48 protein-coding genes, 1 tRNA gene and 9 pseudogenes are annotated in these 54,905 nt (G+C 69.0%); 27 read left to right on the forward strand and 31 right to left on the reverse strand.

Translation table 11 applies throughout. The features are described from left to right. From ABT034_RS30705 to ABT034_RS30725, 5 genes and pseudogenes are all read left to right on the forward strand, one after another. Positions 1 to 180: pseudogene (locus ABT034_RS30705) on the forward strand (MerR family transcriptional regulator); the annotation flags it as partial. Positions 181 to 453: 273 nt separating this feature from the next. After that, the gene (locus ABT034_RS30710) at positions 454 to 1,401 is read left to right on the forward strand and encodes a hypothetical protein (protein WP_351220345.1); all 948 of its coding nucleotides are present in this window, start codon (positions 454 to 456) and stop codon (positions 1,399 to 1,401) included. A gap of 89 nt (positions 1,402 to 1,490) precedes the next feature. Then, entirely contained in the window at positions 1,491 to 1,934 is a 444-nt protein-coding gene (locus ABT034_RS30715; RefSeq protein WP_351220346.1) for a DUF6234 family protein, read from the forward strand. Positions 1,935 to 3,086: 1,152 nt separating this feature from the next. Next, the gene (locus tag ABT034_RS30720) at positions 3,087 to 3,320 is read left to right on the forward strand and encodes a hypothetical protein (RefSeq protein WP_351220347.1); all 234 of its coding nucleotides are present in this window, start codon (positions 3,087 to 3,089) and stop codon (positions 3,318 to 3,320) included. 38 nt (positions 3,321 to 3,358) lie between these two features. Next, positions 3,359 to 3,787, forward strand: coding sequence for a VOC family protein (locus ABT034_RS30725; protein ID WP_351220348.1), 429 nt, complete (start codon positions 3,359 to 3,361; stop codon positions 3,785 to 3,787). Between the two features lie 5 nt (positions 3,788 to 3,792). Here the strand turns inward: ABT034_RS30725 and ABT034_RS30730 are convergent, their stop codons facing one another. From ABT034_RS30730 to ABT034_RS30740, 3 genes are read right to left on the reverse strand one after another with little or no spacing between them, the layout of a single operon-like run. Further along, positions 3,793 to 5,925 (reverse strand): xanthine dehydrogenase family protein molybdopterin-binding subunit, encoded by a 2,133-nt coding sequence (locus ABT034_RS30730; protein ID WP_351220349.1) that lies wholly within the window; start codon positions 5,923 to 5,925, stop codon positions 3,793 to 3,795. Positions 5,926 to 5,943: 18 nt separating this feature from the next. Further along, complete coding sequence (locus ABT034_RS30735; protein ID WP_351220350.1) at positions 5,944 to 6,927, reverse strand: FAD binding domain-containing protein; 984 nt, start codon at positions 6,925 to 6,927, stop codon at positions 5,944 to 5,946. Next, entirely contained in the window at positions 6,924 to 7,508 is a 585-nt protein-coding gene (locus ABT034_RS30740) for a 2Fe-2S iron-sulfur cluster-binding protein (protein WP_351220351.1), read from the reverse strand. Before ABT034_RS30740 ends, ABT034_RS30735 begins: the two co-directional genes overlap by 4 nt. Before the next feature lie 456 nt (positions 7,509 to 7,964). Here ABT034_RS30740 and ABT034_RS30745 point away from each other — a divergent pair, with 456 nt between their 5' ends. Further along, complete coding sequence (locus tag ABT034_RS30745) at positions 7,965 to 8,534, forward strand: RICIN domain-containing protein (RefSeq protein WP_351220352.1); 570 nt, start codon at positions 7,965 to 7,967, stop codon at positions 8,532 to 8,534. Positions 8,535 to 8,871: 337 nt separating this feature from the next. Here the strand turns inward: ABT034_RS30745 and ABT034_RS30750 are convergent, their stop codons facing one another. Then, positions 8,872 to 9,336 (reverse strand): VanZ family protein, encoded by a 465-nt coding sequence (locus tag ABT034_RS30750; RefSeq protein ID WP_502973092.1) that lies wholly within the window; start codon positions 9,334 to 9,336, stop codon positions 8,872 to 8,874. A 571-nt stretch (positions 9,337 to 9,907) separates the two neighbouring features. Between ABT034_RS30750 and ABT034_RS30755 the strand changes: the two genes are divergently transcribed. Beyond that, on the forward strand, positions 9,908 to 11,017 hold the full coding sequence (locus ABT034_RS30755) for a DUF5954 family protein (RefSeq protein ID WP_351220354.1): 1,110 nt from the start codon (positions 9,908 to 9,910) through the stop codon (positions 11,015 to 11,017). A gap of 1,051 nt (positions 11,018 to 12,068) precedes the next feature. Here ABT034_RS30755 and ABT034_RS30760 read toward each other — a convergent pair. Continuing rightward, positions 12,069 to 12,248 (reverse strand): annotated as a pseudogene (locus ABT034_RS30760) (transposase); the annotation flags it as partial. An 881-nt stretch (positions 12,249 to 13,129) separates the two neighbouring features. Between ABT034_RS30760 and ABT034_RS30765 the strand changes: the two are divergent. The 3 genes from ABT034_RS30765 (at position 13,130) to ABT034_RS30775 (ending at position 16,871) form a co-directional block, all read left to right on the forward strand. Further along, the gene (locus ABT034_RS30765; protein WP_351220355.1) at positions 13,130 to 13,456 is read left to right on the forward strand and encodes a hypothetical protein; all 327 of its coding nucleotides are present in this window, start codon (positions 13,130 to 13,132) and stop codon (positions 13,454 to 13,456) included. A 258-nt stretch (positions 13,457 to 13,714) separates the two neighbouring features. After that, positions 13,715 to 15,307 carry an ISL3 family transposase gene (locus ABT034_RS30770; protein ID WP_351220356.1) on the forward strand — a complete coding sequence of 531 codons (1,593 nt, stop codon included), beginning with the start codon at positions 13,715 to 13,717 and terminating at the stop codon, positions 15,305 to 15,307. A gap of 1,033 nt (positions 15,308 to 16,340) precedes the next feature. Next, positions 16,341 to 16,871 carry an SMI1/KNR4 family protein gene (locus tag ABT034_RS30775; protein ID WP_351220357.1) on the forward strand — a complete coding sequence of 177 codons (531 nt, stop codon included), beginning with the start codon at positions 16,341 to 16,343 and terminating at the stop codon, positions 16,869 to 16,871. Positions 16,872 to 17,135: 264 nt separating this feature from the next. On the opposite strand, the pseudogene ABT034_RS30780 reads toward ABT034_RS30775, so the two are convergent. Continuing rightward, positions 17,136 to 17,234, reverse strand: a pseudogene (locus ABT034_RS30780) (hypothetical protein); the annotation flags it as partial. Positions 17,235 to 17,669: 435 nt separating this feature from the next. Beyond that, positions 17,670 to 17,942: a DUF6296 family protein gene (locus ABT034_RS30785; protein ID WP_351220358.1), complete on the reverse strand. Its 273-nt coding sequence runs from the start codon at positions 17,940 to 17,942 to the stop codon at positions 17,670 to 17,672. A 206-nt stretch (positions 17,943 to 18,148) separates the two neighbouring features. Here ABT034_RS30785 and ABT034_RS30790 point away from each other — a divergent pair, with 206 nt between their 5' ends. Continuing rightward, positions 18,149 to 18,730, forward strand: a complete 582-nt coding sequence (locus tag ABT034_RS30790; RefSeq protein ID WP_351220359.1) for an HPP family protein — start codon at positions 18,149 to 18,151, stop codon at positions 18,728 to 18,730. A gap of 343 nt (positions 18,731 to 19,073) precedes the next feature. Here ABT034_RS30790 and ABT034_RS30795 read toward each other — a convergent pair whose 3' ends face one another. Together ABT034_RS30795 and ABT034_RS30800 are read right to left on the reverse strand one after the other, a co-directional pair. Beyond that, the gene (locus tag ABT034_RS30795) at positions 19,074 to 20,066 is read right to left on the reverse strand and encodes an RNA-binding protein (RefSeq protein ID WP_351220360.1); all 993 of its coding nucleotides are present in this window, start codon (positions 20,064 to 20,066) and stop codon (positions 19,074 to 19,076) included. A 196-nt stretch (positions 20,067 to 20,262) separates the two neighbouring features. Then, positions 20,263 to 20,342 (reverse strand) — tRNA-OTHER (locus tag ABT034_RS30800). 272 nt (positions 20,343 to 20,614) lie between these two features. Here ABT034_RS30800 and ABT034_RS30805 point away from each other — a divergent pair. After that, a pseudogene (locus ABT034_RS30805) lies at positions 20,615 to 20,710 on the forward strand (lamin tail domain-containing protein); the annotation flags it as partial. Positions 20,711 to 21,165: 455 nt separating this feature from the next. Here the strand turns inward: ABT034_RS30805 and ABT034_RS30815 are convergent. After that, positions 21,166 to 22,686: a TerD family protein gene (locus ABT034_RS30815; protein ID WP_351220361.1), complete on the reverse strand. Its 1,521-nt coding sequence runs from the start codon at positions 22,684 to 22,686 to the stop codon at positions 21,166 to 21,168. Positions 22,687 to 22,835: 149 nt separating this feature from the next. Between ABT034_RS30815 and ABT034_RS30820 the strand changes: the two genes are divergently transcribed. Further along, on the forward strand, positions 22,836 to 23,072 hold the full coding sequence (locus ABT034_RS30820; protein ID WP_351220362.1) for a hypothetical protein: 237 nt from the start codon (positions 22,836 to 22,838) through the stop codon (positions 23,070 to 23,072). A gap of 17 nt (positions 23,073 to 23,089) precedes the next feature. Here ABT034_RS30820 and ABT034_RS30825 read toward each other — a convergent pair. Continuing rightward, positions 23,090 to 24,273 (reverse strand): annotated as a pseudogene (locus ABT034_RS30825) (IS110 family RNA-guided transposase). A 784-nt stretch (positions 24,274 to 25,057) separates the two neighbouring features. Here ABT034_RS30825 and ABT034_RS30830 point away from each other — a divergent pair. Both ABT034_RS30830 and gnd read left to right on the forward strand, forming a co-directional pair. Then, a complete protein-coding gene (locus tag ABT034_RS30830; protein WP_351220363.1) occupies positions 25,058 to 25,534 on the forward strand; it encodes an enoyl-CoA hydratase/isomerase family protein in 477 nt (158 codons plus the stop codon). Between the two features lie 249 nt (positions 25,535 to 25,783). Next, a pseudogene (gene gnd, locus ABT034_RS30835) lies at positions 25,784 to 27,239 on the forward strand (NADP-dependent phosphogluconate dehydrogenase). Between the two features lie 1,124 nt (positions 27,240 to 28,363). Here gnd and ABT034_RS30840 read toward each other — a convergent pair. From ABT034_RS30840 to ABT034_RS30850, 3 genes are all read right to left on the reverse strand, one after another. After that, positions 28,364 to 29,233 carry an alpha/beta fold hydrolase gene (locus ABT034_RS30840; RefSeq protein WP_351220364.1) on the reverse strand — a complete coding sequence of 290 codons (870 nt, stop codon included), beginning with the start codon at positions 29,231 to 29,233 and terminating at the stop codon, positions 28,364 to 28,366. Positions 29,234 to 29,332: 99 nt separating this feature from the next. After that, entirely contained in the window at positions 29,333 to 30,337 is a 1,005-nt protein-coding gene (locus ABT034_RS30845) for an NADP-dependent oxidoreductase (protein ID WP_351220365.1), read from the reverse strand. A 163-nt stretch (positions 30,338 to 30,500) separates the two neighbouring features. After that, positions 30,501 to 31,193 (reverse strand): SDR family oxidoreductase, encoded by a 693-nt coding sequence (locus ABT034_RS30850; protein ID WP_351220366.1) that lies wholly within the window; start codon positions 31,191 to 31,193, stop codon positions 30,501 to 30,503. Positions 31,194 to 31,308: 115 nt separating this feature from the next. Between ABT034_RS30850 and ABT034_RS30855 the strand changes: the two genes are divergently transcribed. After that, positions 31,309 to 31,890: a TetR/AcrR family transcriptional regulator gene (locus tag ABT034_RS30855; RefSeq protein ID WP_351220367.1), complete on the forward strand. Its 582-nt coding sequence runs from the start codon at positions 31,309 to 31,311 to the stop codon at positions 31,888 to 31,890. A 100-nt stretch (positions 31,891 to 31,990) separates the two neighbouring features. On the opposite strand, the gene ABT034_RS30860 is transcribed toward ABT034_RS30855, so the two are convergent. Beyond that, positions 31,991 to 32,665 (reverse strand): transposase family protein, encoded by a 675-nt coding sequence (locus ABT034_RS30860; protein WP_351220368.1) that lies wholly within the window; start codon positions 32,663 to 32,665, stop codon positions 31,991 to 31,993. Positions 32,666 to 32,880: 215 nt separating this feature from the next. Between ABT034_RS30860 and ABT034_RS30865 the strand changes: the two genes are divergently transcribed. The 3 genes from ABT034_RS30865 (at position 32,881) to ABT034_RS30875 (ending at position 34,420) form a co-directional block, all read left to right on the forward strand. Next, positions 32,881 to 33,411, forward strand: coding sequence for a hypothetical protein (locus ABT034_RS30865; RefSeq protein WP_351220369.1), 531 nt, complete (start codon positions 32,881 to 32,883; stop codon positions 33,409 to 33,411). Continuing rightward, entirely contained in the window at positions 33,408 to 33,959 is a 552-nt protein-coding gene (locus tag ABT034_RS30870) for a HEAT repeat domain-containing protein (RefSeq protein WP_351220370.1), read from the forward strand. Before ABT034_RS30865 ends, ABT034_RS30870 begins: the two co-directional genes overlap by 4 nt. Positions 33,960 to 34,111: 152 nt before the next feature. After that, complete coding sequence (locus ABT034_RS30875) at positions 34,112 to 34,420, forward strand: hypothetical protein (RefSeq protein WP_502973093.1); 309 nt, start codon at positions 34,112 to 34,114, stop codon at positions 34,418 to 34,420. Positions 34,421 to 34,582: 162 nt separating this feature from the next. On the opposite strand, the gene ABT034_RS30880 is transcribed toward ABT034_RS30875, so the two are convergent. Together ABT034_RS30880 and ABT034_RS30885 are read right to left on the reverse strand one after the other, a co-directional pair. Next, positions 34,583 to 35,047, reverse strand: coding sequence for a hypothetical protein (locus ABT034_RS30880; protein WP_351220371.1), 465 nt, complete (start codon positions 35,045 to 35,047; stop codon positions 34,583 to 34,585). Between the two features lie 145 nt (positions 35,048 to 35,192). After that, positions 35,193 to 35,495: an ATP-binding protein gene (locus tag ABT034_RS30885; RefSeq protein ID WP_351220372.1), complete on the reverse strand. Its 303-nt coding sequence runs from the start codon at positions 35,493 to 35,495 to the stop codon at positions 35,193 to 35,195. On the opposite strand from ABT034_RS30885, the gene ABT034_RS30890 reads away from it, so the two are divergent. Both ABT034_RS30890 and ABT034_RS30895 read left to right on the forward strand, forming a co-directional pair. Further along, positions 35,417 to 37,852, forward strand: coding sequence for a polysaccharide lyase 8 family protein (locus ABT034_RS30890; RefSeq protein ID WP_351220373.1), 2,436 nt, complete (start codon positions 35,417 to 35,419; stop codon positions 37,850 to 37,852). The genes ABT034_RS30885 and ABT034_RS30890 overlap by 79 nt on opposite strands. A 938-nt stretch (positions 37,853 to 38,790) precedes the next feature. Then, positions 38,791 to 39,030 carry a hypothetical protein gene (locus tag ABT034_RS30895; protein WP_351220374.1) on the forward strand — a complete coding sequence of 80 codons (240 nt, stop codon included), beginning with the start codon at positions 38,791 to 38,793 and terminating at the stop codon, positions 39,028 to 39,030. Between the two features lie 222 nt (positions 39,031 to 39,252). Here the strand turns inward: ABT034_RS30895 and ABT034_RS30900 are convergent, their stop codons facing one another. Next, on the reverse strand, positions 39,253 to 39,585 hold the full coding sequence (locus tag ABT034_RS30900) for a hypothetical protein (protein WP_351220375.1): 333 nt from the start codon (positions 39,583 to 39,585) through the stop codon (positions 39,253 to 39,255). 114 nt (positions 39,586 to 39,699) lie between these two features. Between ABT034_RS30900 and ABT034_RS30905 the strand changes: the two genes are divergently transcribed. Together ABT034_RS30905 and ABT034_RS30910 are read left to right on the forward strand one after the other, a co-directional pair. Then, positions 39,700 to 39,975, forward strand: a complete 276-nt coding sequence (locus ABT034_RS30905) for a hypothetical protein (RefSeq protein ID WP_351220376.1) — start codon at positions 39,700 to 39,702, stop codon at positions 39,973 to 39,975. A gap of 195 nt (positions 39,976 to 40,170) precedes the next feature. Next, positions 40,171 to 40,575 (forward strand): DUF6896 domain-containing protein, encoded by a 405-nt coding sequence (locus tag ABT034_RS30910; RefSeq protein ID WP_502973094.1) that lies wholly within the window; start codon positions 40,171 to 40,173, stop codon positions 40,573 to 40,575. A gap of 5 nt (positions 40,576 to 40,580) precedes the next feature. Here ABT034_RS30910 and ABT034_RS30915 read toward each other — a convergent pair. The 3 genes from ABT034_RS30915 to ABT034_RS30925 all read right to left on the reverse strand — a co-directional run bounded on the left by ABT034_RS30915 (position 40,581) and on the right by ABT034_RS30925 (position 43,133). After that, a protein-coding gene (locus ABT034_RS30915; RefSeq protein ID WP_502973096.1) for an IS5 family transposase occupies positions 40,581 to 41,416 on the reverse strand; the annotation gives its coding sequence in 2 pieces (ribosomal slippage) (positions 40,581 to 41,050 and positions 41,050 to 41,416; 837 coding nt in all). A gap of 339 nt (positions 41,417 to 41,755) precedes the next feature. Beyond that, entirely contained in the window at positions 41,756 to 42,742 is a 987-nt protein-coding gene (locus ABT034_RS30920) for a ParB/RepB/Spo0J family partition protein (protein WP_351220378.1), read from the reverse strand. 1 nt (position 42,743) lies between these two features. Next, positions 42,744 to 43,133: a hypothetical protein gene (locus tag ABT034_RS30925; protein WP_351220379.1), complete on the reverse strand. Its 390-nt coding sequence runs from the start codon at positions 43,131 to 43,133 to the stop codon at positions 42,744 to 42,746. A 564-nt stretch (positions 43,134 to 43,697) separates the two neighbouring features. Between ABT034_RS30925 and ABT034_RS30930 the strand changes: the two genes are divergently transcribed. Further along, entirely contained in the window at positions 43,698 to 44,288 is a 591-nt protein-coding gene (locus ABT034_RS30930; protein WP_351220380.1) for a hypothetical protein, read from the forward strand. On the opposite strand, the gene ABT034_RS30935 is transcribed toward ABT034_RS30930, so the two are convergent. The 3 genes from ABT034_RS30935 to ABT034_RS30945 all read right to left on the reverse strand — a co-directional run bounded on the left by ABT034_RS30935 (position 44,236) and on the right by ABT034_RS30945 (position 46,361). Next, positions 44,236 to 45,156, reverse strand: coding sequence for an IS5 family transposase (locus tag ABT034_RS30935; protein ID WP_502973095.1), 921 nt, complete (start codon positions 45,154 to 45,156; stop codon positions 44,236 to 44,238). The two genes, ABT034_RS30930 and ABT034_RS30935, sit on opposite strands and share 53 nt — an antisense overlap. Positions 45,157 to 45,298: 142 nt before the next feature. Further along, a complete protein-coding gene (locus ABT034_RS30940) occupies positions 45,299 to 45,748 on the reverse strand; it encodes a hypothetical protein (protein WP_351220381.1) in 450 nt (149 codons plus the stop codon). 229 nt (positions 45,749 to 45,977) lie between these two features. Beyond that, on the reverse strand, positions 45,978 to 46,361 hold the full coding sequence (locus ABT034_RS30945; RefSeq protein WP_351220382.1) for a hypothetical protein: 384 nt from the start codon (positions 46,359 to 46,361) through the stop codon (positions 45,978 to 45,980). Positions 46,362 to 46,433: 72 nt separating this feature from the next. Between ABT034_RS30945 and ABT034_RS30950 the strand changes: the two are divergent. Both ABT034_RS30950 and ABT034_RS30955 read left to right on the forward strand, forming a co-directional pair. Next, positions 46,434 to 47,146 (forward strand): annotated as a pseudogene (locus tag ABT034_RS30950) (transposase); the annotation flags it as partial. Positions 47,147 to 47,530: 384 nt separating this feature from the next. Continuing rightward, complete coding sequence (locus ABT034_RS30955; RefSeq protein ID WP_351220383.1) at positions 47,531 to 48,820, forward strand: hypothetical protein; 1,290 nt, start codon at positions 47,531 to 47,533, stop codon at positions 48,818 to 48,820. 121 nt (positions 48,821 to 48,941) lie between these two features. Here ABT034_RS30955 and ABT034_RS30960 read toward each other — a convergent pair. Further along, positions 48,942 to 49,661 (reverse strand): annotated as a pseudogene (locus ABT034_RS30960) (NF041680 family putative transposase); the annotation flags it as partial. 173 nt (positions 49,662 to 49,834) lie between these two features. On the opposite strand from ABT034_RS30960, the gene ABT034_RS30965 reads away from it, so the two are divergent. Then, positions 49,835 to 50,338 carry a hypothetical protein gene (locus tag ABT034_RS30965; RefSeq protein WP_351220384.1) on the forward strand — a complete coding sequence of 168 codons (504 nt, stop codon included), beginning with the start codon at positions 49,835 to 49,837 and terminating at the stop codon, positions 50,336 to 50,338. 7 nt (positions 50,339 to 50,345) lie between these two features. On the opposite strand, the gene ABT034_RS30970 is transcribed toward ABT034_RS30965, so the two are convergent. The 6 genes and pseudogenes from ABT034_RS30970 to ABT034_RS30995 all read right to left on the reverse strand — a co-directional run bounded on the left by ABT034_RS30970 (position 50,346) and on the right by ABT034_RS30995 (position 54,806). Beyond that, positions 50,346 to 51,128, reverse strand: a complete 783-nt coding sequence (locus tag ABT034_RS30970; RefSeq protein ID WP_351220385.1) for a transposase — start codon at positions 51,126 to 51,128, stop codon at positions 50,346 to 50,348. Between the two features lie 42 nt (positions 51,129 to 51,170). Continuing rightward, entirely contained in the window at positions 51,171 to 51,605 is a 435-nt protein-coding gene (locus ABT034_RS30975) for a hypothetical protein (RefSeq protein ID WP_351220386.1), read from the reverse strand. A 54-nt stretch (positions 51,606 to 51,659) separates the two neighbouring features. Next, positions 51,660 to 52,400: pseudogene (locus ABT034_RS30980) on the reverse strand (transposase); the annotation flags it as partial. Positions 52,401 to 52,573: 173 nt separating this feature from the next. Beyond that, complete coding sequence (locus ABT034_RS30985) at positions 52,574 to 52,990, reverse strand: hypothetical protein (protein WP_351220387.1); 417 nt, start codon at positions 52,988 to 52,990, stop codon at positions 52,574 to 52,576. Positions 52,991 to 53,402: 412 nt separating this feature from the next. Continuing rightward, complete coding sequence (locus tag ABT034_RS30990) at positions 53,403 to 53,714, reverse strand: hypothetical protein (protein ID WP_351220388.1); 312 nt, start codon at positions 53,712 to 53,714, stop codon at positions 53,403 to 53,405. A 240-nt stretch (positions 53,715 to 53,954) separates the two neighbouring features. Further along, positions 53,955 to 54,806: an IS5 family transposase gene (locus ABT034_RS30995; RefSeq protein ID WP_351220389.1), complete on the reverse strand. Its 852-nt coding sequence runs from the start codon at positions 54,804 to 54,806 to the stop codon at positions 53,955 to 53,957. Between the last annotated feature and the right edge of the window lie 99 nt (positions 54,807 to 54,905).

The following is a 54,905-nucleotide window of genomic DNA, read 5'->3' on the forward strand; positions in this document are numbered from 1 at the left end:
CGCTACTCCCGCTACCAGCTCCGCATCGCCGCCCGCGCCCGCGAACTCGTCGACCAGGGCACGCCCATCGAGGCCGCCTGCCGGATCATCGTCCTCGAAGACCAGCTCGAAGAAGCCCAGCGGATCAACGCCGAATACCGCCGCGCGGCGGAATCGACCGACCCCCCGCCCGCCGCCTGAGGCGGTGTCCCCTGACGGTCACCCGGGCCCCCGCCGGAGGCGCACGCTTCGAACTCCACCTGCCTCACACGAGAGACAGGGAAAAATGAGGAGCAGGGGGCAACCTTTTGGCGGAAGTATGAGTCTCCTGAACGATCACACAGTGATCGGACCTACGAGGAGACCATCATCACCGCCATACGCAAGACCCTCACCGCCACCGCAGTCGTCGGCGCCGTCCTGGCGGGTTCGGCCGCCTGCGGCACGGTCGAGCAGCTCTCCGCCGGCCAGAAGTTGGACAAGGCCTTCGAGAAGCTGGGCAAGGAGAAGTCGATCTCCTTCGAACTGGGCCTGGACGTCGACGCCGCCACCATCAAGGAGATGGACGCCGAGTCGGACCCGGAGCCCGGCGACGAGATCCCCGACGAGGCCGCCAAGCTGATCAGTGGCGCGAAGATCTCCGTCACGGTGGAGTCGAAGAAGCCGATCGACGAGTCCGAGGAGAAGGACCTCGTCGGTATGGCCATGAAGGTCAGCAGCCCCGACGGTGACCTCGTCGAGTACCGGGTCATCGGTGACTACACCTACCTCCGTTCCGACGTGAAGGCCCTCACGAAGGCGCTGGGCGCCCCCATGCCGCCCGCCGACGAGCTGCCCCCGGAGGCCGGAGGCTTCAAGAAGGCCCTGGAGGGCCAGTGGGTCAAGTTCGACACCAAGGAGATGGAGAAGGCCGGCGAGAAGCTGGGCCAGGTGCCCGGCGCCGCGCTGTCGCCCGAGCCCTCCCTGGACCCCGCGACCCAGAAGAAGGTCGTGGAGGCCCTGCGCGAGGTCATCGCCCGCGAGGTCGAGTTCAAGACCGCGGGGAGCAAGGACGGCACCGAGCACATCACCGCCACGGCCCCGTTCCGCACACTGATCACGGAGATGATCGGCGAGATCCGTCCGCTGGCCAAGGACCTGCCGCCCGGCATGGCCCTGCCGTCGGACGCGGATCTGAAGGACGCCCCCGACACCAAGGTCACGGCCGACTTCACGCTCAAGAACGACGAACTGACCGAGGTGCACGTCGACCTCGCCAAGCTGGCCGAGAGCGCGAAGGCCAAGAAGTTCGGCCTGGTGCTGAAGATGAGCAGCGGCACCAAGCCCGTCGCCCCGGCAGGAGCGACCGAGATGAACCTGGAAGAGCTCCTGGGCGGCTTCGCCGGCGCCATGATGCCCGAGGAGGAGATCGCCGAGGGGTGACCTCTGCGAAAGTCCCTCGCACGGCGGCCGGGACCCCCTAGGTACGCGTACTCATGTGCCGGCCCCGCTGCCCGTCCAGGATGGCGGGCATGGACCTTCCCGTCGCACCACCGGCGTTCGACGACTCCGCAAGGCCCCGGGCCGGTCGGGGCGCCGACGCGGGAACCGCCGCGGGGCTGCTGCTCCTCGAAGTCCTTGCTCTGCTGGCGACCTTCGGCCTGTGGCTGGTGACCGGCGTGAGCCTGGATCCGGGCAGGGAGGTGAGCCCCGACCCGCTGGGAGGCTATCTCGTCGCCGCCGGCGTGGTCGGGGCCCTGGCCGTGGTGGCGGCCGTGATCGCGTTCCGGTCCCGCGCGGTGGTGACGGCGTGGACCCAGTGCTTCATGGCCGTCGTCGTGGCGGTGGGGCTCTCCGGCGGGGCGGAGGTCCGACAGCACGAGGACAGGCCCGACCGCCCCGCCCCCGCGTCCACCGGCGAGGCCGGTTGCCGCAGCGGCGGCGGCAACCGTGAATGCGCGGACACCGGCGGCTGAGCCGGCATTCCACCCAGCCGGGGCGTACCGACGCGGTGGTCCGCCCGTCCCGTCCCGCCGGCCCCCTCAGGACGGCGTCCATGAAGCACAGCCGTACACCTCCACGATCACGGGCAGAACTGGTCGCCCAACTGGAGCGCGCGGGCTTGGAGATCGCGGGGGAGTGGGGACCGGAACACGTCCTGACCCCCGCGGCCGCATGGCGCCCGGTCATTGAGTGACCTGCGAGGAGTACGAGATCTGGCTCGTCGCCGTCGACAGACTTCTGGAACAGCGCGAACGCCACGCACGGGCGACGGCACGGGAGACCCCCGAGCAGCGGGAGGCAGCCTGGGAAGGGCTGACCAACGCGCGACTCCGGCCCACGAGGCAGCTGCGGGGGCCCTGGATCGGGTGGCTCGGCCTCAACGACGGCGCCGGCGACCAGGTGCTGATCCGGCTGCTCGACCTGGGCGCCGGCTACTTCCTGCACCGCCCGCTGCCCACCGCGGTCCTCGACGCCGCGATCGCCCACCCCGACCGGGAGATCCGGGACACGCTCGCGGAGTACCAGCGGTCCAGGACCCCGGACCGGTGGACCAGGCTCGTCCTGGGCGAGGAGAGCCCCGCCCGGCGCGCCCTGCTTGCCGAACTCGCCACCCGGCGCGGCGGCCTGACGGAGGCCGGATACGAGCGGATCGCCACCGACCCGTCCCCCCTCGTGCGCGTCCAGGCCGCGCGTACCCCCGCCCTCCCGGTACGCCTACCACGGCCCTCGCCGACGACCCGGCCCCGTCCGTACGGGCTGCCGCCTGCGACAGGGCCTGGCCGCACCTGGGCCCCCGGCCCGGCAGGCCCTGCTCACCGACCCCGCCGACGACGTACGGACCGCCGCCCGGCAGCGGGACCACGACGGCCGCGAGGACAACCCGATGGACCTGGCCGCCTACGAGGCCCTCGCCCCGGACCGTGCGGCCGTCGCGTTCCGGCGCTTCACCCCCGAGGTCACCGCGCTCCTCGCCGCCCACCCCCACCTACCGGCCGACGTCCTCGCCGCGCTCGCCGCGGACACGAGCGAGCAGGTACGCCGGACCGCGTCCGTACACCCCGGACTCCCCGAGGCGCAACGCGCGGAATGCCTGGCGCACGCTCTCGGCGGCCTCGGCGGTCCGGTTGCTCGACGACGGGAGCGCGGCGGTCCGCTGCGCGGCGGTGCGTCATCCCGCGCTGCCCGCCCGGTCCCTGGTCCGCGCCCTGCGCGACGACGACCTCCGGCAGCAGGCCGTCCTGAACCCGGCGCTGCCCGAGTCCGTGATGCACTGGATGATCGACACCGCCCTTACGGAACAGGCGGCGACAGCGACTAGAATCGACGGCGACACCGCGTGCCGGTCACCGACCGGGTGAGGCATGGAGGTGTCGGGACATGCCTACGGAGGCATCCCGTGCCAGTCGAGTTGAACCACATGATCGTCCACGCCCGGGACAACCGGGAGTCCGCGGAATTCTTCGCGAACCTGCTCGGCCTGGAGATCACCGCCGAGTGGGGCCCGTTCGTCGCGGTCGACCTGAGCAACGGCGTCACCCTTGACTTCGCCGCCATCCCCGCGGACAGGATCACCCCCCAGCACTACGCCTTCCTGGTCTCCGAGGAGGAGTTCGACACGGCGTACGCGCAGATCGGACAGCGCGGCATCGAGCACTACGCCGACCCCCACCGGAAGCACCCGGGCACGATCAACCACAACGACGGCGGCCGCGGCGTGTACTTCGTGGACCCGGCGGGCCACCTCTTCGAGCTGATCACCGTGCCGTACGGCGGCTGGGCCTCGTCAGCGCACATGCGGCACGGCCCGATCGCACCGGTGGCGTAACCGTCTCATCCCCGTAGGTGGGGGAGGAGCCGGTCGGGGGTGAGGGGCAGCTCCCGCAGCCGTACGCCCACCGCGTGGTGCACGGCGTTACTGATCGCGGCGGCCATGCCGACGATGCCGATCTCTCCGATGCCCTTGCTGCCCATGGGATTGAGGTGGGGGTCCTCCTCGTCCAGCCAGTGCGCCTCGATCGCGGGTGCGTCGGCGTTGACGGGGACGTGGTAGGAGGCCAGGTCGCGTTCGGCGAAGTCTCCGTACGCGGGGTCGAGGGTGCTGTGTTCGGTCAGCGCCATGCCCAGTCCCATCGTCATGCCGCCGATGAACTGGGAGCGTGCGGTGCGGGGACTGAGGATCCGGCCCGCGGCGAAGACACCGAGGAGCCGGCGGACACGTACCTCGCCCGTCGCGGTGTCGACGTCGACCTCGGCGAACTGGGCGCCGAAGGCGTGTCGCGCGTAGGGGGAGGTACGGCCGGCTTCCTCCGCGGTGTCCGCCGAGGCGGTGAGGCCCTGGGGCGGGAGCGGGCCGGTGTGGGCCTGCAGCAGGCCGACCAGGGTGGTGCAGGCTTTGTGGACGGCATAGCCCCAGGACGAGGTTCCCGAGGAGCCGCCCGCGAGCGGCGCGGCGGGCAGGGCGCTGCTGCCGACGTCGATGCGGACCGTCGCCACGGGGACGCCGAGCGCGTCGGCGGCGATTCGCGCGAGGACGGTACGGGCTCCGGTGCCGATGTCGGTGGCGTCGAGCCGTACGGTGCGGCTGCCGTCGGGTGCGGCGTGCGCGGTGGCCGTCGAGGGGCTGAGGAGGTAGGGGTAGGTGGCCGCCGCTACTCCGGTGCCGGACGCCCGGTCGCCGGTCCGGCGTGTTCCGGGACGGGGGTCGCGGTCGGCCCAGCCGAAGAGCCGGGCGCCTTCACGCAGGCAGGGGGCGAGGCCTCTGCTGCTGAAGGGGCGGCCGCTGTCGGGTTCGGTGCGGGGCTCGTTGCGCAGCCGGAGTTCGACCGGGTCGATACCGGCGGCGACGGCGAGTTCGTCGACGGCCGTTTCCAGGGCGTACATGCCGGATGCCTCGCCCGGGGCGCGCATCCACGAGGGCGTGGGCACGTCGAGGGCGACCACGCGGTGACTGGTGCGGCTGTGGGGCGAGGTGTACATGGTGCGGGCGGGTACGGCCGCCTGCTCGACGAACTCCTTGACGGTGGACGTCTGGGTGGTGATCTCGTGGGCGAGGGCGTGGATCCGGCCGTGGGTGTCCGCGCCGATGCGGACGCGTTGGACGGTGGGGGCGCGATGGCCGACGGTGGCGGCGAGTTCGCGTCGGGGCAGGACCACTCGGACGGGGCGTCCGACGTGACGGGCGGTCATCGCGGCGAGGACGACCTGGGGCCGCGGGGTGCCTTTGGAGCCGAAGCCGCCGCCGACGTACGCGGAGTGGACGGTAACGCGGTCCGGGGGCACCTGGAGCAGCTGTGCGAGGGCGTCGCGTACGGTCGTCGCTCCCTGGCTGGAGTCGTGCACGGTCAGGTCGCCGTCCTGCCACCAGGCGGTGGAGGCGTGGGGCTCCATCGGGTGGTTGTGCAGCGCGGTCATGGTGTACGTGGCGTCGACGCGCACCGGGGAGGCGGCGTAGGCGGTGTCGAAGTCGCCCCGCTCGCGCACGGCCGGGTGGCCGCCGTTGGCCTCCTGGGGGGTGTAGAGCCGGGGGTGGCCGGCGGGGGGCCCGGGGTCGTGGTCCTCGGTCGCGTACTCGATCCGCAACTCGTCGGCGGCCGCGCGGGCGTTCTCAGGGGTGTCGGCGACGACGACGGCGACGTACCAGCCGCGGTGGGGGACGCGTCCGTTCTGGAGGAGCGCCAGGGTGGGGTCGTCGGCCTGGCCGAGGCGGGGGGCGTTGTGGTGGCTGAGGACGGCGTGGACGCCGGGGCGCCGCAGGATCTCGTCGGCGTGGACGGCGGTGACGGTGCCGCGGGTGATGGTGGCGGGCACGGGGACGGCGTGGAGACAGCCCGGCGGGGTGTGGTCGGCGGCGTAGCGGGCCTGGCCGGTGACCTTCTCCCGGGCGTCACGGCGGACGTCACCGTCGCCGTCGGTGCCGATGGGGGAGCCGGGCGGAGTCTGGGGCGGGGGAGTCGGAGGGGTCATGACGGTGGCCGGGTCTCCTCAGGGACGGGAGGTGAGTTCGGTGAGCACGCGGATGGCGAGGTTGCGGGCGAGCGGCACTTTGAAGGCGTTGTCGCGCAACGGCCGGGCCGCTGCGAGTTCGGCATCGACCGCCCGCGCGTACGTCTGCGGGGTGGCGGGCGCTTCGCGCAGGACCTCCTCGGCCGCGCGGGCCCGCCAGGGTGCGGCCGCGAGGCCGCCGAAGGCGAGGGCGGCATGGCGGACGACGCCGTCCTCGACGATGAGGACGGCGGCGACGGAGGCGAGCGCGAAGGCGTAGGAGGCGCGGTCGCGGGCCTTGCGGTAGCTGCTGCGCCCTCCGGCGGGCGGGGGGAGCGTCACGGCGGTGAGGAGCTCGCCGGGGCGGATGACGGTGTCCTGTTCGGGCCGGTCGCCGGGGAGGCGGTGGAAGTCGGTGACCGGCACGGTGCGTTCCCCGTCTGGTCCGAGCAGGTGGACCTGCGCGTCGAGGCAGGCGAGCGCCACTGCCATGTCGGAGGGGTGCGTGGCGACGCACTGTGCGGAATGGCCGAGCACCGCGAGATCGCGGTGGACACCCTCGCGCGCGGGACAGCCGGTGCCCGGCCGGCGTTTGTTGCAGGGCTTGGAGGTGTCCTGGAAGTACAGGCAGCGGGTGCGCTGGAGAAGGTTGCCGCCGGTGGTGGCGGTGTTGCGCAGCTGCGCGGAGGCACCGGCGAGGAGCGCCTGGGACAGGGTGGCGTACCGGCTCCGTACGAGCGGATGGACGGCCAGGTCGCTGTTGCGCACGGTCGCCCCGACGCGCAGGCCGCCCTCCGGCGTCTCCTCGACACCGTCCAACGGCAGCCGGCTGATGTCCACGAGGAACGAGGGGCCGGCCACACCGAGTTTCATCAGGTCGACGAGGTTGGTGCCGCCGGCGAGGTACTGGGCGCCGGGGTGGGCCGCGTACGCGGCGAGCGCCTGGTCGGTGTGCAGGGCGCGCAGGTATCCGAAGGGTTTCACGAGGAGGCCTCCGCGATGGCGTCGACGATGTGGGGGTAGGCGCCGCAGCGGCAGATGTTGCCGCTCATCCGCTCACGGATCTCCTCGGGGGTGAGGGCCACCGGACCGCCGCGGTGGGCCTGGTCCGGTGGTGTCACATGGGAGGGATGCCCGGCGGCGGCCTCGTCCAGCATGGCCACGGCCGAACAGATCTGGCCGGGTGTGCAGTAGCCGCACTGCAGGGCGTCGTGGGAGACGAACGCTTCCTGGAGCGGATGGAGCCGACCGTCCTCGCCGGCGAGGCCCTCGACCGTGACGACGGGCTCGTCGCACGTGACGGCCAACAGCAGGCAACTGTTCACACGCCGCCCACCCACGAGCACCGTGCAGGCGCCGCACTGCCCGTGGTCGCAGCCCTTCTTGGTCCCGGTGAGATCCAGGTGCTCGCGCAGCGCGTCCAGAAGGGTGGTGCGGTTGTCGAGACGCAGAGCGTGCGTGACCCCGTTGACCTGGAGCGAAAGCGACGACGTGAGGCCCTGCCGCCCTCCCGCCCCGCCTTCACCTGCGGCCGCACTCCCGTCGGCCCCTGCGGTACGGTCCACGGTGGCTGCTCCTTAGGCGGTGAATCGACTGTCGTCCTGCCCGACATCCCCTTCCCCGCCGCCCGCGCCCTATGTCCCCCCTGTCCGCCGAACGATGCAGGGGCCACCCGTCCGGCGGACGACCCACGACCCGGCCGCTACGGTTCGCGCCCCGGATCCGTGAGAACAGGCAGACGCCCGGCGCGCCTCAGGGCGGCGAAATCGCCGCCCGAGTAGGAGCTCGCGGGCCTTGTTCCAGGTCATGGCCCGGTACCGCGGGGGGTTCGTTGTTGCCCGGACGGGGCGGGTTGAGGGCGCGTACGACGAGGCCGCCGGCCACCAGCGACCCGCTCGCCGGGCCTGGGCGAGCCTGTCGGCGAGCCGGTCAGACCACGTTGTGTCTCGGATTGGCGGGAAGTGGAGCAGCCGGATGCTGCCCTCCTTCGTATATTGGCTCTCCACACAGAGGGGGATGTCATGAACAGGATGAAGCTGGGTGGCTTAGCTGCTGCGCTTGCGCTCGGCACGACGCTGACCCTAGGAATCTCTCCCGCCAACGCCATTGATATCCCGCCAGGCTCCAGCGTGGGGGCGTTCACTCACGTGAAGAACGGACGGTCGGGCCTTTGCCTGGCCGTGCCCGGGGGCAGTCACGGCGCGGCGGTCCAGGTCAACCAGTTCACCTGCGGAAACTGGAACGACCACTACTGGCAGCTGACCCTGGAATTCAGCACTCCGCAGGGTGCCGGGTGGTACAGCATCCGAAACTTCAACAGCGGGCAGTGCCTCTCCGTGGACGCGGCCAGGCAGGACGAGAATGCGCCGGTTACCCAGTATCCGTGCGGCTCACCCGCGCCATACGTCGATCAGTACTGGCACCCCGCAGGCGTGGCGATGACCGAGAACGGCAGGGTCGTCGAGGGCTGGATCCTGGTCAACTACAACAGCCGGAAGTGTGTCGGCATCCAGGGCGGCAGCAGCGCGAATACGGCCCCCGCTGTTCAGGTGGACTGTGACAGCGGAGGCGCGAGCACGCTCTGGCAGTAGAGGCGCGGTCTGCCCGCACTTTGCCTACGCCGTAGCAAGCAGGCAGACACACACGCAGTCGGCAGGGCCGAAGACCAGCCCCCACTCCAGGCGGCCGGCCTCCGTGATCGCGAGCACGTCAGCGCCCGCCCGCAGTCTCCGCCCGCCACCTTGCCGGACTCGATCGCGGCCGCCGTGAGGCGGACGTCCACTTCGAGGACGTTCTGCAGCTCAGGAAGCCCGGGTTCCGACCGCCGCCGAGCGTGGTGCGGGAACGGTCGGCCCTGGCATCGCCAGCGCGTCGACGCACAGCGGGTACGAAGCAGGGGCAACGGTCGGTACGCCAGAGCGTCGCCGTCTACGGCGCTGGCCGGGCAGGGTGCCGACGCCACCACCGGCGGCGGGTGCGGGGATGCACCGCGCGGCCTATACGTCGCCCGACGGCCACATAGCCCACGAGCGCGCCAGTGGTATTGAGGAGGACGTCGTCGACGTCGAAGGCGCGTCCGGTGATGAGCGCGCCCTGGATCAGTTCGACGATCAGCATCGTCCCGACCGTGAGCAGACCGACGCGCACCACACCCCGCGTTCTGCGCGACAGGAGCGGCAGGAGGATGCCGAACGGGACGCCGAGCGCCAGGTTCCCGCCGAGCTGTTTGACCGTTTCCACGAAACCCGGCTGCTCGAGGTAGGCGCGGATCGAACGGCCCGGCGTGAGGTTGCTGTGGGTGAGCGGCACGGAAGCGGGTGACGCCTTCAGGGTGAGCCCTGCCAGGACGATCGCGAACGCCACCATGCCCACGAGAGCGACGAGCGCCACCACCGCCCGCACCACCCGGCCAGGCCCGCGCCGCCGGTACTCCTGCCCACTCCGGGCCGACCCGTCCTGTCCTGGCACGACCCGAACGCCGTCGCCCGTCTCCGCCACTTCGCCCCGGGCAGGCCTGCTCCCGGCAGCTTCCCCGCCGCCGGCCGAGCTCCCGGCCGACTGGCCTCCAGGTGCTCCACCGGGCACCAACTTGCCTCTGCCCGGGCCACTTCTCCACATCCTCATGTCTGCCCCCTCGCCGCCTTCTTGGAAAGATGCGGCTACCCGGCAAGGCCCTAGGCAACCCGAAGCCGGCCGGCCGCTAGACGGGGGCAACGGAGATCAAGAGGCACCGATCCAGTCGCCACACGCCCAACTGATCCTGAATGCAAGCAGGTCGAGAGCCGACCCAGACAACCAAGGTGACCGAGCGGACGGCGCCGATCAAGACGGCCAGACAGAGAGCAGACCTTCGAGCCAGAGGCGCCAACACGGACACCGCGCCGGCGAAATGCCGGTTGCTGTCGGCGGGTGAACGATCGGTGAAACGGTGACGTGGACGCGGGGCTGCCGCCACGATGGTTCCATGAGCGAAGCAGGTTCGGGACGGGGCGAGTGGCCGGTACGGGTGAGGGTTCCGGTGGAGCCGGTGGAGGCCGCGGTGGAGGCAGATGCCGTCGACGCGGCGGTGAGCCACAGCGGCCTGGTCGTACGGGGCCCGCTGTTCGGTGTGGCCGCGCAGAGCGAGGACGACGGACCCCGGTGGCGGGTGGTCGTCGAGGTCACCAACGGCTGCCCGCAGCAGGCCCGCGACGGGCTGAACTCGCTGTTCTGGTTCCGGGCGAAGGACGACGCGAAGAGCCAGGCGGAGCGGCGGGCGCTGCTGGCGGCGGTCGCCCGGCTGGAGAAGGAGTACGTCGACGAGCTCACCGTGCTCGACACCCGCTACCGGGTGGTGCGGGCTGAGGAGTACGCGGCCGTCGACGCGTACGGCGACCTCGAAATGCCACGGCCCACCGATCCCGAACCTCTCACCCCTGACTGGAGCCCCGGCGCCGGCGCCCTCAGCCCGAGGGTCGACGACGGCCTCGTCCTGGACCCGGAGGCGCCCCTCACGCCTCTCCAGGCGGCGGAGCGGCTGTCCTTGCGCTCCCTGACCTACACCGGAGCCAGGTTTCCCGGCCCCGTACTGCAGGACTCCGCGAGGGCCCTGGAGACCCACCCCGACGTGATGCTCATGCCGACGGCGTTCCTGATCGTCGAGCGGTCCGGTACCAAGCCCTGGACGCCGGGCAGCGGCCTGCAGGCCACCGCCCATGACGCACGCCGGACGCTGGCCTTCTCGCTGAGCTGGTGGGAGCCGCGGCAGCGCGGCCTGATCCCCTTTGACGCCGAGAGGGACGTCGACGCCCGCTCCGTCGTCGCCGAGAACACCAGCCCCGCAGCCGCGGAGCTCGCGGTGTTCGCCGAGGCGGAGGAACGGCTCCGTGCCGGCAATCTCAACCAGGTCGAGGTCCACGGCACCGTCTCCCGGATCGCCCGCGCCCGCCGCCTGCTTCGCTGGGGCCACGACGGACCGGAAGGCCCGCGCCCGTCCGACATCAACACCCACGGCCCCGAGGCCCTCCACCCGCGCCTAGACGAGCACGGCACGGTCCACTTCGAAGAGCCCGCGGAGGACGAATCCGCCACCTGATCCCGCTCAGTCGAGGAGGCCGAGTTCGGAGCCCGGCCGCGAGCAGCGCGATGTCGCGGCGGCGAGTGGTCCGAGCCCGTGAACTGCGCCGTCGCCTCCAGACGTTCCCGCAGCTGCTCGATCCCGGTCCACACGTCCCGCAGCCGGGACTCCACCAGCCCGTCCGTGTAGAGCACAGCCCTGCACCGCCCAAGGCCGCGCACCGACACCGGACGCGGCCCTCAAACGTGCACGTGCACGCACGTGCAAGATCAACTCAATGCCCCTTGCCCTCGCAGGGGGCAGGAGCGGCTGGGACGTGCAGGTCGCGCGGCACACCGTGGAGGCCGGCGAGTCGGGGAACGGCTGACGGTTGCCGTCCCGGCGGTAGCCCCACGCCTCGTACTGCGCCTGGACCTTGGGGCGGCCGGGGTCGACCAGGACCACGGCCTCGAACCGGTCCTGAAGGAGTGCGGTAGGCAGGTGCTCGGCCACCCTGGTCTTCCGCCCCCGCAGGCGCACCATCAGCTCCGAGACGCTGAAAGCTGAGTCGTCCGCCGGCGGCTCGGTCACGAGCGGGCGGACCGGATCCTGGTCGGGCACACAAGAAGTGGACGATCTTCAACGACGCGGCCAGATTCGTGCGGCGGCCGCTTCTGTACGACCGCGCCCCGCGCGGTTTCGCGCCCTCGAACTCGCGAAGCCGCCAGCCTCATCCACTCCCGCCGCCCCGTACCGGAGGCGAGCCGACCGAGATGCCGGCGACTCGAGACAACGAGCATGCCTACGGCAATCTGGTCCACGACTACCCCTCGCGACAGAGATCGCCGACGGCCGGGCTACGGACTACCGCATCGTGGCCCCACTGCCCCCGACGCCGACCTGTGCGTCCTGCTCAACCTCCCCACATCCGGCGCCGACGACCGTGACGGCGGGGCTGCGGCGGGGGAGTGCCCCTATGCCTTGGTCAAGGGAACCGGGCTGCGTTGGCCCGCGATGCCGGGTTGCCCAGGGCGGCGAAGACGGAGAGGTAGAAGGTGCGTTTGCGCACGCTCCCCGATTCCGTGGCCCGCGCCCACAGGCGGGGACGCCCATAGACAGTTCTCCACGGGCCGTGCCAGCCAGGTAGATCACGCCACTGCACCCCGGTCCGCACCCGATGCAGAATCCCGTTGATCACCTGCGGGTGATCCGCAGGGGGCAGGACAGGGGTGGCCGGCCGCGGGAGGGGCGGAGCGGGACCAAGGACGATCCGCGGCGGCACTCGATTCCGGATTCGAGGAAGCGGTGCAAGAACGACCCGGCGGATGTTGCGGGCCGGCGAGACGATCCTGACGCACCCAGATCTGTCACTGCCCGTGTACGTATCAGGCGGGATCGAGGCGCGGACGCGGAAGCCGCACGCACGCTGGCCGACGCCGGGACGACCGTTATGTACCAGGCGACGACGGGGTGTTCGGGCCGATCGCCTTGCCCGGGAAACAAGAGGCCCGCTCTCGCGAGACGAGCGCGGACCGTCGTCGCAGTCCGTGCGGCAACACGGGGAGCGACGGGTCCCTGATCGCTTCCTGCTGCTGCCAGTAGGCCACAGGATGCCGAACAGTGGCACCTGCGAACCGAGCCGGTCACCTCAGCCGCCTCCGCGAAGGGACGGCCGCAGCCGAAGTCTCCAGTCCACCGAGCGTGAGCCGAGCTTGCCTCCGGATCCGCGGTTGTCCGAATCGGGGATGGGGGGGCGACGGAGTAGCTCTCGAAGGTGTCCTCAGAGCCGGCCGGACCTCGCGAAGGAGCGCTGCGTGCTCCCCCAGGGCCCCGAGGCCGGGTGCATCCATAACTCGCGGTGACAACGTGCCAGCTGCACCGTCACATCCTGCGCACCCCAACAGCTGCGAGCGAGTCTTACGAGCTCGTCCAAAATGAGCATTGGTGCGTCGAGACTGCGACCGTTGAACATGGCCTGGGGGTGGGGAACGGGGCACGTGCGACGATCATCCGGAGTCGACAGATTCACGAGACTGACTCATGCCGTGCAGACCAGGTGGCCCGCGGACGCGGAACATGCCGCTGTTCGTCGGCAATTCACATACCGACCGCCTGAGATGCCTGCCCGGACAGTACGTTCCCTCCGTGGACATGCCTACCGCAGCACGCTGGCTCGTCTTCGGCCTCGGAGGCATCCTTGCGCTCTCCGCCGTCTCCGCGCTGCCGCGCCTCCGCGCGCAGGAGCCCGCCCACGTACGTTTTCGAGCGTCGCTGGACGTGATGGACGGGCTGTTCTTCGCCTTCGCCACGCTCGGCGCGGCACTCGGCAACACCTTCCTCATGGTCATCGCCTGCGTCGTACTGGGTACGGGAGTCGTGGTGAGGGCGACCCATTACGTCCGAGCTCGCCGAAAGGCCAGACGAGGCATCCCTACAGATTGCGGATGCGGCCGCCGACCCAACGCAACTGCTGACTGACCACACGAGACGTCTGCGGGGCGCCGACGAAAGCATGTTGCAGAAGGTTGCTTTCGGACAGGTGGTTTCGTCGAGTAGTTGTGGGTTCTGGCACAGATCTTGGGGAGTCGTAGCGGAGCGTCACCTCGATGTTCGATCGTGAGGGGCGGGCTCGGGTAAGACGGCGTACCCCTTGTCGCTGCACAGCTGAAATTGACGCTCCCTCAGGTGCTTGTCGGTCGATGTCGTGGTCGGCGGTGGACGGTGATGGTGCTGGTCATGCAGACCGATGCACCGTTCTGGGACTCGCTGGTGTTCGACGGGATCGACGATGTGGATGTCGAGGCGGCTACGGCCGCTTTCGGCACGGTCGAGGTGGCGGCGAGAGGCCGCGCGACCGGTGTGGAATGTCCGGACTGCGGCCGCTTTTCGGACCGAGTCCACGGCCGATACCAGCGCAGGCTGAAGGACCTTCCACTCGCTGAGCAGGGCTTGGTGATCCGGCTGACGGTCCGGCGCTTCATCTGCGGGTCGGCGCACTGCCCGCCCTGGACGTTCGCCGAGCCGTTCTCCCGGCTGGCCGCCCCGCACGCACGGTTCACCACGCGGCTCAACCACGCCCTGGAGCGAGTGGGGCTCGCGCTGGCCGGACGGGCAGGCGCCCGGCTGGCCGCCCAGCTGGGATTCGGAGCCGGCCGGATGACCTTGTTTCGCAGGGTCATGGCATTGCCCGATCCGCAGCTCAGCACGCCGCGTGTGCTGGGTGTGGACGACTTCGCGATCCGCCGAGGCCAGACCTACTCCACCGTCCTGACCAGCGTCGGAGACCACCGTGTGGTCGACGTACTCCCGACTCGTGAAGCCGGGCCGCTGGCCGCCTGGCTGATCCGCCATCCCGGCGTGGAGATCATCTGCCGGGACCGGGCGGGCGCCTACGCCGAGGGCGCCCGGCGCGGTGCCCCCGAGGCTCTGCAGGTCGCCGACCGGTTCCATCTGTGGCAGGGCCTGGGCCGGGCAGTGGAGACCTGCGTCGCCGCCCACCGCGACTGTCAGCGCAAACCTTCGCCCGGCAGCATGCTGCTGGAGGCCACCGGCCGGACTTCCGGTCGGCCGCAGGACGACTCGGAGCCCGTCGGCCGGCGGGCCGAGCGGAAGAAGGCCGCACATGCCCTGGTCCACGAGCTGCTCGCCCAAGGCCACTCACGCCGGGCGATCGCCCGGCACCTGGGCTGGGGTCTCAACACCGTGCTCCGGTACGCGAACGCCGCACGCTGGCAGGAAACCTTCCGCGAGAACCGGCCCCGGCCCAGCAGACTGGACCCCTACAACCCCTACCTGGAGCGGCGCTTCGCGGAGGGATGCACCAGCGTCACCCGACTGCACGGCGAGCTGGTTGCCGAGCACGCTCCTGTCACCTACGGCATGGTCCGCGCCCACATCGCCACGTTGCGCGGCGCTCCGTCCGGCGCGCCGCCCCGGCCGCCGACGGTGCGGCAGGTGACCGGCTGGCTCACCCGGCACCCCACGGCCCTGGCCGAGGAGGACCTCGCCGGTCTGAAGGAGGTCCTGACGCGCTGCCCCGAGCTGGACACGGCAGCCGGACATGTCCGCGACTTCGGCGAGATCCTCAGCGGCCGCCTCGGCTCCACACTTCCCACCTGGATCGACGCGGTCGATGCCAGCCAGTTACCCGGCCTCACCGGCTTCGCACTCCACCTGCTCCGAGATCTCGACGCCGTGACAGCTGGGCTCACCCTGGACTGGAGCTCCGGCAGCATCGAGGGCGCCGTGAACCGCATAAAGAAGATCAAGCGGCAGCTCTACGGTCGGGCCGGGTTTGACCTGCTCCGCAAGATGATCCTGCTCCAGTGACCCGCTCAGTTCAGGGGCCCCTGCTGCGGGGTGCAGCAGTCCGTCGGTGCCCACGACGAGCGAGATGGGTGCCTGCCGGGCAGCGAGTCGGGTTCTGGCAGGCTGACCGAGTGAGCGGGAATGTTGAGGCGTCCGGCGACCGGTTTCGAGATCGGCGCGAACGCAAGTACGGATATGACTTCCTCGATGAGGTTCTGGTGCACTGTCCTCGGTGTGATGGGTGCGCCACTGTCACGCCCCACCCCGGGATCCCAGCAGATGAGAAGGCCGCCGGCTCCGGGAGCCTGGATCTCCATCGGCGGCTGCGGTGCACGGGGTGCGGCTTCTTCAAGGATCGGAAGGTCGACTCTGCTGTCGTGGGCAGCCCTGTCGATCCTTATTTCCAGCGACCGGTGTGGTTGCAGACGAGCTGCTGTGGACACGTCCTGTGGGCCTATAACGTGCGTCATCTCGATCTGCTGGAGGCCTACGTGGGGGCCAAGCTTCGTGAGCGCGGAGAGTTTGTGCCTTGGGCCCCGATGAGTCTGGTCGAGCGGCTTCCCACCTGGTTGAAAGTCGCGAAGAACCGGACCGAGGTTTTGCGGACGATCAGGCGCTTGCGTTCCACACTGCCTGCTGGTGGGTGATCGAACGCGCGGTGGCCACAACTCAGGCACGGCCGACGGGCGTCCATCCGGCCAGTATGCAGGGGCCAGTCTCACCCGTTCGATGACGAGTCAGCGCACGTGAAGCGGTCTGGACACCCTCCGTGACCACTCCCCAAGATCTGTGACAGAACCTAGTTGTGAAGGCGCTCGTCGATGAGTTTGGAAGACTTCTGTTCCACGGATAGGTGATGTCGACGAGTTTGCAGGTGTCGGAGGTCGAGCTGTACGCGGCGATTTGGCGTGACCATCGCGGGGTGTGTAGCTGCGGGAGACCGAGCGCAAGTACAAGGTGCCGTGGCGGACGGTGCGGAAGGTGTCCGTGGTGTGGCTGGACTGAAGCTCCTATAGGTGTTCAAGCCGGGCTGCGAGGTCCATAGGATGCGTTCGTGGCTCGGTCTGATGTGGTGAAGGCGACGTTCTGGGGTGAGGGCCTGTATGGGGTTCAGCCCCCGCTGACCGGCGCGGTCGTTCAGGATGCGGAGCTTCAGCTCGGTGTCCGCCTGCCGGCTTTGTTGCTGGAGTTCCTGCGGGTTCAGAACGGCGGTCTGGTGGCGGAGTTGTGGAACGCGTTCCCGACGGACGTGCCGACGTCGTGGAGCGAGGATCACATTCCGCTCGACGACATGATGGGTATCGGTCGTCACGACGGCCAGTCGTCCTTGCTGGACTCGCCCTACTTGGTTCAGGAGTGGGGCCTTCCGTCTCCTCTGGTTCTGCTTTCCGGTGACGGTCACTGCTGGATCGCTCTCGACTACCGGGTCTGCGGAGAGCGGGGGGAGCCATCCGTGACGTGGTTCGACGTGGACGGCGACACGGAGATCCCGCTGGCCGCGGACTTCCAGACGTTCATCGAACGGCTGACTGCGGCCGCGTCGTTCGACCCCGAAGCCGCGGACGGAAGCCGGTCGCTGGGATGATCTGGCGTCGGCCGAGCCTGCCGTGTTCAGAATGCCTGTGGTCCTGAGGCGCCTGTAGACCTCGCGGGCGGCGAGCCTCTTGAGGCGCCGCATGATGTCTGGTGGACATGCCCTTGGTGGTGCGTCCGGCGACGTAGTCCCGGTTCCGTTGGTCGTGCCGCATGCGGACCAGGACGATGGTGTAGGGGGGGGCACTGTTGGTGTGGCGGTCCCCGCGCGGTTGATGCGGTGACGGTTGGTCCGGCCGGACGAGGCGAGGAAGAGGGCCGCCCCGCGCAGGTGCGCGAAAGACACCTCGGACCGGAGCCGGCCGGGGTTGTCTCCTGCGGTAATCAGTAGCTGGCCGGCCGTCTCGGTGCCCACCCGGGGCAGGGCGACGAGGCTGGGTGCCGCCCGGTCACGAGGGGAGCCAGGTCCGCGTCGGCCTCTTTGATTTCCTGCTGAGGGGTCTGGTAGGCGCCGGGCCAGGCGGCGAAGTGCCGTCTTGGCCGTGCAGGCCGGGTCCGTGAGATCGCCGACGGGCCGGTTCCGGGCGGGGGTGTCGATCAGCAGAGTGGTGGCCCACCCACGCAGCTTGTCCCGCAGGGCGGAGGGGGGCGGTGATCATCGGAGCGGGGATCTGGTTGATGGTCTGCGTGCGTGCCTTGATGGCGCTCTTGCGGACCGCGCAGCGCGTGAATCGCTTCCATGATCCCGTCCGGGTTCTTCAAATGCGGCTTGCGGGACCGGACAGGACGGTGGTGTCCCTGCCCGGACGCGGAGTGCGCTCGCCGGCGGATCGGCCGGGTCGGGTACTGGTCAGGCCGCGGAGGTGGAGGGGCCGGCGGGATCGTTGGGATCGGTGGCGGTGAGGCGGCGGGCCAGGACGTGTTGGGTGGGAGCCTGGTGCCCGCCTGAGGCGAGGATGCGTACTTCGTTGTGGTCGCTGATCTCCGCCCGGATGATGCCGGTGGGGTCGGCGTAGACGGGATGGCCGCCGGGCCCCTTGGCAGAGGTGCGCTCGACGATCACGACGTCCTGTGCCGAACCAGTGTCGTCGGAGAACATCAGCTCGTATCGGACTGGGTTCATTCCGCCCATTTTACGCCGAAGGCCCAGCCACGCCCCCGGCCGACCAGCCGAGAACCCGCTGGTTAGAGTGGTGCGGGGCCGCGCCGCCGCACCAGGGTCGGGCGCGAGACCGGGCCGACTGCCGACCGCAGGGGTCGCGGGCGACCCACCGCCCCCGCTCCGTCTCGTCCGGCCCACGGCCGCCTGCCCCGGAAACCCCGCATCACGTGAGTACCGACATCGCTCCGCACCCCGACCCCGCCTCGGCCGGGACTGGCTCCGCCGCCGTCCCCCGCAGCCGCCGGCGCCCGCGCCTGGCCCGCATGGCCGGCCGTGCCCCGGCGCGACCGACGCCTGCGACCGCCGCCCACAACGTCAGCGCCGCCACAGCGGCGCTCCTCGCGCTCGTCGCGATCGGCGCCGCCCTCCACGAGCCGGTGCTCATACCTCCGCTCGCCGCCAGCGCCGCACTGGTCCACTGTGCCCCCGCTCTGCCGCTGGCCCAGCCGCGAAGCGTGGTCGTCGGCCACCTCCTCGGCGCCGCCGCCGGATACGGGGTGGCTCTCGCCGCGCACGGCAGCGCCTGGGCCGCAGCCCTGGCCGCCGGTGTCACCATCGCCCTGACGACACTGGCCCGGACCCCGCACTCGCCTGCCTGTGCCACCGCCGTGGTCATCGTCCTCCAGGAGCCTGCGCCGGGCAGGTTGGTCCCCCTGCTGTTCGGGTCCACGGTCCTGCTCGTACTGACCGCGTACGCCGCGTCCCGCGTCCGGCGTGCGGCGCCGAGGTACCCCGCCTACTGGTGGTGAGCCGCTCCGGCCCAGCGCCTACGCCGGATTGCGCCCCGCAACGACGCCGTACGCACTCCTCCCGTGGGCGTGAGTGGGCGGCGGGGCCCGGGTGCGACCCGGGGGCGCCACCCCTCCCGGACGCCTTCCCCCTAGGTGATCGGAGGCAATTTCCGGCGGGTTCCAGCCGGAAGAGCCAGCCGTGGAGAGGCGCGCCGGGCATCGGCCGTGGGCGGGATCTGGACGTGTGAGATCCGCTGGCCCGATTCCGAACTCGGCGTCCCCGACTGACGGCTCGGAGTCTTCGTCTCCGGCATCGCGGGCATCTCGTGCACGGCCGCCTCAGCGCGCCCACGTTCGAGTGTCAGAGCCGCTGGGGAGAGTCGTTGAGTGATGGCTCAGCCTGCCATCGGGCGCGCACGACTCCGTCGCGGTCAGGCATGACAGCGGAGAGCAGAGGGAAGCGTTCATCGGCGTACATGGGCACGAGCGCTGCAGCATGGGCGCCGGCGATTCGGGCAGCCAGGTCCGGGAAATCGTCTTCGTCGGCGATGGCGCTGTGGATCTGGCCGTCCGTGTCCTGCCAGACGCCTTCGACGAAACCCTCGGTGGGGAGCGCGTCGAGGACGGTGACGGTGTCGGAGGAGAGGTCTGGCCACACGGCCAGGCGCGCGCGGGGAGCGAGGGCGGCGCGAACCGTGTCGATGGTGTCGCTGGTGAGGCGATGCCATCGTGAGGCGTTTTGCACGTAGATCTCTTCCAGGAGTCCCGCGCTGCCGCTGGCGACTGCCCTGTGCAGGCCGTCCCAGAACGCGTCGTCGCCCGGCCGTGGAACGCCATTCTCGTCGGGTTCGAAGGCGTAGGGGGATGCGTCCAGGCGTTCCGGGAACAGCCCGAGCTCGCGGGTGCGGGCCAGTGCCATGTGGCAGGGCCGGGTGCTGCCGATGTACACGTACTGGTCCCAGCCGACGTGCACGGCGAACGCCCCCTCAGCCTCCAGCCGGCACCAGGCGCCACTGTCCCGCAGCATGAGCCGCACCAGCTCCAACCCGGTGTCCAGCAGCACCTCTGCTCCGTCGTGGAAGCCGGCAAGGCCGCCCGGAAGGAGCGGGCCGAGACCGAAGCCGTCCACAGGCGGCTCGACACCGAAACGGACGAACGACGACGAGACCTCCGGCTCGCGCACGGACAAACGGCCGACGCCTGTATCCGCGGCGAACGCCTGAACCGCTTGAAGATAGGCCGCCTCGACCTCGCCGTGATCGCTGGTCACGTCCTCGGCACCGGTGTAATGCCCGTAAACGTCACGGTCGGCGGGGTCGTACTTGGTGACGCGATACACGTGGGAGAGCTGCACACCGACATCTTCCAGCGCTGCCCTGAGCAAGTGCCACGGATTTGCGACCCGACGACGACACGCACTACGAGACCACGCAGAAATCTGCTGGTCAGCATGCTGTGGCATGCCACAAACCGCGAGACCCCGCAGCTCCCAAGCTATGCAGCCCCGGCGCGTAACCGCACGACTGGTGGCGCAGAAAGACGCGGACGGATTGCCTCGCCGGGATTCGAACCCGGGTTTCCGATTCCGGGCGAACCGGAGACCGGTGTCCTTGGCCGCTGGACGACGAGGGATGTCCGGCATCGTACGGGTCGGGGTGAAGCAGCGCACCAGGGTTCCCGTGTTTCCGGCGGACGCGGAGCTCGTACGGCGCGCCACTGCTGATCGCCTACGCGTGTTCGAGCAGGTCGGTACCGGCGAAGCCGAGGAGCGCGGCGTCGGCGGTGGCGCGCAGCAGCGGCCCCGATTTCCCCGACCGGCCGACCGCGGTGTGTCTCGGCGAGCTCGGCGTAGGCCCGCTGGTACGGGGTGCCGTACGCGCTCGCGGGATGGTGCAGGAGGCGGTGTGGGTCAACCGCTCCGACACCGCGACGCTGCGCGACGACCGCGGCCGCACTGTCGACGCCGAGTCCTGGGGCCACCGCCACCACCGTCGCTGAACCTCAACCTCCGGAGCCCGGGGTTCCTCGCGTTCCCCGCAGGAGCTGGGGCACTGGCATGTGATGGGGAGGTACCGCCAGAGGCGTGCGGGCGCTGGCTGAGGCTGCGGGGCGGGGGTGTAGTCCAGGAGTGTTGTCTCGCAGGGGCCTTCGGCGTGCACCTTCAGCGCGTCGGCTTCCCTCTGGTCGACCGCCAGGCCCCAGCGGACTTGGTGGCATCCCGCCCGCGGGTTCTGGCCGGCCTTCGATCTTCTCGGCCTGGCGGTGACCACGACGAGGGAGGTCGCGGCGTCCTGGGCAGTTCCGCGCGACCGCCACCCGCTTCGACGAACGTGCCGCCTGCTACAGGGCCGGAGCCCGCCTTGCCGCACTCACCCTCTGGCTCCGCGCCCCCTTCCAGGATCCTTTGCCAGACCAGACCAGACCAGACCAGACCAGACCAGACCAGACCAGACCTAGCGACGCGATGTCCTGCGCGCCCCTCGGGACGGCTCGTCCGGGTCAACCGGATCGAGGGTGAGTTCCCACTGGTGCCTGCTCTTGTCGATGGTGACCAGGACGGGCCCGCTGGGCAGGGCGACCTTCTCTCGGACCCGGCGACCGTTCCACTCGTACACGAGCCGCTTGGCAGGGCGCCGCAGGTCACTGGGGGAGTCACCCCAGTGGTAGTGCATCTGGAACCAGCCGTTGTGCGGGTCCTCCGCCCGCACCTTCAACTCGGCCGCGGGACCGGTGCGGACGAAGACTTCCCGACCGCTGCCCGCGATGGTGCCGAAGTCCAGCGGCAGGGCTGCCGACAGGGGCAGGACCGTGAGCTGCCACGCCCCGGAGTTGCGCACCTTCAAAGTGAGCGGCCCGCCCTTGCGGTGGGGCGCCATCAGGGTGCGGCCGTAGTGATCAGGTAGGTCGGACAGGAAGACATCGTCCTCGCGGCCGGGAATCTTGACGGAGATAAAGTTGTACTCCTCCGTCCGTGCCTCCAGGATCACCGGCTCCCCGTTGGGCGGAAACGGCAGGTCCACGGTGACCGTCTTCGTACCCTTGCCGCGATAGACGCACGGCTCGAACGCGAAGAAGCCGGCCGCCCAGGACGGGGGCTCGAAGGATGTGCCGACGGCGGGCGTCCCGGCAGCGTACGCGGGCACGAGCCCGGCGGTCGCAGAAACAGGCGACATGGGTGAGGTGGGGTACGTCGCGGAATCACTCACCGGGCCGTGCCCGGACGACACCTGGCCCGTCCTGTGCACATCCGGCCCCGGCACCGACGGCGCCCCGGGTGCCACCACGCCGGAGCCCGTCTTACCCACCCCGGCGAGCGGCACTGGGCCCGACACGGAGGGCACAGCCGGCGACGCCGAAGGGGCCACCAGCGCCGTTGGTGACACCGCCGTCACCGCCCCCGCGCCCCCTACGTCCTGCGTCAGGCCCGCGAGCCCGTCCTCGTAGCCTTGCCCCACCGCGCGGAACCGCCATGCCCCATCGCGCCGGTACAGCTCACCCAGCACGAACGCGGTCTCGGCGGTGGCGCCCGTGACCGCGTACTGCGCGACGATCGTTCCGTCGAACGTGCTCAACTGGGCGTAGAGACCGCGGACCTGTCCGAAGGTCCCGTCCGCGCAGGATCCGACTATCAGTACCCGCTGGACGTCGGGGTCGACGCGGAGCAGGTCCACCTCCAGCCATTCGGCGAGCTGTCCGGCGCCTTGTCCCGTGCCGACGTACCGAACGGTGCCCGAGGGGTGGACGGGCCGGTCGTGGAAGACGATGTCGACATCGCCGCGCACCGCTCCGGCCGCGTCGAGCAGAAGGGCAGCCGCTGACACGGTCGGCGCACCTGGCACCGACTGTCGGCCTACGGCAACCCGCAGAGGGACGGCGGGGACGGGCGCGTTCGCACCCTTGATCATGTGCGTCATACGGCACATGGTGACAGCGAGCCGACACCTGGAGAAGATCTCTGGCGCGGAACACGCCATTGCACAGGGAACTTCGTCAAGGTCAGCGGGATCGCAACGCGTCTGCCACTCGCCGCTGAACCAGGCCGGGGGTACCCCTATGTGTGTGGCCAAGGTCGAGGACCAGTAGGTTCGGTGGTTGAGGGTGGGGCCGAGCCGTAGGGGTGTGCATGGGTGATAGCCAGGTCACGATCAAGCTCACGAGTGACGAGGCGCTGGTGTTGTCGGACTGGCTGGAGAAGCTGCAGATGACGGACCTGAGCCGGGTTGTCGATGATCCGGCGGTCTGGGCGCCGATCCATCGCATCGCCGGGACGCTGGACAAGTCACTTCCTGGGCTGTTCGCGCCTGACTATGACCAGCGTCTTGAGGCCGCTCGCCGACGGCTTCGACCGGAGGAGGACTGACCGGTGAGGCTGAACCGTCATCTGACTCCTGCGGATTGGGGTTCGTAGAAGGTGCGTCGCGGAGCATCGCGAAGAGGCCACCGGCCCGGCGCCTGGCGAGGCAGAGCAGCGCCTGGGTGTGGTGCTTGCCCTGGGCCATCTCCTTGTCGTGGTAGGCCCGTGATGCAGGGTCGCCCAGGGCGGCGAACGCGGAGAGCAGGAAGGCCCGTTTGAGCTGCTTGTTCTCTCTCCGGGAGGACTGCTCGCCGCGGATCGAGGAGCCCGAGCTCCGGGTGGCCGGGGCGAGTCCTGCGTAGGCGGCGAGGTGGCCGGCGGTCGGGAAGGTGCGGCCGTCGCCGGCCTCGATCAGAATCCGGGCTCTGGTCCTGACGCCGACCCCGGGCAGCGACCTCAGGACCTTGGAAAGAGGCTGGGTCTCCAGGAGTTCCTTGATCCGCCCGGCCCGACAGATTCCGCTGGTCGAGGACGGCCGTCAGCGAACCGGCCAGGCTCGGGACGATCAGCGCGGCCGCCTCGGTCCCCGGGACCGTCACGGTCTGCTCGCCCAGAGCCTCGACGATCTCCTTCACGAGCCGCTCGGCCAGACGCGGCGCCTTCGGCCGCAGCAGGGTGATCAGCCGTCGATGGCCGGCCTCGCGTATCTGCGCTGGGGAGCCAGACCGTTCGAGCAGTGTAAGGACGGCCGGATGCTGCAACCGCGGCCCCAGGACCCGTTCCAGGAAGGGACGGATCGGGGTCAGCAGGCCGTGGAGCCGGTTCGCGACGCGGGTGGCTTCGCCGGCGAAGTCGTCGTCGAAGCCGACGATCATCCCAGCTCGGCTATCGTCTCGTCCTCGCCGTCGATGGCCTGCAGCGTGTGGGGCATCGCGCGGGCGGCGTCGGCGATGATGAACGCGTCCTTCGCGTCGGTCTTGGCCTCGCCGGGGTAGAGGTCGGCGATCCGCCGCATCGTCAGCCCGGGCAGGTAGGCGACCGGGCAGCCCATGCCGCGTGCGACCGCGAACGCCAGGGCTCCGACCGAGGCCGGCTGGTCGACCACGACGAGCACCGTTCCGTGCCTGGCCTGGAGTTTGACGAACAACTCGCGGAGCTCGGGTTCGGTATTGGGCAGGCGTTTGTCGAAGGCTTTCTTCCCGGCCGGTGTGTCGGCGGTGGCGTGGTGTTCGCCCTTGTCGCAGTCCAGGCCACGCTCGCTCTGCACGACCGCGCCCGTTACACCGACGGTTGCGCCGCCCACCCCGTACCACCCTGGGCGGGCACCTTCCCGCGGGCCGGGGCCTGCACACCCGGCTCGTCTCCGTCGAGAACCAGGAGCTGCTCGCCGCGCCAGGAGACCGTACGCCCCTGCTGCGCGTGGCGGAGATAACCAGGCTGCGCCCGCCCCGGCTCGCCGCAAAGGCCCCGTCGGCCGTGCGGAGTGGGACTGGCGAGAGCGGCAGGAAGCCAAGAGGCACGAAGCGGTACCAGCCAGGCGCGCCAACCCTCGCGCCCCTGCCCCCTGACGCGGGCCCTGGATGAGGCAGGCTCAGCCGATCGCGAAGTCGGCGAACTCGACGTCGCTGAAAGCCACGTGCAGACCGTGGGCCCGGCGGCCCCACTCGCGAAGTAGGCGTGCCCTAGCGCCCGGGCCAGGATCACCGTCTGCTGCTGCTCACCCGCGCCGGCATCCCGGGCGGCGAACAGCTCCCGGGCTACCCCTGCTGGCAGATCCTGGGTGATCCACCGCACCCGCGGATCGTCCGAGGAGCCCTGCAGGAGCCGCGAACCCGAATCGCGCCCTGGTGTGGAAGACGAACCCCTCCGCCTCAGCCCGGGCACCCTGACGGGCCCGTACCCGGGGCTGCCACCGAACCAGGACCGCTTCCTCGATCGCCCGAACCTGCATCGGAGCCGACGGACGACACGCTCCTGGCTTCTTCGTCACCCACCGCTACACAGTCGACGTCAAGGTCGTCGTCTTCGACTCGGCCCTGCCCGATTTCTACATGGCGCACCTCGACATGGGCAGAGTGGGCGAGCTCGGGGAGGGGATGCCGGTCTGGTTCGACCTGGTCGAGCGGCTGGGCCGGGCCCCGTTCATCACCGTCGGCGCCGTTCGCGGCCGCGCACGGGGCATGGGCAACGAGTTCCTGACGGCTCTCGACGTGCGGTTCGCCCGCGAGAGTGCCATCCTGGGCCAGTTGGAAATCGGGGTGGGCGTCATCCCCGGCTGCGGCGGCATCCAGCGGCTGACGCGCTTGACCGGGAGGGCGCGCGCTCTGCAGATCATCGCCTCGGGCGAGGACTACGACGCGCACACGGCCGAACTGTACGGCTGGGTCAACCGCGCCGTCCCCGACGCCGACTCGACGCTTTTGTCGAGAGGTTCGCGCAGCGGATCGTCCACTTCGACACCGAGTCCCTGCGCGCGATCAAGGCCATCATCAACGAGGAAGCGCCCCCGGCCAGCCGCGAAAGCCTGAAGGCCACCAACGAGCGCTTCAGCCAGCTCTTCGCCCGGCCCGCGGTCCAAGCGGGCCTCCAGCAGCTGATGTCGGCGAGCCCGGAAGCCGCCCTCGACATCGAGCTGAACATGGGCGACCGGATCGGCTCCCGCCCCTGACCGGCGCTGGGCCCCGCACGCGTGACCACCTGGGTGCTTTGTGCGCCTGCGTCCGATTCCCGTATACGCAATTCTGAATATCGAAAGCCCTACGCCAGGAGTCAGCAGGATGAGCACCACCGCACGCACCGGCGCGGCGCAGATCGGCGTCACCGGCCTCGCGGTCATGGGCAGCAACCTGGCCCGGAACTTCGCGCGCAACGGCTACACCGTCGCGGTCCACAACCGCACCGCCACGCGCACCGAGGACCTGGTCAAGGAGCACGGCGGGGACGGCGACTTCATCCCGGCCGCCACCGCCGAGGAGTTCGTGGCCGCCCTGGAGCGCCCGCGGCGCCTGGTCATCATGGTCAAGGCCGGCGAGCCCACCGACGCCGTGATCCGCGAGTTCGCGCCACTGCTGGAACCCGGCGACATGATCGTCGACGGCGGCAACGCGCACTTCCTGGACACCAGGCGCCGCGAGAAGGAACTGCGCGAGCAGAGCCTGCACTTCGTCGGCACCGGCATCTCCGGCGGCGAGGAAGGCGCCCTCAACGGCCCGTCGATCATGCCCGGCGGCTCCCCCCGAGTCCTACGCGGCCCTCGGCCCGATGCTGGAGAAGATCTCCGCGAAGGCCAAGGACGGCGCCCCGTGCGTCACGCACGTCGGCCCGGACGGCGCCGGCCACTTCGTGAAGATGGTCCACAACGGCATCGAGTACGCCGACATGCAGCTCATCGCGGAGGCCTACGACCTGCTCCGTCAGGTCTGCGGTTACTCCCCCGAGCGGATCTCGGAGATCTTCCGCGAGTGGAACACCGGCCGCCTCGACTCGTACCTGATCGAGATCACCGCCGATGTCCGCCCACAAGGACGCCAGGACGGGCGAGCCGTTCGTCGACATCGTCCAGGACCAGGCCGAGCAGAAGGGCACCGGCCGCTGGACGGTGCAGACCGCGCTCGACATGGGTGTCCCGGTCAACGGCATCGCGGAGGCCGTCTTCTCCCGGGCAATCTCCGGTCACGCGGACCTGCGTGAGGCGTCCCTGGGACTGGCCGGTCCGCGCCCCGAGGCGCTGAAGGCCGGTGAGGCGGAGGCGTTCACGAAGAGGTCGAACAGGCGCTGTACGCCTCGAAGATCGTCTCTTACACGCAGGGCTTCCACGAGATCGCGGTCGGCTCCAAGGACTACGACTAGAACATCGACCCGGGCGCCGTCGCCAAGATCTGGCGCGGTGGATGCATCATCCGCGCCGCCTTCCTGGACCGCATCGCCGCGGCCTACGCCAAGCAGCCCGACATGGTCAGCCTGCTTTCCGACCCGGAGTTCGCAGGCGAGATCGCAGGCGCGAACGACAACTGGCGTGAGGTCATCGCGGCCGCTGCCCACAAGGGCGTCCCGCCCCCCGCCTTCTCGTCCTCCCTCGCCTACTACGACGCCCTGCGCGCCCCCCGTCTGCCCGCCGCCCTTACCCAGGGTCAGCGCGACTACTTCGGCGCCCACACCTACCGCCGGACGGACCAGCCCGGTTCATACCACACCCTGTGGAGCGGCGACCGCTCCGAGGTCGACGCGGGCTGACCGGCCCCGCCAACACCCTGGGGCGCCCCTCCGTTGCGGAGGCGGCGCCCCAGGGTGGTTCACCGGGCACAGGCACCGCCTGTCCGCAACACCAGGCGGTTCACCAACTGACGCACCAACTGATGCACCAGCTGTTTCACCAAAGCGAAGAGTCCTCCGTGACGGCTTGCTCGGCCGCGCGTGTGAGGGCCTCATCAGGCCGGGCCCCCGCGTCCGGATGCCGGCCGGTCCACCTCGCCACGGACGAGCACAGCGGGACGACCGTCGCGCCCCGATCCCCGCCCTGCGGAACAGCTCGCCCAGCGCCCCGGCGACCCCGCGCCCGGTGTACGCGTCCTTGACATGCGTCGACAGCGCGACGAGGACGGGCCTGTGAATCCGCTCACCCCCGGCCTCACTTCCGGCCAGGGATTCCGGCTCGACGTAGAGCAGCCGGCCCATGACCGGCCCGCCGTCCGCGCCGGCCGTTCCGGCCGCCACGGGGACTGCCTCCAGGACCGGCTTCCCGGTCGCGTCGAGCACGCTGCGCACCTGGACCCCGTCAAGGTCCGCCTGGCCATTCGCTTTGCTCTGCATACTCATGCGAACGACCCTACGAAGGCCGCGCGGGCACCGCACGGCGGTGGGACTGCCGCGCACGGTCGCCGAGATGCGGACCAGGCTCGTCCAGGTCAAGGCGCGCTCACCCTGGAGTACCCGGCCAACCGGGAGCACCGGGTGACGGAACTCCAGGAGCCCATCACCACCTGACCCTGACCCGGCCGGGGCGCGGGCCCCGGAGTGGTGGGGGCATTTTCCTACGACACCTCAAGGCCGCTAAAGCGGACGAACCGGACTCCAGGTGTCGTGACTTCGCCCCCACACCCTCCGGTGGAGCGTCAGCCGATCCCCCGCTGCGGACCGGAGATCGCCGTACGACTCCTCAATGCCACGGACGCGCACGAAGCGCGGGAGCGTCTGGCGCCGCTCGTCGAGAGGCTGCGTGGTGCCGATCGCGCACTCAGCATCTACTTGCGTCGCTCCGCCTGGATATCGACGGCCTTGTGGCGCAGCCTTCAGCGATGAAAGACGGCGAGGCGGACAGCCGTATGGGGCGGCGTTCGGCCGGCCGTTCATCGGCCTGGCTACGCTTCGAGGAATTCCAGCGCCCGTGGGACGAAGGCGTCGTGGAACTGGAAGATCCCCCCGTGCCCGGCGTCGGGGTAGAGGGGTTCGAGTTCGCCCTGGGGCAGCCGGGCGGCCAGGTCGAGGGTGTTGACGCTCGGGATCATCCGGTCGCTCTCGCCGTTGGCCACCAGGACCGGCTGGTGGATGCGCGACAGGTCGGCGGGGGCCTGGACGCCCCAGCGGTGGATGGCCTTCAGCTGGGCGCGGAACGACGGAAGCGAGATGGCTTTGTCGCGGTCGTCCGTGCGCTCCTTCAGCCGGTCCAGGAAGGCGTGGGCGGCCTGTCGGCCGCTTTCGGTGGCGGTGAAGAAGAGGTACTGCTTGGGGTCCTTGCGGGTCACGACGGCCTTGAGGGTGTCCTTGACGGTGAGGGAGGTGACCTTGTCGATGCCGGGGCCTCCGGCGGGGCCGGTGCCCGCGAGGATCATCTTCCGTACGAGGTCCGGTTCCTGTGCTGCGACGACCTGGGCGACGAAGCCGCCCATCGACAGGCCGAGCAGGTCGACGCGTTCGTACCCGAGGGCCCGGATGAACAGCACGGTGTCGCGGGCCATCGCCTCGATGGTGTCGGGCGTGGAGCCGCCGGAGGCGCCGACGCCGCGGTTGTCGTAGGTGATCACGCGGCGGCGGGCGGCGAGTCCGTCGACGACGCGGGGGTCCCAGTTGTCCAGGACCGCGGACAGGTGGTTGAGCAGGATCAGCGGTACGCCTTCGTCCGGACCGTGCTGCCGGTAGGCGACGTCCACGCCGTGCACGGACACGGAACGGGTCGGCGCGTTCCTGTACGACGCAGGGGTGGGCATGGGGGAGCTGGTCGGTGTGCTCATGGTCGGGTCCTGGTGTGTGTGGGGGGAGGGGGGCAGGGAGGGGGCTTCTCGTGGGTGAAGGGGCCCCCTTCTGCTGTCCGGCGGGATCGGTGCCCCCGCTCACGTCATCGAGACGACGACCTTGCCGGCCTTCGCGCGGCCCTTCTCGATGTACTCCATGGCCTGGAGGGTCTCGTCGAACGGGAAGACGCTGTCGACGACGGGGTGGATCTTCCCGGCGTCGACGAGGCGGGTGACTTCGCGCAGCTGGTCGCCGCTGGCCTTCATGAACAGGAAGGAGTAGGTGACGCCGAGGCGCTTGGCCTGGCGCCGGACCTTCGCGCTGAGCACGGCGACGCCCAGGCGCATGACCGCGTTCGCGCCGAGTTCGACGCCGGTGGCCGGGTCGGGCGGGCCCGCGACGGAGATGACGATGCCGCCGGGCTTGAGGACGCGCAGGGACTTGGTGAGCGTCTCGCCGCCGAGGGAGTCCAGGACGACGTCGTAACCGTGGAGGACCTCGGAGAAGTCCTGGGTGCGGTAGTCGATGACCTCGTCCGCGCCGAGTTCCTTGACCAGGCCGACCTTGGCGGTGCTGGCGGTGGTGGCCACGTGCGCGCCCAGCGCCTTGGCGAGCTGGATGGTGACGGAGCCGAGGCCGCCGGCGCCCGCGTGGATGAGGACCTTCTGGCCCGGCTGGACGTTCGCCCGCTCGACCAGAGCCTGCCAGGCGGTCAGCGCGACCAGCGGGAGGGAGGCGGCCTCGGTCATGGTCAGCGAGGCGGGCTTGAGGGCCAGGTCGTCCTGGTGGACGGCGATGCGTTCGGCGAAGGTGCCGATGCGGTCCTTGTCGGGCCGCGCGTAGACCTCGTCGCCCACCGAGAAGCGGGTGACGGACGATCCGACGCGGACGACGGTCCCGGCGAAGTCGTTGCCCAGGATGAGCGGGAGACGGTACGGCACGATCGCCTTCAACTCCCCCTTGCGGATCTTGTAGTCCAGCGGGTTGACGCTCGCCGCGTCGATCCTGACCAGGACGTCCTCGGCGCCCACCGCGGGCTCGGGTGCATCCCCGGCGCGCACCGTGGTCGGGTCGCCGTACTTCTCGACCATGAAGGCCTTCACTGTTGTCTCCGTTCGTTCGGTGTTCGTTCGGTGTTCGGTCGGTCTCCCGCGCGAGCGGGGACGGGGGTGTGTCCGCTACGGGTTTCTGCCGGTAAGGGGAAGTCTGTGGCGCCTCCGTGCCGGCGCATGTCGCGCCGGCACGGACGCAAGGGCGGGGTGGGCGTCAGGCCGCGGCCGGCCCGGGTGTGCCGGCCAGGCCCTGCTTGACCTGCCGGGTGACCTCGTCGGCGAGGATCTCGGGCAGGCCCGCCTCGATGCCGAGCAGTGCCTGCGCCGCGACATCGGCGGGGGAGACCTTCTGGTCGGCGGGGACGCCGGCGGCCATGTCGGTGTCCATGTAGGCGACGTGCAGCGCCGAGACGGTGATGCCGCGGGGCGCCAGCTCCTCGCGGGTCGCGTCGCTCATCGCCCAGGCGGCGGCCTTGGAGGCCGCGTAGGAGCCGGCGCCGGCCGGGTGGTACCAGGACAGGGCGGACAGGACGTTGAGCACGGCGCCGCCGCCGTTGCCCTCGATGACCGGGGCGAAGGCCCGGGTCGCGATGAGCGGGCCGACGTAGTTGGTCATTATCTCGCGGTGCACGTCGTCCAGGTCGCCGCCGATGAGCGTCGCGCCGGTGGCGAGGCCCGCGTTGTTGATCAGCAGCGTCGTATCCGAGGCGATGCGGGCGGCCTCGTGGATCGACTCCGGGTCCGTCACGTCGAGGCGCAGCGGGTGTACGCCCGGCAGGTCCACCGTCTCGGGGCGGCGGGCCGCCGCGTAGACCTTCGCGCCGCGCTCCACGAGCTGGGCTGCGAGGTGTCGCCCGAGCCCTCGGTTGGCGCCGGTGACGACCGCGACCGTGTTCTTCAGTTCCATGCTCGCTCCTGGTCCTGGCGGGCACCGTCTTCACCCGCAACAGATTAGATTATGCATCCAATCTAAACACGGGTCTACGATAGATGCCAATCGACATCCAAATGGGAGGGTGGTCATGGGCCGCGTATCGCAGGCGCAGGCGGAGGAAAATCGCAGGCGGGTGGTGGACACCGCCTCCCGGCTGTTCCGGGAGCAGGGCACGCAGGTCAGCGTCGCCGACCTGATGAAGGCGGCTGGTCTGACCCATGGCGCGTTCTACAAGCAGTTCGCCTCCAAGGAGGCGCTCGTCGAAGAGGCCACCGCCCACGCCTTCGCCGAGCTCACCCAGCGCTACAGCGCCGGGCTGGAGCGGCACGACGGGCAGCGCGAGGCCACCCAGCAGGCACTGATCGACACCTATCTCTCCGTCGCGCACCGGGACGACCCGGGGGATGGCTGCCCGGTCGCCGCGTTCGCCAGCGACATGGCGCGCGAGGGCGCTGACGGCGAGGCCCGTCGCGTCTACACCGAGGGGGTGGGCGTCTTCGCCGAGTGGCTCGCCACGGACGACCAGGACGGTCTCGTCCGGCTGTGCACCCTGTTCGGGGCGCTCGTCCTGGCTCGCGCCACCAAAGGGTCACCCCTGTCGGAGGAGATCCTCGCCACTGTGCACGCGGCCCTGACCGGGCCCGAGCCCGCACCGGCGACGTCACGGTAACCATCGCCGCTGCCGTAGCTGCGGCTGTGGCTGTATCCGTACCTGTCGGCGTCAGCGGGGCAGGATGGCGCCGATCTGGGCCCGGACGTCCCGCAGTATCTCATCGGTGCTCGCGGTAGCGTTCGGGCCGGCCGCCATGGCGAGGAACAGGGCGGCGGACACGACGCGAGCCAGCGTCTCGGCAGTTGGCGGCGACGCTGTACAGGTCGCCGCCGCTCTCCGGTCTGCGGGTCTCGACGTCGACCAGCACGGTCCCGTAGATACGGCCCTTGCGCATCGCGTATTCGTCGACGCCGACCACACGCGGGGCCTGTGGCTGGGGTTCCGGGAGAGCGTCGACCAACCGCAGGACCGTGTTCCGGCTGACCCTCGCCCCGAAGACGTCGGCCGGCCGGGCCCCGGCACGACCGGCCAGGGCGAGGCCGACCTCGGCCAGCGCCGACCGCATTCGTTCGGTCCGCTGGCTGTACCGACGGGTCAGGCCCGCAACCTGCTCGACGAACGTCCGCCGCCCGCAGGAGACGTCTTTGCACGTGCAGCGCTGGACACGAAGCTGCAGCACCACCCGCCGTCCCGACATGGGGAGGTCAGCGGGAAACCGCAGGTAGCCGTGCACCCGCCCCGACCAGCTTCCGCAGCCTGGGCACCGAGCCCCGGTCGTCCGGCATCTGACACCGATTCGGAGCACCTCGCCATCGTCCTGTATCGACTCCACCTTGATCCCCGGATCCGCCAGGAAGAGCAGCTCTTCCAGTCGGAGCAGTACCTCGCGCACAGCCCAGGACCATCAGCCCAAACGCGGTCGGCACCGGCAGCTTCCAGACGATCTCGTGTGACTGAACGCGATATGTGGCCCCTGAGCATTCCGGTTGGCCCGACCGCATTTCGCCCTGAGAAGGGCGCCTTCCGGGTTCTCGGCGCTTCGTGGTGTGTGGGGATGCCCCTGGATGTCCGGCAGCCGACCGGCGGGGACGGACGGGCGGGCAAGGCATGATCGAATCTCTGGGGATTCGATGGCGGGGGTGTGGTGTGAGGGATTGGCGGACCGATCCGGCGTTCGAGATGTGCCGGGCGCTGGTGGACGGAGCGGAGCTGGCCTCGTTCGGGGGAGGCGCGTTCGATGTGCGGGCGGTGGTGGCCGGCATCCAGTCCGGGGCCCACAGCGGGTTGCTTCTCGACGCCGTTCCGTGGGGGAACTTCCCTCACGGGAACGATGCCCGGAAGGCCGTTCACCTGCTGCACACCGGCGAGGACCACGCAAGCCACGCGACGGGCGTGCTGGGGGGCCTGTGTGCCAACGACAGCCGGGCCGCCGTCGCCCTCACCGTACCGTTCCTGATCCCCATCGCCACCGATGCCCACCACCCACACCGTGCCGCCGCCCTCGGCGTACTCCCAGCCCGGCCCGCGCCCAGCACTTCGGCGTCGCCTCCCGCGATGAACTCCTGCTCCACCGCACCGATCCTCGGCGTCACGCCCCCGACGACTACGACGACTACGACGACTACGGCGTCGAAGTGACCGGCTACCCGGCAGGCTGGTCGGTGGCCGCCGCCCGCGCCGCGATCACCGCCGGAGCACCCGTGCTCCTGCCCCTTCTCAACGACTCCGACCCCACCATCCGCATCGACGCCGCCTACGTTCTGGCCACCGCCGCCGACCCCGACCACAAGGTCCGAAGCGACCTCGCCACCAGGTTCGCCACGGAGCATGACGTCATAGTCCGTGCCGCCCTGCTCCTTGCCGCCGCGGAGACCAGCCGGGCCCACGCACATCCGCCGACCGTCTGGTGGCTCCGTGAGCGGTGGCAAGACTGGACAGAGGCGCCCGAAGTCCGCCTGGCCGCGGCGATCGGCTGGCTCTGCCTCACGGACGAACCCGCCCCCGAGGACCTCCACCAGACCATCAACTCTTTCGCCACAGATGAACGCGTACATGCCATGGACGCCCTGCCGTGGATGAACGCCGCCGCCGGATCCGGTGAACCGGGACTCCGGCGCTGTATTCGCTGCATGCTCCACCCCGAAGAGCCCGAACCGTCGGACGACCCCTGGGCCTCCTCGCCTTGAGCGTCCAACCTCGGCCCCGTCTGTGCATCGAAGTTGTCCACCGGGGCCAGGTACGGTGCTCGGGCACAGCTGGTGTGCCTGAGCGATTTAGCTGGCCCCTGAGCGCTCTACTTGGCCCCGGCCCCGCCGTCCCGGCCGGCAAGGCCGAAACCGTGCGCACCGCGTACCTGGAAGGCCGCTCCATCGCCGCCCTCGCCCGCGACCACGGCGTCAGCCGCGACGCGATCCGGACGGCCATCGCCGACCTCCTGCCCGACCACAGCGCCACCGAGGAAGACGCTCCCGCCCCGGAACTGCCGGTCACCCTCGACATGCCGGGAAAGGTCGCCGACTTCCTCCGCACCACCGAACTGGAGCCCGCCGAGCGCGCCGCGCTCGACCAGGTGTCTGCGACGGCCTTCAGTGGCCCCACCCCTCGATCGGGTGACGTTTCGCGGGCGTCCTGGGAAGGAGGCCGGTAGGTGCGGACGGCGGTCCGCGGCGGCCGGTAGCGTGGGGCCACGGAGCCCGCCCGGCTGCTTCCCCTGACAGGATTGCGGACGGGCGGGCGGCTTGTTGGGTGTGGCCTACCAACTCACGTGCGAACGACGCCCAGGCTCGACAGAGGCCGTGGGCAGCGTGTCTCAGCGGTTGCGCGTGAAGGTGTCGAGTTCACAGCGGTCGGGGTCGCCGACGTATCCGTAGAGGTGTGGATTCTCTCGACTGCCGCTGACGTAAAGCCCGTCTCCGTAGTACCCACCGTTGACAGCGCTGTCCCAGTAGCCGCTGATCTTGTGGAAGGTGAAGGAGACAGGCCAGTCTGAGTCGTCGGCGGGAGCCAGCTTCCAGGTTCCGCTTCCGGTTCTGCTCTGCGGGTCACCGGTGGCCTCTTCAAGACTTGCGGGCCACCCGAGTGTGGTGAACGTCCCGTCGTTGCTGAGAGTCAAGCGTCCGACAGAGCTTTGATAGGTGCCGACCAGGTCCTGCGTGCTGATTCCCTCCGGCCGCTGGCCCGCCCCCGGGCATGGAGAGTAGCGGCCGCAGCCGGTCGCACTCGCCGATGCCGCCAGGATCAGCGTGCATGCCAGACCGAACAGTCCTCGGTTCATACCCCGCCCCCACCCAACAGACCTAACTCGTTGCAGTCTCCCAGTGAGCCTCTCGGGCCTTGCGCGGGGTCTCGCTTGTCGAGAGCTTGAATACGCGGTGAGAGCGATAGTTTCTGCCGTCGCTCTCACCACGAGATCGCTCTCGTCAGGCCGCAGCCGCTTTGCGCTTGGCTGTGGTGCTGGCGAGGCGGAAGGACTGGGTGCCGGTCTCGATGATGTGGGCCTCGAATGTAAGCCGGTCGACGATGGCCTGGCAGAGCCGCTTGTCGGTGAAGGTCTGGTCCCGGGTAGCAATCGCTTTCTGTCCCGGGCATGCTGTCGGCCACAGCGCCGACCGTCGGGCGCTCTCCCCAGGAGGTCCGCCCCGCCATGTATTCCTCCGTGCCCGCTTCCCTGCTGTCCCGACGCGGTCTGCTGCGTGCCGCCCTGGGCACCGCCGCCGTCGCATCGCTCGCGGTGCCGCTCGCCGCGACGCCCGCCCGCGCCGCCGACGCGTACGACGCGCTGCGCGTGACGTGGCGGGAGCTCATCCTCGGTACGGACGTCACTCCGACCGCCGAGCCCTTCGCCTCGAAGCTCGCCGCGCTCGGCGACACCGCCCGTGGTCTGCGCTCCTCCATGGCCCGGACGAACGGCTCGCTCTGGCCGGACCTGCCCTATGCGGACCCCGAGCCGGACACGGACGCCGAGTCGTACACGTACTCCGGGAACCTCAACACCAGTTACAACCGGCTGCGCACCCTTGCCGAGGCGTACTCCCAGCCCGGCACGGGTCTCACCGGCGACACGGCCCTGCGGGCCGAGATCCTCGCCGGGCTCGACCACCTCCACGACCAGGCGTACCACGCGGCACAGGCCCGCTACGGCAACTGGTACAACTGGCAGATCGGCATTCCGCAGGCGCTGCTCGATATCGACGTCCTGCTGTACGACCACCTCGGCGCGACCCGGATCGCCCAACACTGCGCCGCCGTCGACCACTTCGTCCCCGACAGCGCCGTGGCGAACTACACCGGCACGTCCACCGGCGCCAACCGGGTCGACCTGTGCCGGGTCCTCGCCCTGCGGGGCGTCGTCGGCAGATCCGCCGCGAAGCTGACCCTGGCCCGTGACGCGCTCTCGCCGGTCTTCCCGTACGTCACGAGTGGGGACGGGCTCTTCGCCGACGGAAGCTTCATCCAGCACACCTACGTCCCCTACGCGGGTTCGTACGGCGCGGTCATGCTCGGCGGCCTGTCCCTGCTGTTCGCACTGCTCAAGGGTTCGCCATGGGAGGTCACCGACGGCGGCCAGCAGGTGGTGTTCGACTCCGTGGAGAAGGCGTACGCGCCCTTCCTCTTCAACGGTCTGGCCATGGACGCCGTATCCGGACGGGCGATCAGCCGGGGGATACAGAAGTCGGATACCCAGGGCGTCCGTCAGGACGACCATCTGCGCGGCCACGCGATCATCGCGTGCGTCGCGCTGCTCGCGCAGAGCGCGTCGGCGGCGGAGAAGGCCCGCTGGGAGGGGATGGTGAAGGGCTGGATCGCCCGCGACTACTACAGTCCGCTGCTCGCCAGCCCCGCCCTGGGCGTCGCCGCGCTCGCCCGCCTCAAGACCGTCGACGACGGCGTGGCCTCGGTGAGCCCCGAACCGTCCGGCCACCGCCTCTTCTCCGGTATGGACCGGGCCGTGCACCGGCGCGCCGGCTGGGGGGCCTCGCTCTCCATGGCGTCGAACCGGATCACGTACTACGAGAACGGCAACGGCGAGAACCTGCGCGCCTGGCACAGCGGCTCGGGAATGCTCTACTGGTGGGGCGACACCTTCGCCAACGGCCAGTACAGCGACCACTTCTGGCCGACGGTCGACCCGTACCGGCTGCCGGGCACCACCGCCTCCCGCAAGCCGCTCGCCGACGGTGAAGGCGGCACCTGGGGTGCGGCCCGGCCCGACGTGCGCTGGGTGGGCGGGACGACCGACGGCACGTACGCGGCCGTGGGCCAGTACCTCAAGGGCCTGTCCTCCACACTGCTGGCCAAGAAGTCCTGGTTCTTCCTCGACGACGCGATCGTCTGCCTGGGCTCCGGGATCCACGGGCGCGACGGCACGGGCGTCGAGTCGGTCGTGGAGAACCGCAACCTCGGTGACACCGGTGTGCACGCCTTCACCGTCGACGGCACGGCCCAGCCGACCACGCTCGGCTGGAGCGCCACCCTCACCGGCGCGCGGTGGGCGCACCTCGCCGGTCACGCCGGGTACGTCTTCCCCGGCGGCGCCCTGGCGTTGAAGGCCCTGCGCCAGGCCCGGACGGGCGCGTGGTCGAACATCAACAAGGGTGCCGTGACCGATCCGGTCACCCGCCGGTACCTCACCCTCTGGTTCGACCACGGTACCGATCCGACCTGGGCTGCGTACTCCTACGTCCTGATGCCCGGCGCGAGCCAGGCGCAGACGGCCGCCCGCGCGGCCGACACGAACTGGCTCACCGTCCTCGCCAACACCAAGGAGCAGCAGGGCGTACGCGTTCCCGCGCTGGGTTTCACCGGCATCAACTTCTGGCTCGGTGGCACGGTCGGCGACGTCACTGCGGGCGCCCCCGCGTCCGTGCTGATCCGGGAGTCCGGTACCACCGCCACGGTGTGCGTCTCCGGCCCCCTGCGCGACGGCGCGACGGTCGACCTCACCTGGAACCGCCCCGTGTCGGCGGTGCTGTCCAAGGACGCGACGGTCCAGGTGGTGGCGACGGGCTCCGCGCTCCAGCTCCGGATCACTCCAGGAACGCTCGCCGCCACGCACAAGGCGGTGGTCAGGCTCGCGTGAGACCCGCCGCGACGTGCCTGCGTCCGCGCGGGGGGAGAGCGGCTCGGGCCCCTACGGTGGGCCGATGCGACCCGATCCATCTGATCTCGTTGGTTACCTGCACCTGCCCACCGGTCCGGGCGGCTCCCCCGTCCCGCCCGCCGCCGACCGGATCGAGGACGTCCGCGACCAGCTCCACGAACGGCCGCCGCCCGCGACATCCGCGACCTCGACGGCCTCAACCCCCGCGTTCAGGACATCGTCCTGAACACCCCCGGCGCCCGCGAGCTGCTCGCCAACCTCGCCGACCTGCCCGGTGGCCCGCCGCATCGCTATCGGCTGTGCAGGCGGGAAGCACAGAGGTGTTGACCGGATTACCGGAGGACACGCCGAGCTACGACGCATCCCCCAGACGGCCTAGTCGATAGATGTTGCGCATCCGAATGAGCAAGGAGCGCAACGGTGGATGAGTTCTCGCGTGATCTCCGATCGATTCGCCTTCCCCGGTGGGGTCGTGTGGCCGCGAACCCGGGGGTGGTGCCGTGTGCTTCAAATCGTTCCGTCCAAAAGCAACGAGGAACGGCTCCTGCTGGTGAGCCTTGAACTCGCAAGCGTCCTGGCCACCATCATCAAGCGCCTGCGCGACGCCAACGGCGGCAAGATCCCCCTCATCGCCCGATACGACTCCCACGAGCGAGCCACCGGCCCGCTGCTGCCCCACCTCTTCCAACGACGGCCGTACTGGCAACCGCAGGTCATGAGCGAGGCCGCGGTCAAGCACAGGCTCGACCGGACGCTGGAAGCCACCGGTCTGCGCGACCAGACAGGACAGCCGCTGAACTACACGCCCCACGACTTCCGCAGGATGTTCGCCACCGAGGCCGTCACCGGCGGACTGCCCGTCCACATCGCCGCTCGCATCCTCCCAGGCATACCTTGCAGTCTTCCAGGACGACCTCGTGCGGACCTACCGCGGCTTCCTCGACCGCCGCCGGGCCGATCGACCGCAGGACGAATACCGAGAGCCCACCGAGCAGGAGTGGCACGACTTCCAGCAGCACTTCGAACTCCGCAAGGTCTCGCTCGGCACCTGCGGACGTCCTTACGGAACCCCCTGCAAGCACGAGCACGCGTGCTTATCCGAACTAGCCCAGCTCGGCGGCAGGCCCGTGCGAGCCGCCGTTCACCACGGAAAGTAGTCGTGAAGAAGATGGGTGGACGGGTTCCAGCGGGCGTGTCGTGGACGTCGTCCGCACGTGCTTCGCGGTCCTACTGGGAAAACGCGTAGGTCCGGACGGGATCGAAGTGCAGTTCGAAGGGACCGAACAGTCGGCCGCGAGAGTCGCGACCGGAGCACCGCAGGGGCAGGCTCGGTTGAGTCCCTCGTCGCCTCTCGGTCCGCAGCACCCACTGGTGTTCTCTCAGTTGGGCAGTGGCTGAAGGCCGGCGGCGTCATCAGGATGCACCAGCACTGTGTGTCGGCTGCCGGCCGAGATGACGAAGCCTTCTTCGCGGCAGACCACAGGTCCGCGCGACTGAGCTGGCTTCGGGTCCTCCTGATCGTCCTGCATGACGTAGGGAGGTCCCCAGGGCTCGGGATCGATCGCGTAGCGGCCCTGCGGAACGGTGGAAGGCGCCCGGCGTGTCTCCTTGTCCCGGTCGCGCTCGTCGTCGGAGACGTGAGGGACACTGGCAAGCTCGGCGAGCTCCGGCGTGATCGCGGAGACACACTTGGAACACAGGAAGACGGTCATCCCCTCGTTGTAGTGCTTAGGACCGCTCCTCCGCACCCTCGTTTCGCTGCTTGGGGTCGATGCGCGCGACGGCTGGATGACGGCCGCTTCGGCCCCCTCGGTAGAGTCCTGACAATGACAGGGAAGCAGGGCCGCCGGCCAAAGATCGACCAGGATGGTGGCATCGAGGACGTGACACTCCTCATCCTGGAATGGCTGGGTGAGCAGGGCGTGAACGCCATGATCAGAGTGGACGCCGAGAGAGTGGCTGAAAGCGCGCCAGCGTGGACGTTCGGCGCCAGTGGGGGTCCCTTGGGGCATGGCATACGTGCTGACGGGAGGACTGTGCAGCAATGCATGTCCACAGCACTGTTGCAGCTGCGCAAGGCCGGACTATCGGTTCCCTTTTGATCTTTGTCGTCGTTCGTGTCTGGCTTCGCTCGTTATCAACGGGACCAAGCCGTTGTCGGCATCGCCGTGATCATCGAGGCCCGGCTGCCTCACTGAGGTGGCGACTAACTGATCGTTTCAGAATGCCGTCCTGCGGTGACCCTGGCGGCCCATGGAACAATCCCTTCAGTCACGGGCTCAGGGGGATGACGCCGTATGGAACGGGTTGGGGCTGCGCGGGACCTCGTACTCGGTTACGTCGGGGCTCTGAACGCGGTGGACGAGGCCATGAGGGCAGCCATTCCCTCGCTTGAGCGACTTGCAGATGTCCTTGGCCTGGTCCGTTTGCGCCGGATCATCAGCCGGAGCGGGCAGGTCGGCACCTACTCCTACGAGGTTCATGGCGCCGGGTGCCTCTTCGTCAGCGACAACGGCATTGAGATTGATGTCGACTTCGCAACCGACGGGAGTGAAATCTTCGACCTCTGGCGGCTGCGCTGGTACGGGCTGAGCCTGCCGGAGCCTCTTGACGTCACGGATCAGGACCTGCTGTCCGCGGTGCGGTCGCTGCACCCGCTTCTGACCGAGGTAAGGCCGGGGTGGTTCAGCGTGGCCGGCTGACCGCTTCAGGATGAGGTTCGCAGGCGGCGCAGGCATAAGAGACTGCAGGCCAGTTCGAGCAGGCCTTGGTGGAGATCGGCGCGTCGCTCATAGCGAGTGCGGAGCCGTTTGAACTGGTGCAGCCAGGCGAAGGCGCGCTCGACGACCCAGCGCACCTTGCCCAGTCCAGAGCCGTGGGCGCCGCCGCGTCGGGCGATCATCGGCTTGATGCCGCGTTTCCACAGTAGGCGGCGGTACTTGTCGAAGTCGTAGCCCCGATCGGAATACAGGCGCCCGGGCTTGCGGCGGGGACATCCCCGCAGGCCCCGGATCGGCGGGACGGCGTCGAGTAGCGGTAGGAGTTGGGTGACGTCGTGCCGGTTGCCGCTGGTCAGGGTGACGGCGAGTGGGGTTCCGTGGCGGTCGACGATCAGGTGGTGCTTCGAGCCGGGGCGGGCGCGGTCGACGGGCGAGGGACCGACGTGATCCCCCCTTTGAGCGCCCGGACGTGCGACCCGTCCACGGAAAAGTCGTTCAGGTCCAGCAGGCCCGCGCGGCGCAGCTCGCTCAGCAGGGCAGCATGCAGGCGCGGCCACACGCCGGCCTCGGTCCAGTCCCGCAGCCGGCGCCAAGCCGTCACACCCGAGCAGCCCACCGTCTCCGCGGGAACATCACGCCACGCGACACCCGTCCGCAGCACGTACATGACGCCAGCGAGGGCGACTCGGTCAGGAACACGCAGCCGCCCGGGGTAGCGGCGGCGCCTCTCAGGAGCGGGCGGCAAATACGGGGCCACCCGCTCCCACAGGTCATCAGGGACAAGATCAGGACGCACCCTGGACACCCTGCCGACCAAGATCATCGAGCGCAAGACCCGCAGCTCGACCCATTCTGAAACGATCAGTTAGTCCGGAAAAGGGCATCCGGCCTCACCGAACTCCTCGCCCGCGAACAGCGCCCGCGGCCGCCAGGTCGACGTCGAACACCTCCACGTCCATATCCCCCGAGTCCTCAAGCCGGCCAACACCAGCACCGGAGCGAGCGCATGACCACCATCTGCCTGGACGAGATCAACACCTGATAGACCGAAGGCCCGGCTCTCCACGGTCATCTGTGGGGGAGCCGGACCTTCTTTACGAAGCGGCCCCTGCCTCCCGGACTTCACCGGGCGGCAGGGGCCGCTTTCTTTGCGTTCTGAGGACTACAGACGGCTGGTCAGGATTTCCAGTATCGCCTCAAGATCATCGCGCGTCATGTTGGACGTACAGAGATCCGCTATGGCCTGCGGGTTTGCCCAGTCCACCCCATCAGAGGCAGGGGAGGACGATCGAGGCTCGGGAACGTGCGATACGGGGGCCTCTGCGTTTACCGTGGTAAACGCAGACGTCGACTGGCTGTCCGAGTCCTCTCCCACGGCTCCAGCCTCGGTCGCGTTTACCGCGGTAAACGCGACCGAGGAGCCAGTCGCAGAGGGATCGGACGTGGGCTGCGGCACCACAGCTACCCGCTTCCGCTCCTCAGCCTGAGCCTTCTTACGCTCCGCACCGGCCTCCTGCTCGGCATGCCATGTAGCGACCTGATCTGCAGCCGGCACCCGCGCAAGCCGCCGGGCGTCACGAACCGCAAGGTCACCAGCGCGCAGAGCTTGCTGCATCTCCGGAGACAGCTTGAGGAGGGCTCGCCGCTGCGAGATCCACCCGGGCGTCCATCCACGGGCTTCGGCTGCCTCTCGTGCGCTCGAGTACTCCGCGACAACAGCCTCGACCGCCATCGCCTCCTCGATGACATCGAAGTCCTGACGGCCGATGTTCTCCTCAACCGCAGCGCCCGGTAGCTCGCCACGGGATGAAGCGACGGATTCGTCGTGGATGATCAGGAGCTCGGCGCGGCCGAACTTCTCAGCTGCTGCGAGACGGCGGTAGCCGTTGACCACGACGTACTGTGCCCCGCCAACTCGATCGGCATCCTCCGGCCACAGCGCCAGGTAGCCCTTCGCGGAGACGACGAGACAAGGCTGCAGCTGCCGTGTCGCGATCGACTTGAGGTCTTCGAGATCCCCCAGGGACTGACGAGGATTCCGCGGGTTGGCCACTACAAGAGCGAGCGGGACCCCTGGTGCGGACTCAGCCGGTGCAGTTACCGCGACAGGCTTGTCGTCGATGGTCGCGAGATTTACGCGCTTCCCCACGTCAGACCGAACCCTTCGTGGCCGCAGCCTTCCTGCCCTGCTTGGGAAGCGGTCGCCCGCCGATACCCAGTTCCATCGCCAGACGGAAGAAGTCTTCCCGGGCCTCAAGGGCGATACGGCCCTTCGGGTACTGGGTGCAGACCTGGCCTTCTGCCGCTGCCCGAGTGTGGATCTTGTAGTGCCGTACGACGGTCAGCAGCCGCGGCCATTCATTGGCGTCGACGTACACCTGCGTTTGCTCAAGATCGACAGTTCCGTTACGGGGGTCCCAGTCAGTGATCAGAACGCGATAAGAGTTCTGCGGTAGCGCTGCTTGCAGGACCAGGGCAGCGGCGCCAGGTAGCGAGGCGAGGACCAGAGCCCACCAAGGCGCGCCGGCGACGGCGAGCACTGCGGGCGGTGCAGACGTGGCGGCACCAGCGCCGATTAGAGACAGGGTGCGTGGATGCTGGGGCATGACCGAGCAGTGGCGCGCCCAAGGAGCCGCTCGACGCGCCGTTCCTTTCGCTGGGACGGGATCGCTTTGCTTCCGCCGCGGCCCTGGCGGGTGGGCACCCGTAGGCGCCTGCACTGCTGAGAGGTCCCCCTCTTCTCCTGCGAATCCCGCCGAAGCGGCTGATGCATCGGCAGTGGTCCCGTCCCGAACAGGCCGATGTGGGCAGTTTGCCGAACTGGCTGCCCTGACGCACCCACTTCCAAGATTCTTTGCCTGCGATCAAGAGGAGTCTGTGACCTGGTGACGGGTTCTGCTCGCCGGGGTAACCGGCGGGCGTAGACGGCTTCCTCGGGTGGGTGGTGGTGCGGAGCCTGCCCCGTGCGGCGTTGGTGAGCTGGCCGAGACGTCACTCGCGGCGAGTTCCACCAGGCGGTCTGCGGCGTCGAAGGCGTCGGTGAATTGCGGTGGGTCGGCTTCATGGCGTTGAGGCCCTGGCAGTGACGTTTGGTCAGGAGAGGCATGTTCTTGCAGGTCTTAGAAGCCGTCTCTCAACCGAACGTGATCCGTCGATTTTTGCTGGTCAGGCATGATGTAGCTCGGAATGAGAGAGACATCCGGCGTCTTGTTTCCGCTCCGGTGGAAGGGCTACGGGAGGAAGTCGCCCGGTTGGCTGAGGTGTTGGAGGCCGCGGAGATCGAGCTGGACCGGCGGGTGATCGCGCGGGAAGAACTGGTCGAGGCCCTGGCAGCCTCGGCTGCCGAGACCACGGCCGGGACCGAGGCCGAGGAGAAAACGGTGCTGTCGCTCGCGCCGGTGCCGGGCTCGACGGTGCCGCCCTGGCGGGAGGGGCTGCCGGTGACGGTTCTGGCGCCGGACTATCAGCGCATTCTAAGCGTGCTGGAACAGCAGCGATCCACGGGTCACGGACCGCTTCGGGCCAGGGAAATCGCGGTGGAGCTGGGCCTTGGGGCGACGCCGGCGAAGGTCGAGGGACTGCGGTCGAAAGCCCGGCGCCTGGCGGAGCGCGGGTGGCTCCTCCTGGAGGCGTCGGGGGCGTTCAGTGCCAGCCGGCGGGTCGTGATCGTGCCAGACGCCGGCTCATCCGCGTGACCATCGACCACCGGATTATCGACTCGCTGGTGGCGGGCAGGGTCTCGTAGTCCCGGGCCAGACGGCGGGAGTTCATCAGCCAGGCGAACGTGCGCTCGGCCACCCAGCGCCTGGGCAGCACCACGAACCCTGTCATGTCGTCGGTGCGCTTGACGATCTCCAGGGTCAGGGCGAGTTTGTCCCGGCAACAGCCGACGAGGGAGCCGGTGTAGCCGCCGTCGGCCCACACGAGGGTGATGTCGCGGTGCAGGCGGCGCAGCCGGGTCAGCAGGCCCGCCGCGGCGTCCCGGTCGCCGATGTTCGCGGCGGTGACCGCGACGGCCAGGAGCAGGCCGAGGGTGTCGGTCACGATGTGCCGTTTGCGGCCCGGCACCTTCTTCCCGCCGTCGTAGCCGCGTGAGGCGGCCGGCACCGTCGCGGCGGCCCGCACCGACTGCGCGTCGATGATCCCCGCAGTGGGCTCGGCCTCACGGCCCTCGCGCTCACGGACCTTCCCGCGCAGCCGGTCGTGGAACTCGGCGATCAGCCCATGCTCGCGCCAGCGGCGGAAGAATGCGTAGACCCGGGCCCATGCGGGGAAGTCCGCGGGCATCGCCCGCCACGAAATCCCGCCCGCGACCAGGTAGCGGACCGCGTCCAGCAGCTGGCGATGGCAGTAGCCCTCGGGCCGTCCGCCCCGCCCCTGAAGCCAGGCCGGCACCGGCAGCAACGTCTGGACGGCCGCCCACTCCGCGTCCGTCATGTCCGACGGATACCGGCGCACCCGGTCCGGATGGTCGGCCGTGTTGCCGTACACGTGCGCGAGGCAATCGCACGACACGGCGGGCGAGTTGAAGCGGGCGGGCTCGGGAGCGTACAACAAAGACAACAGGGCCTCCGGGAACCGCTCGGAATGGGATCGCACCCCCGAGCTACCAGCAGGCCCTGCCATCATGCGCGTATCGCCGGAGATCAGCCGTCCAGGAACTCCGTTCGATTCACATGTTCCAAGGTCGGTTGAGATGCGGACGTCAGTCAGAACTAGGCCAAATCTGAACAATCCACACCTCAAGAGGATCGCCGTGCGGCCCTTCGGGAGGGAAGGGATCGAGTGCCAGCAAAGCCTCAACATGATCTCGCCCTCGGCAGAGCAAACGCAGGTGGTAGCGCCCCGGCCGCAGCTCGATCTCGCCGTAGCAGACACCATCCAAGTCGACCACCGCGAGGCGATCTGCCATCGGAGAATGGAAAACCCGTTCATACTCCCAAGAGCCTGATGGCTGAGGAGTGGGCCCGTCCCACACCTCCAAACGCACCGAAGGGTAGAAATCGTTGTCGCTGGAGGTAAGGCTCCAGCCTTCCCCGGGGATCTGAACAATGTCGTCCTCCGCCGGTGCTTCTTCGAAGAGGATGGGGCCGATCTGGATCGTCCTGTAGTACACGCGCGGGCGGACATCAACAGCGTTGATCAGAGTGGGCACTTACTCTCCTCAGTATCGAGCGAGCAGGGCCCGTCAGGCTAGCCCCGACTTGAACCCAAAGCCCCTCAACCCGCCTCGCAACGACCATAAACGGGCACTCGCCTCTGGCTTCACGCGCGTACCGCTGGAAGATCACCGTCCGGGAACTCCGTTCGATCCATACGTCCAAGATCGGTTGAGATACGGCTTCTAAGAGCTGTCCCGTAAGTGGTTCTGTGGTCGGTGGGCCTCAGAGGAAGGCCAGCGGGACGTCCTTCTCGATGCAGAGCCGCAGGATGCCCGCCAGCTGGCGGGCATCCTCGATGTGCTGCTGGTGGAGCTGATCGCCGCTCTCCCGTGCCCACTGGTCGGTGATCGCCTCCAGCCGGACTAGGACCGACGCGCACTCGGTAGGTGAGAGGTCCTCCCCGCCGGCATCCGGATGATCGAGGAGTGGCTCCAGAGCGGTGGACACCTCGCTCCACGGGCGCTCGCCGCCGAAGCCCCACATCTCGGAGAGGGCAAACCCCTCGGCCTCGGCCAGACGCCGCCGGAACACGGCAAAGCCGCTGTAGGACCAGGCGACATCCGGACTGTTGTTGTCTCCGTCGCCTGGGAAAAGAACCGGCCCCATGTGCCCTCCCCGCTTGCCGAATACACAGGATCAAGGACATGGGGCAGCCTCGGCAACTGAGATGATCTTGTTGTGTCTTGTGTGATCACGGCGTCGGAACCGTCCTGGATAGCCCGGTTCACCGGGCCGAGCCCAAGACAGTTCGGGAAGCTGGTGACGGTGCTGCGTCGCGCAGGTGCGGACACAGCCCGCAAGGGCCGGCCGTGGAGCCTTCCACTGGAAGACCGGACCTTGCTGGTCACCGCGTACTGGCGCACGAACCTCACCATGCGCCAGCTCGCCCCGCTGTTCGGGGTGTCGAAGTCGGCGGCGGACCGCATCATCGACCACCTTGGACCGATGCTCGCGCTCCGGCCCCGCAAGCGGTTCTCCAAGGACACCGTGCTCATCGTGGACGGCACTCTGGTCCCCACCGGGGCCACACCGTGGCCGAGCGCTCGAAGAACTACCGGTACTCCACCAACCACCAGGTCGTCATCGACGCTGGCACCCGCCTGGTCGTCGTGGTCGGCCGGCCGCTTGCCGGGAACCGCAACGACTGCAAGGCGTGGGAGGAATCCGGCGCCAAGGCCGCCGTCGGCAAGACGCTCACCATCGCCGACGGCGGCTACCCGGGCACCGGACTCGTCATGCCCCACCGCCGACGCGCGGGCGAAGACCTGCCTGAGTGGAAGCAGGCGCACAACAAGTCCCACAAGCAGGTCCGCGCACGCGTCGAGCACGTATTCGCCCGCATGAAGACCTGGAAGATCCTCCGCGACTGCCGCCTCAAAGGCGACGGTGTCCGCCGCCGGTCCTCGCGCACGCCGCGCTGCTCGCCGAACTCGCCCACCTCGCGCCCGGCGTCGACATGGACCAGCTGGCGTTCGCGGCCCGGCTCGCCACGACCGAACCCGAAGCCACCGGTGACCTCGCCGCGTTCCTTGCCCGCGCCCGCCGCTCCGGCGCCAGCTGACCGCACCAACGCTCCCTCCCGGCCGGGTTGTCCTGTGACAACGAACCTGGACCGATTGCCACCGACGTTGGACCGGCAGTCGTTCGTGACAGCGAAGTCGGACCGTTGCAGGTCAGACCACGGGACACGGCTCAGCAGCCGCAGGCCAACTCCGCCTCTTGACCGGGCCTCCAGCAGCGGACGGAGTGTCAGAGGCTAATGGCATGCTGCGGTCGTGCCGTATAGAGACCACCCCTACGAGTTCAAGATCGAAGTTCTTGACGCCTACGAGGCCGCGCCATCAGGCACGAGGAAGGACGTGCTGAAGAAGTACGGCCTCTATGCGCCGACGATGATCAGGTGGCGAAAGGCGCGGGAGAGCGGAGAGCTTCAACCGCCGACCCCCAGGGAGCCGATCCGTTGTGTCGCGGTCGGTGGACGGTGCCCTCGCGAGGCGAATGAGTACAGGACCCTCAAGCTGTGCCGCCGCCACTACTACCAGGTATGGCGTAACGGGATGGCGGGCTGCTCACAATGCGGTGCTTACACAGAGCTGCGCCGTCGCGAGTGCGATACCTGCATCGGGGCAGAGTTCAAGGATTACGGATTCGACTTGGTTGGCACCTACGTGAACACTCATACGCCAGTCGCGGTGAAGTGTCGAGAATGCGAGAAGTCCTTCCCGATTCGGCTGAATAATCTGCGTGAAGCGCAGAAGCGCGGCACTCGAGGGTGCTCCAGTTGCCTCAGGCTGACCGACGAGCAGGTGCGTGAGATGCTCTTTCAAGCGGGACTCCGCAAGGTTGGACCGTTCCTTACTATGCGCGTGCCGGTCGACTGCATCTGCACCCGCTGCAATCAGCCATATCGTGCAAGGGTTGGCCACATCCACCATCGCCTGCGGCGCGGGCTTCGGGTCTGGGGTTGCCAGCCTTGCGCACTGCAGGCGATCCGGGTGGTCGAGCTCACCGAGCAGGAGGCTCTTGAAGAGTTCTTCGAACTCGGTGTGAAGGACGTGAAGGGATGGGTCAACGCAGGCACGGCAGTCGAAGGGCGCTGCATCCATTGCAACAGGAACACCACGCCACGACTCACGATTCTCCGACGGTCCAGCACCGGGGTCGCCTGCGCCTCATGCAACGGCCGAGGATTTTGGAGCATTCCTGCACTGCGCAAGAACAGGAAACTCGCTCAAGCACCCGCGTTCATATATATCTACGAGTTCACCGACTTCGACGGAACCTTGTTCCATAAGGTCGGAATCACGCGCGACATCAATGGGTGGAGTAGCCGCTTTGACGAGCACGAGCGCTTCGAAGGTGAGCTTGTCCAACTCGCCAGTGCCACCCGAATCGTGTGCCGAATGGCTGAGCTGCTAATCCTTAGACATGTCGGCCCGAATGCGTACGAGCCCTCGGAGCACAGACTGGCTGCGGGCCATAGTGAGTGCTATCTACCGCAGGGGGTGATTGACCTTGAATCCTGGCTGAGGATCGCTACCGCCAAGCTGGAGGAAGGCGAATGACATATCCAGAGCCGAGATCCCATATCCACGGCAGTGGCCTCCAGCCCGAGGCAGGGGCGGCCCGCCACGCGCCAATCTCCACGGCGAGGCCAGGCGTCCGGGCCTTAAGCTTGTTCTTTATCTACCAGGACCTGCCAGGCTTGCCGATGGCCTTGAGTGTCTCGGGGCGTTTGACGGTCTTGCCGACGTCGTAGCGGGGTGCCCAGTGTTTGTTCTTGGCGCCGGGCGGCCGTCCGGGGCTGGCGCCTCGGGGTTTTGGAACACGGGTCGGGCAGGCGAGGTGAGCACGGATGTTCCTGAACCCCCGGCGGACCCGTGCCGGGGTGAGCCGGTCGGAGGTGGCGGGTTTCTCCCAGGGCCGGCGGAGGTCTTCGGTGAGAGGCCGGGCGAGTCGGAGCTGGGTGTGAGCGACGATCAGGATCCAGGTCCAGCGGTCCGCGGCCTCGGGAGTACGGAGCTTTGGAGTGGTCCAGCCGAGGGTCTGTTTCGCGAAACGGAAGGTGTGCTCCAGGTCGAAACGGCGGAGAAATGCCTGCCAGAAACGGTCCACGTCGTCCGGGGTAACGCCCGTCTTGGAGGACCATAACCACACCGGCGGGGCATCACGGTCCTTCGACAGATGCTCGACCTTCAACCGGATCAACGTGCCTTCCACCAGGGGAAGTTCACCGTCGTGGTCGAGCCATGAGGAGCGGTGGGTGAGCCTTGGGTGGACTCGGTCCCATGCCTGCGTCTCGGCCTTGCCGTAGTTGGTAGTTGCGGTGAACGTGGTGATCGCGGGCTCGGGCCAAGTCTCCGGCTTGGCGAAGCGGAATTCCGGACCGTGCTTAAGGGCTGTCCCGCAAACGAGTCTGGTATCGCTCTGGAACACGTGGTCCACTGAGCGATCGAGGTGGGGTTTCCGTGGCCACCTGGTCTCGTCTGCCCTGGGCTGACCAGCTGGATCACACCTGCCTCAGTAGCCCACACCGGCGTCGATAGTCTGCGCTAGTGGCTGACGCTTCACTGAGATTCATGATCGATGCCGATCACGGGCAGTTCTACGTCCAAGACCTTGATCCCTATGACGCGTGGATCGCCGAGCACGCTATGGACCGGGACCTGGCACCCGCCGGCTGGACGGACGAAGCGGTCTACGTCCACCGCATCGGTGTGGAACCGCACTCGATCTCTGTCGGCACGGCTCGGGACGACATGGTCGAGTCGCTCATCACTGTTCACGCGTCCGCGCCAACGACGGACCCGGCGGCTGAGCACATCGTGGAGACCGACCTTGACGCCCCCACGGGTCAGCTCACCATGTCCAGCCCCGGGACCGATCCTGCCAACGGGCCGAGCCTGGCTGTTCCCGCTGGATTGCTCCGTGCTCGCGTCTCCTACATCCCGGCCGGACCACCACCGGTCGACACTGGTGGCGGTCCTGGTGACCACTTCCTGTACCAGGTGGATCTCTGGCCCTCCGACCGGACGTACGGACTCGTCATCGTCAAGCAGGGGCCGGAAATCTGGGCAGGGTAGGCCCTCCTCATCTACCGCGGGCCTGCCGGCTGAGTGCGAGGTTGTGCAGGCGGGCGATGCCTCTCATCGCGTGATGGACGCCGTCGCCCTTCAACCGGCAGTCTCGCAGGATCTTCCAGGTCTTCATACGGGCGAAGGCGTGCTCGACACGGGCGCGGACCTGGCGGTGGGAAGCGTGCTCTTCCTTCCAGGCCAGCAGTTCGCTCTGCACGTGCTCGCGGCGGTGCGGGATGACCAGGCCGGTGCCCCGGTAGCCGCCGTCGGCGATCACGGTGGCGTTGCCGACGGCGTTCTTGGCGCCGGACAGTGCCCATGCCTTGCAGTTGTTTCGGTTGCCGGGCAGCGGCCGGCCGACCACGACAACGCGCCGTGTGTCGGCATCGGTGACGACCTGGTGGTTGGTGGAGTACCGGTAGTTCTTGGATCGCTCGGCCACCGTATGGTCGCGAGTGGGGACCAAGGTGCCGTCCACGATGAGGACGGTGCTCTTGCGGAATCGTCTGCGGGGCTTGAGCGCGAGCAGAGGGCCGAGGTGGCTGACGATGCGGTTGGCCGCGGACTTCGAGACGCCGAACAGCGGGGCGAGCTGCCGCAACGTCAAGTTGGTACGCCAGTAGGCCGTGACCAGCAGCACCCGATCCTCCAGCGGCAGGCTCCACGGTCGACCTCTGCGAACCGCGTCAGCCCCCTCGTGCCGCAGTTGTGCCACCAACGTGCCGAAACAGCGGGGGCTCAACCCGGTGAACGGGGCTATCCAGGACGGCTGCGACGCCGTGATCACACCAGCCACGGCGGGAGCCTCACACGGTTCTCGCCGTGGCTGGTGCGTTGATCACTTGCTGGACAGGCGGAGGGAGCCGGACCAGGTTTCACATCGGACACGGCCGGACTCGAAGGTGATCTCCAGGGCGATCCCCCCACTGTCCGGGATGCTCTCTTCGCTGACTGCCAGCACCGTCTCGCCGAGGTGATCTGCGAATGGGGTCTCGCCACTGACAGGCGCCACCTCGACGCGGCCTGACTCCGCCATGTCGTACCCCGCGAAGGGGGCCGATGCCTCCACGATCAGGCTCCAGTCCGAACCGGTCGTGATGCGCGTGGAGACTGCTTCGCTGTCGATCAGCCACACGTCCAGTGGGCCGGACGGAGCCTCTGAGCCGTACAGGTGCCACGAGGCGGCTACTTGCTCAAGACGGCGTCCGACCAGGTAGTCAGGACACACACCGACCCCGTGCAACGGGCACTCACTCACTATCTTCGACTCCACGCGTCGACCGTATTGTCAGGCGAACCCCAGCTCACGTCCTTATACGGGACATCCCTTAGGCGGCCGGCCGCCCTTCGGGTCGTAGACACGAGGCGGCTTCGGCAGTCGCATGACGCGGTCGGAGCGGACCCGGCCGACCGGCTCGACCGGCAGATCGCGCAGGACCCAGGCCGGGCGGGTGACGTCGTAGCCGGCGTCGCTGACGATCACGATATGCGGGTCCCCGGCCTGCCACTGGTCGGCGGCGATGAGCCGCTCGACGACGCCCCTCAACTGGGCGGCGGTGATCGCGGTCGCGTCGTCCGCAGGGCCGAGCCGCACCGCGTCCAAGATCGCGGTCCAGGACGTGGCACCCGGCTCCAGCACAGCTACGAAGGAGTAGGGCCAGCCCGGAATGAACTGCGAGGCTGTTTTCGCCCGGCCGTAGACGTGGCAGAAAAGCCGCTCCGCCGAGCACGGCGCGTCCGAGCGAAGCCACGGCGACACATCGACCGCCAGCACCAGGCGCCCCCCGTCGAAACGCGGCAACGACAGCCCGGCCAGCACCGCCCGCAGCCGACCGACGTCGATCCGGCCGTGGTTCAAGCCGCCGTACATCGCTCCGTGCCCACGACGGTGCTCGGGCAGCAGCGTCAAATCCACCGGGGACTTCACCGCACCGTCCGCACACAGCACCGCGCCCACCAGCTCGAACAACTCGTCGCGCCGGGCAGTCAGACACTCGTAGAACTCGCCCCGGAAGCGTGACGCTTGCGCGAACGCTTCCCTCCGGACAGCATCAGGCAGCAGACTCACCCTCACGGCCTTCGTCGTGGTTACATGCACCTTGGTCGAAGCACATGATCAGACGAAGGCCGCCCCCGCGTCCGTCGAATCCCCAGGTGAGGAACCCAGTTCGAGACGCCGTTCGAGGCCGGATGGTAAAGAACAAGCTCGGTCCGCCGCGGCCGACGGGTGAGGCAGTCGGCTCAGAATGCCCGATAGCAGCCGGTGCGGGTACAGTTCACCCCGGCCAGCGGGGTGGTGTTCTCGTCATACATCGCGATGTGGACCTGCTGGACGCCGCCCGGCAGCGCGATCCTCAGCGAGTCGCCGTATGTCCGGTTCGGCCCGCCCGCGTTCGCCCACGGGCTGCACTTGGCGCCGGTCTCCACGTCGCCGTTCGTCCCCCAGAAGCAGAACATACGGGAGCCGCTCGCCGCGTGGACGGTGGCTGACACGCTGGCGGTGTACCCGTCGGTGAAGTTAATCGTTCCGGTTGTGGTGCTGTTGCCGTAGGCCATGCCGAAGGGCATGGGCACGTCGTTCACGGTGGCTTGCGCCGGTGCGGCGAAACCGATGGCGGCCATCAAGGCGACAACCGTCATCAGCAAGGGCTTGCGCATGGCTCTTCCTCTCCTCGGACGAACATGGAGCGAACAGAAGCTTCCACCATGCTACTCGTGACTGGCCGTGAACATGCCATTACGCGCTCGCGGGTGTGATGTACCGGCTTCATGATGGCGAACTGCGCGTGGTTGAGGGAACGTTTCTGTACCTGAAGGTCGAGCATCTGTCGAAGCAGGTCCTGGTAGATAGAGGACAAGTTAAGTACCTGGTTTTCGAACCTCATGAGCGCGTTAACGCAGGTCAGGAATCGAACATGGCTGGGGTCTGGTCCCGCTGACGTGGTGAAGGGCTCGGTGGTGGAGAGGGTCAGCCCGCGTGGGCCGGGGGAGGTTGTCGGCGCACGGACTTTCCTCCCCTGCTGCGTACGGATGAAGGTCCCCAGTTCCGTCGCGGTGAAGGCAGGGACGATCAGTCGATCGTCCAGCCGTGCTCCTTGTGGGCAGCGTCGGCTTCTTCCTCGCCAAGCCAGGCGAGGTTGAACTGCTGGCCCCGCAGTCGAAAGATCCCCGCTGACCAGTCGGCAAGCTCCTCGTCGAGCTCGTCAGCGGAGATGATCCCGTCGTCGAAGTCGGGCAGCTGCTGGGTTGGGGCGACGCAGGACAACGCCCACTCGGGAAGCTCTCGCGGATTGCCCCACCGCCTTCGCCAGAAGGGCCCTTCTCTCCACCACCAGGTCGTGACTCGGATCACGAGCACGCCGATCTGTTCGTCTCCGTCCATGAGACGTGCGGCAGCTCGGCGGTATGGGTCAAGCCGGGCATCGGTCGGTGGCTCCGGCCACTCGCGTCTGAACACACCCTCATTCTTGTCTGTTGCGCTCCAGGCCATGTCGGCCTGGAGGTTGACTGCCCAAGGTCGAGGAACGGGCTGACGGGCCGGCGGGAGCCGTGGGAAAGTGGTGTCCGGGCGCTAACCGCGGGCCGGACCGGGCCCGGGTGGGAACGGCGACCGTGAGAACGATCAGTCCCGCTGGACTTCGCGGGAGGCTGGCTGACCGGCTCGCTTGGACTGGCGCTGGGTGATCCGCCTGGTCATCAGCGTGATAGCGGCCCAGGTGATCAGTGACTCGGAGTGCTGGACGAGCCGTTCGTAGTCCCGCGCGTGTCGGCGGGCGTGCATGACCCAGGCGTGGGACCGTTCGACGACCCAGCGCCGGGGCAGGACGATGAACCCCTTGGCGTCCTTGGGCCGGCTGACGGTCTTGATGGTGAGGTTCAGGTACTTCTTCGACCAGGTCACGAGCTGTCCGGCGTAGGCGGAGTCGGCCCAGACGATCGTGATCTCCGGGTGCATCAGCCGCAGCCGGAACAGGACTTCCTTGGCCGCGTCGCGGTCGGTCATGTCGGCCGGGGTGACCATGACGAACAGCGGCAGGCCCTTGGTGTCCACGATCAGGTGCCGCTTGCGGCCGTTGATCTTCTTCGCCGCGTCGTAGCCGCGCGAGTCCTTGCCGACGGTCTCGGCGGCCTTGATCGACTGCGAGTCGATGATCGTGGCGACCGCGCCCGGCGCGCGGCCCATGTTCCGGCGGACCCGCTCGCGCAGCTGGTCGCGGATCCGCCCGATCACACCGGCCGCCGCCCAGCGGGCCATGAACCCGTAACACGTGCGCCAGGGCGGGAAGTCCTTGGGCAGGGCCCGCCACTTGCAGCCGGTGTCGAGGACGTAGCGGATCGCGTCGACGATCTCCCGCCACGGGTGCTTCTCCGGCCAGCCGCCGGCCCTCGTCTCGCAGGCCGGCGTCGGCAGCAGCGGCTCGATCAGCACCCACTCGTCGTCGAAGGTGTCCGACGGATAGCAGCGGCTGCGCACGGATGGTGTACTGGCTCCGCCCCGGACCGGCGCGGCGCAGGTCGTTGGTGAAGGTCCGCTGTACGAGTGCGAACGCGCCGGGGCCCTCCACCCGGACCG

Origin of the sequence: Streptomyces sp. NPDC002773, assembly GCF_040295605.1 — a bacterium.
GTDB lineage: Bacteria > Actinomycetota > Actinomycetes > Streptomycetales > Streptomycetaceae > Streptomyces.

Bases quoted from the DNA above. Each gene is read 5' to 3' on its own strand.
- ABT034_RS30715 (WP_351220346.1), top strand. From the start codon at position 1,491: ATGGACCTTCCCGTCGCACCACCGGCGTTCGACGACTCCGCAAGGCCC.
- ABT034_RS30730 (WP_351220349.1), bottom strand. From the start codon at position 5,925: ATGACCCCTCCGACTCCCCCGCCCCAGACTCCGCCCGGCTCCCCCATC.
- ABT034_RS30745 (WP_351220352.1), top strand. From the start codon at position 7,965: ATGAACAGGATGAAGCTGGGTGGCTTAGCTGCTGCGCTTGCGCTCGGC.
- ABT034_RS30755 (WP_351220354.1), top strand. From the start codon at position 9,908: ATGAGCGAAGCAGGTTCGGGACGGGGCGAGTGGCCGGTACGGGTGAGG.
- ABT034_RS30765 (WP_351220355.1), top strand. From the start codon at position 13,130: ATGCCTACCGCAGCACGCTGGCTCGTCTTCGGCCTCGGAGGCATCCTT.
- ABT034_RS30770 (WP_351220356.1), top strand. From the start codon at position 13,715: ATGCAGACCGATGCACCGTTCTGGGACTCGCTGGTGTTCGACGGGATC.
- ABT034_RS30785 (WP_351220358.1), bottom strand. From the start codon at position 17,942: ATGAACCCAGTCCGATACGAGCTGATGTTCTCCGACGACACTGGTTCG.
- ABT034_RS30815 (WP_351220361.1), bottom strand. From the start codon at position 22,686: ATGGCGTGTTCCGCGCCAGAGATCTTCTCCAGGTGTCGGCTCGCTGTC.
- ABT034_RS30820 (WP_351220362.1), top strand. From the start codon at position 22,836: ATGGGTGATAGCCAGGTCACGATCAAGCTCACGAGTGACGAGGCGCTG.
- ABT034_RS30830 (WP_351220363.1), top strand. From the start codon at position 25,058: ATGGCGCACCTCGACATGGGCAGAGTGGGCGAGCTCGGGGAGGGGATG.
- ABT034_RS30840 (WP_351220364.1), bottom strand. From the start codon at position 29,233: ATGAGCACACCGACCAGCTCCCCCATGCCCACCCCTGCGTCGTACAGG.
- ABT034_RS30850 (WP_351220366.1), bottom strand. From the start codon at position 31,193: ATGGAACTGAAGAACACGGTCGCGGTCGTCACCGGCGCCAACCGAGGG.
- ABT034_RS30855 (WP_351220367.1), top strand. From the start codon at position 31,309: ATGGGCCGCGTATCGCAGGCGCAGGCGGAGGAAAATCGCAGGCGGGTG.
- ABT034_RS30865 (WP_351220369.1), top strand. From the start codon at position 32,881: ATGATCGAATCTCTGGGGATTCGATGGCGGGGGTGTGGTGTGAGGGAT.
- ABT034_RS30880 (WP_351220371.1), bottom strand. From the start codon at position 35,047: ATGAACCGAGGACTGTTCGGTCTGGCATGCACGCTGATCCTGGCGGCA.
- ABT034_RS30890 (WP_351220373.1), top strand. From the start codon at position 35,417: ATGTATTCCTCCGTGCCCGCTTCCCTGCTGTCCCGACGCGGTCTGCTG.
- ABT034_RS30885 (WP_351220372.1), bottom strand. From the start codon at position 35,495: ATGCGACGGCGGCGGTGCCCAGGGCGGCACGCAGCAGACCGCGTCGGG.
- ABT034_RS30900 (WP_351220375.1), bottom strand. From the start codon at position 39,585: ATGACCGTCTTCCTGTGTTCCAAGTGTGTCTCCGCGATCACGCCGGAG.
- ABT034_RS30905 (WP_351220376.1), top strand. From the start codon at position 39,700: ATGACAGGGAAGCAGGGCCGCCGGCCAAAGATCGACCAGGATGGTGGC.
- ABT034_RS30910 (WP_502973094.1), top strand. From the start codon at position 40,171: ATGGAACGGGTTGGGGCTGCGCGGGACCTCGTACTCGGTTACGTCGGG.
- ABT034_RS30930 (WP_351220380.1), top strand. From the start codon at position 43,698: ATGTTCTTGCAGGTCTTAGAAGCCGTCTCTCAACCGAACGTGATCCGT.
- ABT034_RS30945 (WP_351220382.1), bottom strand. From the start codon at position 46,361: ATGGGGCCGGTTCTTTTCCCAGGCGACGGAGACAACAACAGTCCGGAT.
- ABT034_RS30965 (WP_351220384.1), top strand. From the start codon at position 49,835: ATGATCGATGCCGATCACGGGCAGTTCTACGTCCAAGACCTTGATCCC.
- ABT034_RS30985 (WP_351220387.1), bottom strand. From the start codon at position 52,990: ATGCGCAAGCCCTTGCTGATGACGGTTGTCGCCTTGATGGCCGCCATC.
- ABT034_RS30990 (WP_351220388.1), bottom strand. From the start codon at position 53,714: ATGGACGGAGACGAACAGATCGGCGTGCTCGTGATCCGAGTCACGACC.